The organism is Rhizobium phaseoli (genome assembly GCF_010668805.1).
Taxonomy (GTDB): Bacteria; Pseudomonadota; Alphaproteobacteria; order Rhizobiales; family Rhizobiaceae; genus Rhizobium; species Rhizobium phaseoli_A.
This window is the reverse complement of sequence record NZ_WUFT01000003.1, coordinates 285,819-342,786: the sequence shown is the minus strand read 5'-3', so window position 1 is coordinate 342,786 and position 56,968 is coordinate 285,819. Positions and strand designations below refer to the sequence as shown.

52 protein-coding genes, 1 tRNA gene, 3 pseudogenes and 1 riboswitch (1 of these 57 running past the window's edge) are annotated in these 56,968 nt (G+C 61.0%); of the genes and pseudogenes, 26 read left to right on the top strand and 30 right to left on the bottom strand.

Translation table 11 applies throughout. From position 1 onward, the window contains the following. Positions 1-46: 46 nt before the first annotated feature. From GR197_RS06745 to GR197_RS06735, 3 genes and pseudogenes are all read right to left on the bottom strand, one after another. Entirely contained in the window at positions 47-259 is a 213-nt protein-coding gene (locus GR197_RS06745; protein WP_246724501.1) for a limonene-1,2-epoxide hydrolase family protein, read from the bottom strand. Positions 260-261: 2 nt separating this feature from the next. Then, positions 262-936, bottom strand: a complete 675-nt coding sequence (locus GR197_RS06740; RefSeq protein WP_164007824.1) for a glutathione S-transferase family protein — start codon at positions 934-936, stop codon at positions 262-264. Between the two features lie 49 nt (positions 937-985). Continuing rightward, positions 986-1,123: pseudogene (locus tag GR197_RS06735) on the bottom strand (3-oxoacyl-ACP reductase); the annotation flags it as partial. A 250-nt stretch (positions 1,124-1,373) separates the two neighbouring features. Between GR197_RS06735 and GR197_RS06730 the strand changes: the two are divergent. The 6 genes and pseudogenes from GR197_RS06730 to GR197_RS06710 all read left to right on the top strand — a co-directional run bounded on the left by GR197_RS06730 (position 1,374) and on the right by GR197_RS06710 (position 6,459). After that, on the top strand, positions 1,374-2,267 hold the full coding sequence (locus GR197_RS06730) for an AraC family transcriptional regulator (RefSeq protein WP_164007822.1): 894 nt from the start codon (positions 1,374-1,376) through the stop codon (positions 2,265-2,267). 372 nt (positions 2,268-2,639) lie between these two features. Further along, positions 2,640-3,392 carry an SDR family oxidoreductase gene (locus tag GR197_RS06725; RefSeq protein WP_164007820.1) on the top strand — a complete coding sequence of 251 codons (753 nt, stop codon included), beginning with the start codon at positions 2,640-2,642 and terminating at the stop codon, positions 3,390-3,392. Between the two features lie 121 nt (positions 3,393-3,513). Continuing rightward, positions 3,514-3,639: pseudogene (locus GR197_RS32270) on the top strand (AraC family transcriptional regulator); the annotation flags it as partial. 291 nt (positions 3,640-3,930) lie between these two features. Beyond that, positions 3,931-5,175: a L,D-transpeptidase family protein gene (locus tag GR197_RS06720; protein ID WP_164007818.1), complete on the top strand. Its 1,245-nt coding sequence runs from the start codon at positions 3,931-3,933 to the stop codon at positions 5,173-5,175. 5 nt (positions 5,176-5,180) lie between these two features. Beyond that, entirely contained in the window at positions 5,181-5,405 is a 225-nt protein-coding gene (locus GR197_RS06715; RefSeq protein ID WP_164007815.1) for a sulfurtransferase TusA family protein, read from the top strand. 55 nt (positions 5,406-5,460) lie between these two features. Continuing rightward, on the top strand, positions 5,461-6,459 hold the full coding sequence (locus tag GR197_RS06710; RefSeq protein ID WP_246724499.1) for a hypothetical protein: 999 nt from the start codon (positions 5,461-5,463) through the stop codon (positions 6,457-6,459). Positions 6,460-6,499: 40 nt separating this feature from the next. Here GR197_RS06710 and GR197_RS06705 read toward each other — a convergent pair whose 3' ends face one another. Beyond that, positions 6,500-7,681 carry a CobW family GTP-binding protein gene (locus GR197_RS06705; protein WP_164007813.1) on the bottom strand — a complete coding sequence of 394 codons (1,182 nt, stop codon included), beginning with the start codon at positions 7,679-7,681 and terminating at the stop codon, positions 6,500-6,502. A 24-nt stretch (positions 7,682-7,705) separates the two neighbouring features. After that, positions 7,706-8,839, bottom strand: coding sequence for a serine hydrolase (locus tag GR197_RS06700; RefSeq protein ID WP_164007811.1), 1,134 nt, complete (start codon positions 8,837-8,839; stop codon positions 7,706-7,708). A 185-nt stretch (positions 8,840-9,024) separates the two neighbouring features. Between GR197_RS06700 and GR197_RS06695 the strand changes: the two genes are divergently transcribed. From GR197_RS06695 to GR197_RS06680, 4 genes and pseudogenes are all read left to right on the top strand, one after another. After that, positions 9,025-10,188 (top strand): M20 aminoacylase family protein, encoded by a 1,164-nt coding sequence (locus GR197_RS06695; RefSeq protein ID WP_164007809.1) that lies wholly within the window; start codon positions 9,025-9,027, stop codon positions 10,186-10,188. A 53-nt stretch (positions 10,189-10,241) separates the two neighbouring features. Then, positions 10,242-10,318, top strand: a tRNA-Arg gene (locus GR197_RS06690). Between the two features lie 148 nt (positions 10,319-10,466). Then, positions 10,467-10,714 (top strand): annotated as a pseudogene (locus tag GR197_RS06685) (BrnT family toxin). Continuing rightward, positions 10,711-11,028 carry a BrnA antitoxin family protein gene (locus GR197_RS06680; protein WP_164007807.1) on the top strand — a complete coding sequence of 106 codons (318 nt, stop codon included), beginning with the start codon at positions 10,711-10,713 and terminating at the stop codon, positions 11,026-11,028. The pseudogene GR197_RS06685 and the gene GR197_RS06680 overlap by 4 nt, the downstream one beginning before the upstream one ends. A 72-nt stretch (positions 11,029-11,100) precedes the next feature. Here GR197_RS06680 and GR197_RS06675 read toward each other — a convergent pair whose 3' ends face one another. Continuing rightward, on the bottom strand, positions 11,101-11,619 hold the full coding sequence (locus tag GR197_RS06675) for a DUF2937 family protein (protein ID WP_164007804.1): 519 nt from the start codon (positions 11,617-11,619) through the stop codon (positions 11,101-11,103). Positions 11,620-11,762: 143 nt separating this feature from the next. Between GR197_RS06675 and GR197_RS06670 the strand changes: the two genes are divergently transcribed. Next, positions 11,763-12,029 carry a hypothetical protein gene (locus tag GR197_RS06670; RefSeq protein WP_164007802.1) on the top strand — a complete coding sequence of 89 codons (267 nt, stop codon included), beginning with the start codon at positions 11,763-11,765 and terminating at the stop codon, positions 12,027-12,029. Positions 12,030-12,160: 131 nt separating this feature from the next. Here the strand turns inward: GR197_RS06670 and aac(6') are convergent, their stop codons facing one another. Further along, positions 12,161-12,604, bottom strand: coding sequence for an aminoglycoside 6'-N-acetyltransferase (gene aac(6') / locus GR197_RS06665; protein ID WP_432444196.1), 444 nt, complete (start codon positions 12,602-12,604; stop codon positions 12,161-12,163). A 182-nt stretch (positions 12,605-12,786) separates the two neighbouring features. Here aac(6') and GR197_RS31905 point away from each other — a divergent pair, with 182 nt between their 5' ends. Beyond that, entirely contained in the window at positions 12,787-12,939 is a 153-nt protein-coding gene (locus GR197_RS31905) for a hypothetical protein (protein WP_204330088.1), read from the top strand. A gap of 7 nt (positions 12,940-12,946) precedes the next feature. On the opposite strand, the gene GR197_RS06660 is transcribed toward GR197_RS31905, so the two are convergent. Together GR197_RS06660 and GR197_RS06655 are read right to left on the bottom strand one after the other, a co-directional pair. Next, positions 12,947-13,237 carry a BON domain-containing protein gene (locus GR197_RS06660; protein ID WP_164007798.1) on the bottom strand — a complete coding sequence of 97 codons (291 nt, stop codon included), beginning with the start codon at positions 13,235-13,237 and terminating at the stop codon, positions 12,947-12,949. 62 nt (positions 13,238-13,299) lie between these two features. Further along, positions 13,300-13,950: a hypothetical protein gene (locus tag GR197_RS06655; RefSeq protein WP_204330087.1), complete on the bottom strand. Its 651-nt coding sequence runs from the start codon at positions 13,948-13,950 to the stop codon at positions 13,300-13,302. A 383-nt stretch (positions 13,951-14,333) separates the two neighbouring features. On the opposite strand from GR197_RS06655, the gene dxr reads away from it, so the two are divergent. Further along, positions 14,334-15,524, top strand: a complete 1,191-nt coding sequence (dxr, locus tag GR197_RS06650; RefSeq protein WP_164007796.1) for a 1-deoxy-D-xylulose-5-phosphate reductoisomerase — start codon at positions 14,334-14,336, stop codon at positions 15,522-15,524. Positions 15,525-15,527: 3 nt separating this feature from the next. On the opposite strand, the gene GR197_RS06645 is transcribed toward dxr, so the two are convergent. From GR197_RS06645 to hemA, 7 genes are all read right to left on the bottom strand, one after another. After that, positions 15,528-16,613, bottom strand: a complete 1,086-nt coding sequence (locus GR197_RS06645; protein WP_164007784.1) for an ABC transporter ATP-binding protein — start codon at positions 16,611-16,613, stop codon at positions 15,528-15,530. An 11-nt stretch (positions 16,614-16,624) separates the two neighbouring features. Continuing rightward, positions 16,625-18,547, bottom strand: a complete 1,923-nt coding sequence (locus GR197_RS06640; protein ID WP_164007782.1) for a glycoside hydrolase family 127 protein — start codon at positions 18,545-18,547, stop codon at positions 16,625-16,627. 19 nt (positions 18,548-18,566) lie between these two features. Continuing rightward, a complete protein-coding gene (locus GR197_RS06635) occupies positions 18,567-19,430 on the bottom strand; it encodes a carbohydrate ABC transporter permease (protein ID WP_164007780.1) in 864 nt (287 codons plus the stop codon). Next, a complete protein-coding gene (locus GR197_RS06630; RefSeq protein ID WP_164007778.1) occupies positions 19,427-20,344 on the bottom strand; it encodes a carbohydrate ABC transporter permease in 918 nt (305 codons plus the stop codon). Before GR197_RS06630 ends, GR197_RS06635 begins: the two co-directional genes overlap by 4 nt. A gap of 75 nt (positions 20,345-20,419) precedes the next feature. Beyond that, complete coding sequence (locus tag GR197_RS06625) at positions 20,420-21,658, bottom strand: ABC transporter substrate-binding protein (protein WP_164007776.1); 1,239 nt, start codon at positions 21,656-21,658, stop codon at positions 20,420-20,422. Between the two features lie 68 nt (positions 21,659-21,726). Next, a complete protein-coding gene (locus GR197_RS06620) occupies positions 21,727-22,704 on the bottom strand; it encodes a substrate-binding domain-containing protein (RefSeq protein WP_164007773.1) in 978 nt (325 codons plus the stop codon). Positions 22,705-23,062: 358 nt separating this feature from the next. After that, complete coding sequence (gene hemA, locus GR197_RS06615) at positions 23,063-24,277, bottom strand: 5-aminolevulinate synthase (RefSeq protein ID WP_164007985.1); 1,215 nt, start codon at positions 24,275-24,277, stop codon at positions 23,063-23,065. 323 nt (positions 24,278-24,600) lie between these two features. On the opposite strand from hemA, the gene GR197_RS06610 reads away from it, so the two are divergent. From GR197_RS06610 to GR197_RS06600, 3 genes are all read left to right on the top strand, one after another. Next, on the top strand, positions 24,601-24,858 hold the full coding sequence (locus GR197_RS06610) for a YMGG-like glycine zipper-containing protein (RefSeq protein ID WP_164007771.1): 258 nt from the start codon (positions 24,601-24,603) through the stop codon (positions 24,856-24,858). A 170-nt stretch (positions 24,859-25,028) separates the two neighbouring features. Further along, positions 25,029-26,957: an autotransporter assembly complex protein TamA gene (locus GR197_RS06605; protein WP_204330086.1), complete on the top strand. Its 1,929-nt coding sequence runs from the start codon at positions 25,029-25,031 to the stop codon at positions 26,955-26,957. A gap of 54 nt (positions 26,958-27,011) precedes the next feature. Continuing rightward, entirely contained in the window at positions 27,012-33,434 is a 6,423-nt protein-coding gene (locus GR197_RS06600) for a translocation/assembly module TamB domain-containing protein (protein WP_164007981.1), read from the top strand. Positions 33,435-33,440: 6 nt separating this feature from the next. Here GR197_RS06600 and GR197_RS06595 read toward each other — a convergent pair whose 3' ends face one another. Beyond that, positions 33,441-33,878, bottom strand: coding sequence for an Lrp/AsnC family transcriptional regulator (locus tag GR197_RS06595; RefSeq protein ID WP_348643245.1), 438 nt, complete (start codon positions 33,876-33,878; stop codon positions 33,441-33,443). Positions 33,879-34,001: 123 nt separating this feature from the next. Here GR197_RS06595 and rocF point away from each other — a divergent pair, with 123 nt between their 5' ends. From rocF to GR197_RS06575, 4 genes are all read left to right on the top strand, one after another. Further along, complete coding sequence (gene rocF / locus GR197_RS06590; protein WP_164007768.1) at positions 34,002-34,937, top strand: arginase; 936 nt, start codon at positions 34,002-34,004, stop codon at positions 34,935-34,937. A gap of 31 nt (positions 34,938-34,968) precedes the next feature. After that, positions 34,969-36,168 carry an ornithine--oxo-acid transaminase gene (gene rocD, locus GR197_RS06585; protein WP_164007766.1) on the top strand — a complete coding sequence of 400 codons (1,200 nt, stop codon included), beginning with the start codon at positions 34,969-34,971 and terminating at the stop codon, positions 36,166-36,168. Positions 36,169-36,417: 249 nt separating this feature from the next. Beyond that, positions 36,418-36,894: a chemotaxis protein CheW gene (locus GR197_RS06580; protein ID WP_007632607.1), complete on the top strand. Its 477-nt coding sequence runs from the start codon at positions 36,418-36,420 to the stop codon at positions 36,892-36,894. Between the two features lie 293 nt (positions 36,895-37,187). Further along, complete coding sequence (locus GR197_RS06575; protein WP_164007764.1) at positions 37,188-38,957, top strand: methyl-accepting chemotaxis protein; 1,770 nt, start codon at positions 37,188-37,190, stop codon at positions 38,955-38,957. A 148-nt stretch (positions 38,958-39,105) separates the two neighbouring features. Here GR197_RS06575 and GR197_RS06570 read toward each other — a convergent pair whose 3' ends face one another. The 9 genes from GR197_RS06570 to soxR form a co-directional block, all read right to left on the bottom strand. Then, on the bottom strand, positions 39,106-39,351 hold the full coding sequence (locus tag GR197_RS06570) for a formate dehydrogenase subunit delta (RefSeq protein ID WP_164007762.1): 246 nt from the start codon (positions 39,349-39,351) through the stop codon (positions 39,106-39,108). Further along, positions 39,341-40,165, bottom strand: a complete 825-nt coding sequence (fdhD, locus tag GR197_RS06565) for a formate dehydrogenase accessory sulfurtransferase FdhD (protein WP_164007760.1) — start codon at positions 40,163-40,165, stop codon at positions 39,341-39,343. Before fdhD ends, GR197_RS06570 begins: the two co-directional genes overlap by 11 nt. Positions 40,166-40,202: 37 nt before the next feature. Further along, positions 40,203-43,082: a formate dehydrogenase subunit alpha gene (gene fdhF / locus GR197_RS06560; protein ID WP_164007758.1), complete on the bottom strand. Its 2,880-nt coding sequence runs from the start codon at positions 43,080-43,082 to the stop codon at positions 40,203-40,205. 69 nt (positions 43,083-43,151) lie between these two features. Beyond that, positions 43,152-44,708, bottom strand: a complete 1,557-nt coding sequence (locus tag GR197_RS06555) for a formate dehydrogenase beta subunit (RefSeq protein WP_164007756.1) — start codon at positions 44,706-44,708, stop codon at positions 43,152-43,154. Next, complete coding sequence (locus GR197_RS06550) at positions 44,705-45,184, bottom strand: formate dehydrogenase subunit gamma (protein ID WP_164007754.1); 480 nt, start codon at positions 45,182-45,184, stop codon at positions 44,705-44,707. The genes GR197_RS06555 and GR197_RS06550 overlap by 4 nt, the downstream gene beginning before the upstream one ends. 345 nt (positions 45,185-45,529) lie before the next feature. After that, entirely contained in the window at positions 45,530-46,423 is an 894-nt protein-coding gene (locus tag GR197_RS06545; protein ID WP_164007753.1) for a LysR family transcriptional regulator, read from the bottom strand. Between the two features lie 167 nt (positions 46,424-46,590). Beyond that, complete coding sequence (locus tag GR197_RS06540) at positions 46,591-46,932, bottom strand: ArsR/SmtB family transcription factor (protein WP_164007751.1); 342 nt, start codon at positions 46,930-46,932, stop codon at positions 46,591-46,593. A 102-nt stretch (positions 46,933-47,034) separates the two neighbouring features. Next, positions 47,035-47,805 carry an SDR family oxidoreductase gene (locus GR197_RS06535; protein ID WP_164007749.1) on the bottom strand — a complete coding sequence of 257 codons (771 nt, stop codon included), beginning with the start codon at positions 47,803-47,805 and terminating at the stop codon, positions 47,035-47,037. A gap of 120 nt (positions 47,806-47,925) precedes the next feature. Beyond that, complete coding sequence (gene soxR, locus GR197_RS06530; protein WP_164007747.1) at positions 47,926-48,390, bottom strand: redox-sensitive transcriptional activator SoxR; 465 nt, start codon at positions 48,388-48,390, stop codon at positions 47,926-47,928. Between the two features lie 269 nt (positions 48,391-48,659). Further along, positions 48,660-48,774: riboswitch (TPP riboswitch) on the top strand. Between soxR and GR197_RS06525 the strand changes: the two genes are divergently transcribed. From GR197_RS06525 to GR197_RS06500, 6 genes are all read left to right on the top strand, one after another. Beyond that, positions 48,765-49,397, top strand: a complete 633-nt coding sequence (locus tag GR197_RS06525; protein ID WP_164007745.1) for a YkoF family thiamine/hydroxymethylpyrimidine-binding protein — start codon at positions 48,765-48,767, stop codon at positions 49,395-49,397. (Overlaps the previous riboswitch by 10 nt.) An 89-nt stretch (positions 49,398-49,486) precedes the next feature. After that, entirely contained in the window at positions 49,487-50,293 is an 807-nt protein-coding gene (locus GR197_RS06520) for an ABC transporter permease (RefSeq protein ID WP_164007743.1), read from the top strand. Next, positions 50,290-51,102: an ABC transporter ATP-binding protein gene (locus tag GR197_RS06515; protein WP_164007741.1), complete on the top strand. Its 813-nt coding sequence runs from the start codon at positions 50,290-50,292 to the stop codon at positions 51,100-51,102. The genes GR197_RS06520 and GR197_RS06515 overlap by 4 nt, the downstream gene beginning before the upstream one ends. 68 nt (positions 51,103-51,170) lie before the next feature. Beyond that, the gene (locus tag GR197_RS06510; protein ID WP_164007739.1) at positions 51,171-52,181 is read left to right on the top strand and encodes an ABC transporter substrate-binding protein; all 1,011 of its coding nucleotides are present in this window, start codon (positions 51,171-51,173) and stop codon (positions 52,179-52,181) included. A 160-nt stretch (positions 52,182-52,341) separates the two neighbouring features. Further along, entirely contained in the window at positions 52,342-53,562 is a 1,221-nt protein-coding gene (locus GR197_RS06505) for an acyltransferase family protein (protein ID WP_164007737.1), read from the top strand. 167 nt (positions 53,563-53,729) lie between these two features. Continuing rightward, positions 53,730-54,467: a sugar transferase gene (locus GR197_RS06500; protein ID WP_164007735.1), complete on the top strand. Its 738-nt coding sequence runs from the start codon at positions 53,730-53,732 to the stop codon at positions 54,465-54,467. A gap of 151 nt (positions 54,468-54,618) precedes the next feature. Here GR197_RS06500 and GR197_RS06495 read toward each other — a convergent pair whose 3' ends face one another. The 4 genes in view from GR197_RS06495 to GR197_RS06480 are tightly spaced (at most 23 nt apart) and all read right to left on the bottom strand, a layout consistent with a single transcriptional unit that may run on beyond the window. Beyond that, on the bottom strand, positions 54,619-55,026 hold the full coding sequence (locus GR197_RS06495) for a F0F1 ATP synthase subunit epsilon (RefSeq protein ID WP_007632587.1): 408 nt from the start codon (positions 55,024-55,026) through the stop codon (positions 54,619-54,621). Next, the gene (locus GR197_RS06490) at positions 55,026-55,265 is read right to left on the bottom strand and encodes a hypothetical protein (RefSeq protein ID WP_164007734.1); all 240 of its coding nucleotides are present in this window, start codon (positions 55,263-55,265) and stop codon (positions 55,026-55,028) included. The genes GR197_RS06495 and GR197_RS06490 overlap by 1 nt, the downstream gene beginning before the upstream one ends. Further along, positions 55,265-56,701 carry a F0F1 ATP synthase subunit beta gene (gene atpD / locus GR197_RS06485; protein ID WP_164007732.1) on the bottom strand — a complete coding sequence of 479 codons (1,437 nt, stop codon included), beginning with the start codon at positions 56,699-56,701 and terminating at the stop codon, positions 55,265-55,267. Before atpD ends, GR197_RS06490 begins: the two co-directional genes overlap by 1 nt. Before the next feature lie 23 nt (positions 56,702-56,724). Next, a protein-coding gene (locus tag GR197_RS06480; protein WP_164007730.1) for a F0F1 ATP synthase subunit gamma crosses the window boundary here: on the bottom strand, positions 56,725-56,968 show its 3' end. It continues 641 nt past the right edge of the window; only the last 244 of its 885 coding nucleotides appear in the window; its start codon lies beyond the right edge, outside the window; its stop codon occupies positions 56,725-56,727.

The following is a 56,968-nucleotide window of genomic DNA, read 5'->3' as shown; positions in this document are numbered from 1 at the left end:
AGACAATAGTCTCCGCGTCCAGCCCCATCGTTCGCAAGCCGGCATCTCAGCCGGCGGCGAACTTCTGGACGGCGGTGACGTCGAAATAGTCCCGCCACTCGACAATCTTGTCGCCTTCGACTTCGAAGATGCCCATGAGCATCACCCGTCCGATTTCGCTGCCGTCAGCGCGCTCGAACCGGTCAAGCCTTTCGGTGAGAACGCGGCATCCGTCAGCCGCGATTGCGAGCATATCGAAATGGACCGTCGAGATGCCCATAATCAGTCGGAAAGGAGTGCCTTATGCAGACTGAGGTGCCGCCGGAATCGCTCGGCATAATCTCCTCCCACCGCGGCAACGACGCTTTGTCGTCCCGCCAGCGCCGCTCGCCACGCCGTGACGCGGGGAAGGTCCTCGAAGATCGACTGCGATACCGCCGCGTCAACAATGTCAAAATAGCGAAAGAGAGGCGCATACACGGCATCGACCATGCTAAAGGCAATTCCGCTGAAATAGGGTTCCGCTGCGATTACAGCCTCCAGTCGCTGTAGCTTGCCCCGAAAGGCGGCACGCTTGGCGTCTGCGGTCGTGCGATCCTTGGCGTTAAGGAATTGCCAGGCTTCGGCTTGAGTCGCAGTGCCATATTCGATCCACGCGCGCTGCTGCGCGCGCGACAGCGCATCCTCGGAGTAGAGCTTGCCGCCACCCCGCGTCTCTTCGAGATATTCGCAGATCACCATGCTTTCGAACAGGATTGCGTCCCTGTCATCCGCCCGCTCCATCTTCAGCAAGGGCACCTTGCCAGACGGCGAAAGCGCCAGGAACCAGTCCGGTTTGTCCGCGAGATCGACGTTGATCCGGTCGAAGGGCACACCCTTTTCCAGAAGGACGATCGCGGCCCGCTGAACGAAGGGGCAGAGCGGGTGGCTGATGAGCGTCAGGCGCGTTGCGGTCATGATGGTCTCTCGATCTTTTGTCGTGGAAAGGTGTGGAACGGGCCGACCGTCAGAGCAGTTGCCCGCCCGAAATGTCGAAGGTGGTGCCGTTCGCCCAGCCCATCTCGTCGGACAGGATGGCCGCAACCGCGCCGCCGATATCGTCGGGCTGCCCGACCCGGCCGAGCGCGATGCCCTGCGCCACGAAGGGCCGGGCGAGATGCACCGCCATGTTGCGGCCGAGGCCCCGGCTAGCGCCGGTGATGATGGCGATCTGTTTGGTCATTGCTCGCTCTTTCGTAAGCTTGTTTGGCGAGGAACTCGGTGCCGCTGCGGCTTCGTTCCGATAAGAGTGAGATAGACCGCTTAGGCGCCGCCGGCCCGCCCAAAGCTCTCAATCTCTTGCCCGATTGTCTCAAGGTCTTTTCTTATTGAAAGAGCGGTGGCATAGAGGGTTCATGAACGAGCACCTTCAACCTCATATCGACATTGCCCTGCGACACGCGCGATCGGGTATAACGATCACTCAGATCCCACGATTGGAAATCGGAGTCGGACAAGCGACCTCAGGCACGTCGCCATGCCTCTACCGATCCATGATCTGCTTCATCCTGCAGGGATCGAAAGATGTGGCGATCCACGACAATTTGCTGCGCTACGACTCAGCGCAATACCTCGTCAGCGCTCTGGATCTTCCCCTTAGCGGCCAAATCCACAATGCCGATGACGGGCGGCCCTATGTCTCGGTGTCGCTGGTCTTGGACCCGTCGCTGCTATCTCAAATTGCGTCCGACATGCCGCCGATCCGCGATCCCGATGCGCCCGGTATCGGGATCGCGATCAATTCGATGACGCAGCCGTTGCGCGACACGCTGCTGCGTCTGCTTACCTTGCTCGATACCCCGAGCGACATACCCGTTCTGGCATCGATGGCGGAGCGCGAATTGCTCTATCGTCTCCTCCAAGGGCCGCAGGGACGATTGCTGCGCCACATAGCGCAGCCAGAAGGCGCGCTTGGTCGCATTCGCCGTGCCGTTGAATGGATCCGCGACCATCAGAACACCCGGTTACGGATCGAGGCATTGTGCGATGTCAGCGGCATGAGCCGCGCCAGCCTGCACCGGCATTTCGTGGCACTGACCAGCCTCAGCCCGGTCCAGTATCAGAAGCAGCTTCGTCTTCAGGAGGCTCGCCAGCTACTGCTCGCGGGCGATCACAGCGCCTCCGACGTGGCCTTTGCCGTCGGTTATGAGAGTGCCTCGCAGTTTAGCCGCGAATACCTGAGGCAGTTCGGTGCGCCACCTGCGCGCGACGTGCGTCAACTCAGACATTCGATAAGCAACCCCGTTTAGTGTTTGGTCCTCGATCACTGGCAGCCTCCCGGAGTGGGAGACCGACATTTTTGCCACAAGGCACTGTGATACGGGATTAGTCACTATTGCGGCGCTAGACTAACGAGCAACTCTGCGCATGGCACAGAACTACGAAACGGTATCCATCATCCGACCATGGAGCAGATGGCCTGTCGAAATCGGGCAGCCACGCAACATCCGGCGTTCAGGCTGGTTAAAAAACCTGAGATGATTAGGCAAGATGTTGAGCCTATTGGGCGGGACTGAAATCCCGCCTCTCGTTTATCTAGAGGACGATCGACACGGAAGGTGATTGAGAAAAGCAACGCCGTCGTTAGTCGAGACGAGAATCTAAAGAAACGAGCAACATTTATGACACGTCTTAATGGAAAGCGTACCCTGATCACCGGTGGCACTTCAGGCATCGGCCTCGAAACCGCAAAGCAGTTTCTGAACGAAGGCGCTCGCGTCATCGTGACCGGCAACAATCCGGACTCCCTTGAACAGGCGAAATCCGCGCTCGGGCCAGAGGTTTTGGTTCTGAAGGCCGACAGCGCGAGCGTCGAGGCGCAACGCGGGCTCGCAAATGCGGTGAAGGAGCATTACGGACAGTTGGACGTTGCCTTTCTCAATGCCGGCATCTCGGTCTGGCAGCCGATCGAAGCCTGGACTGAGGAAGCCTTCAATCAATCCTTTGCCATCAACGTGCGCGGCCCCTACTTCCTGATCCAGGCTCTGCTACCGGTCTTCGCACAGCCCGCTTCCGTGGTGCTCAACACCTCGGTCAACGCCCATGTCGGCGCCGTCAACTCCTCCGTCTACGGCGCCACCAAAGCGGCCTTCCTCAACCTGTCTAAAACGCTCTCGTCCGAACTCCTGCCGCGCGGCATCCGCGTCAATGCGGTCAGCCCCGGCCCGGTCGAAACCCCGCTCTACGACAAGCTCGGTATTCCAGACGCCTATCGGGACCAGGTGAACAAGGACATCGCCTCGACGATCCCCCTTGGCCGCTTCGGCACCGCCGCCGAGGTTGCCAAGGCTGTCGTCTATCTGGCATCCGACGAATCCGCTTGGACGATCGGCACAGAAATCGTGGTCGATGGCGGGCGCACCCTGAACCGCTGATCGGTCCGGTCGTACCCGTTCCAAAGGGTCCGCCTTCGCTAAGGCAAATACAGTTCTCCGCGGTGCCTGAAGCCACGGGCACCGCCTTCGGAGGAGGAAGGTTCCGCGGCAATTTCAACAAGCGTTCGCGGTTGGATACGAGAGCGCCTCCCAATTCAGCCGCGAGTATCTTCGGCAATTTGGCGCGCCGCCGGCGCGGCATGTCCAGGAGATGCGTCAAGCGATTAAACACCCGACGGTGGCTTAGCCGTCTGCGGCGGCGGGCCAATCTCCAAGACGTCGAGCCGATTCCGGCGGATGGTGTCGCCCGGAAATCGCTGAGACTTTTCGGCATCATGTCCGAGACAAGTTCGACTTTCGCCGATTGAGGCCAAATCTTGGCCACATTGATATTATCTGTAGCATTCGCGCTTGCGGGGATGTTCAGGGCAAGTCATAGGCTGGTAAGGATTTATAAAGTATAAGCCGCCTATGATTCCGTCTGATGCCCGAACTCCATAGGCGGACCGGGTCGCTTTATCTTTATGGGCTAGTTTGGATGCGCATACGTCATTTTGCCTATGTTTCCCTCATGGCGCTGGCTCTGACCGGCTGCAATGACGCGTTGGATACCGCGCAGGTCGATCTTTCCAAGGTCAAGAACAAGGTCGAGCAGCCGCTTCCCGCCCATATCCTCACCGCCATGTCCGCCAAGGGCATGGATCGCAATTCGCCGATCATGATCCGCATCTTCAAGGAAGAAGGTGCCATGGAGATCTGGAAGGCGAAGACCGACAACCGTTTCGACAAGATCGCCGATTACAAGATCTGCGCCTGGTCCGGCCGTCTCGGTCCGAAGGTAAAGACCGGCGACCGGCAGGCGCCGGAAGGTTTTTACGACCTAACGCGCGCCAACCTGAACCCCAACTCGAAATATTATCTGGCGATCAACACCGGCTTCCCGAACCGCTACGACGCGGCGAACGGCCGCAGCGGCTCCGATCTGATGATCCATGGCGCCTGCTCGTCCTCCGGCTGCTATTCGATGACCGACCAGCAGGTGCTTGAAATTTACGCCTTCGCCCGCGACGCCTTCAAGGGCGGCCAGGCGACCGTGCAGCTGCAGGCCTTCCCCTTCCGCATGACGGCGGAAAACATGGTCAAGCATCGCCTCGACTCAAGCTACGACTTCTGGAAGATGCTGAAGGTCGGCTACGACAATTTCGAAGTGACGAAGCGCCCGCCCGAGGTGGCCGTCTGCGAGAAGAAATACGTCTTCAACCAGCAGGCAACCGATGGCGGCGCCTTCAATGCCGCCGGCAAATGCCCTGCCATGTCGACGCCGCCGGCGCTGACGGCAGCCCTTTCCGCCTACGGCAAGACCTATGATGCCGATTATGCCAAGGCGATGAGCAAATTCGACGGCATGGCCTGGTACGACCCCTCCGAAGCCGAGCGCAAGGCCGTGGTCGCCAAGACCCGCAAGGGCCGCGAACTGGCTTATGCCCCGACCGGCACCTCGCTGGAAGCCGGCCGCATGGTCAAGGTTGCCGAACTCGAAGACATGATGGCCAAGCGCACAGCTCAGGGCATCGCCGCCAAGACCGCGCCGGGGGCCACGCCTCTCGCCGCTGCCCAGCCGCAGCCAATGGCAGTTGCTGCTGCGACGCCTGCGGCCGTCGCGACCCCGGCAGTGGTGCCGGTGCCGATGCCGAACCCGCTGGCCTATACGGCACCCGAACCGCAGGAAACCGCTGAGGTCGCGGCAAAGAAGCCGTTCTGGAAATTCTGGGCGCGGAACTGAACGGCTTGAACCCCGTTCTCTACGATCTTCGCGGCCTGAAATGCCCCTTCCCCGTGATCAAGACACGCAAGAAGCTTGCCGCCATGGCAAGCGGCACGCTCATTCGCGTCGACACCACCGATCCGCTGGCGGTGATCGACATGCCGCATTTCTGCAATGAGGACGGCCACGAACTGGTCGAGACCGAAAAGACCGAAAGCGGTCACCGCTTCCTGATTAAAAAGGGCTAACTAGCACGGCTTGCTTTGGCGTTGCTCGCCCAGGACGCAGACCCACAGATCCTCTTTGCTGATCGGCATCGATCTTGAAGGACAAAAAACGATGAGCGCCGCTGCCTCATTTCGCAAGGACTACTCCGAACTCGTCCCGCTAAACCAAGATTTCTACCAGAATATTTTCAAGTTGAAAGGACGCGCCTTTCTGTTCGAGGGAACCGATGACGGTGTGCAAGGCTATGGAACTTTCAATCTGCAGGTTGAAGACCATGAGTATGGCCTGTTCAACGGGTTGTCACTGATTGAGCTGAGGTTGTGGAGTTTCGAAATCGAAGGGCGCACGATCGTCTGCGCTGTAGCGCAGCATTTCCGGCGTCTTTCCAACGCCCCAGCGGACATGCGCTTTCGCTATACTGTCGAAGCGATCAATGTAAGCTGTCTCCATCACAGCGCAGACGCCGCGATCACAAAGGCCGATTGCCAGATGCTGTCGCGCATTTTGCGGAAGATGCTGCCCGATTATCACCGCATGGCATTCCGAAATTTTCCGCTGCAAGCGGCCGTTTCCATTGAGATCGTTGAAAGGTGGAGCAATCCGAATCGGCAAATTGCATCTTTTCTCACGTTGACGACGCAAGTCGCGTGGGACGTTGATTCTGCAGAGCGCCAGGTCGAAGGTATAGACAGCTTCTTCAAAGAAGGTTGGCGCGAGAGATATGATTTTGCCTCCGACAATAATTTTGCCGTCAAGTTCCGCGCTCCGCGAATTGAAGACATTCCTTCATTTAGCGTCATATTCGATGGCCTTGAGTTCACCTACAACCATCAGGAAGTTTCAGAAAAAATAGGACAAAAGAGCTTTTGTTCTACTGTGTTATACGCTCCTTGGTCGCCGAACTCTCTCAGGGCATCCGTCGACGGGGCGCCGATATCTTCTATTGCCGATGAGACGAGAGCAAGAGCTGACCGGTTTGCGCGCTTTAGCGCTTACAAAGACCTTAGAGCAAGCCGGGGTGAGAAGTATCGGGACACCCCTCTTAGCGTGATTTTGCTTTTGGGAGAACTTTGATGTCTGAATCTATTGGTCCTGATTATGAATAAGCTTCTGGCTAAATCCGCATACCGGGAATGGCGAGCGGATTGTCGGATAGCGCGGCGCGATCAGGCATGTCGATGCGCGGTTTGCCGAGGAAGGCGTCGAACAGATCCTTGACGAAGGCTTCCGGCAGGTCCTTGGTGATCAGCACCATGCGTGTGCGCCGGTCGCTGGAATCCGGCCAGGCGGCAAGCCGCACCGGCGGATGGAAGATGCTTTGCACGCCATGCAGCACCAGCGGACGGTCCGGCCGATCGGAGACGGAAACGATCGCCTTCATCCGCAGCAGCTTCTCGCCATGGGCCGAGCGCAGCAGATCGATGAACATGTCGAGCGCCATCGGATCGATCGGCTTTTCCTCGATGATCGAGAACGAGCGGATCGAGGCATCGTGACGGTTGACGTCGTGCGGGTCTTGATGCGCGTGATCACCATCATGAGCATGATGGTGATGGCCGTGGTGATCCCCGTCATCACGATGGCCATGATCGTGGCCGTGAGCATGATGGTGGTGCGCCTCACGCGCATCCTCGTCCTGCAGCCAGCGGCCGACATCGGCGATCTTCGTCGCCGGATCGTAAAGCCCGTTGACGAGCACCGCGGCGCTGCCGGCCTCAGCACTGTCGGCACCCATCATCGCCGCGCGCGGATTGAGCCCCCGCAGGCGCTTTTCCAGCCCGTCCGTGGCCGCGGCCATCGCCTTTTTCGAAACGATCAGCCGGTCGGCGACCGCCGCCTGCTTGCGTGCTTCCTCGTGATTGTCGAGCGTCTGCAGCCCGTTCACCGCATCGACGACGGTCACCACGCCGTCGAGCTCGAAATTCGTGGCAATGACGGGATTGCCCATGATCGCCTGCATGACCGGAGCAGGATCGGCAAGGCCGGTCGTTTCGATGACGACACGCTTCACCGGCTTGACGCGGCCCGTCTGCACGGCGTCCATCAGGTTTGCCAGCGTATCCACCAGCTCGCCGCGCACGGTGCAGCAGAGGCAGCCATCGGAGAGTTCGATGATCGAATCGCCCGAACTTTCGACCAGCAAATGATCGATGCCGACATCGCCGAATTCATTGATGATGACGGCTGCATCCTTCATCACCGGATCTTTGAGTATCCGGTTGAGCAGCGTCGATTTGCCGGCGCCGAGAAAGCCGGTCAGGATGGTGACCGGGATCCTGTCGTTGAGCGCGCTCATGTCGTTTTACCTTGAAAACCTATCTTAGAAAGATGTCGGGCGCGGCATCGGCACCGGCACGTTGGCGATCGCTCCCGCCGTATCGCCGGTCGCCACCTTTTCCGGCTGCTGCGCCGGCTGTGGATCCTGGCCGGGAATGAGGCCGGCAAAGACGAAACGCGGATCGTGATCCATTTCCAGGATATAGGGCGACTGCACCTTCATGCGGCCGACCTCGTCGCGCGTTTCGCTGCGCACCTTGGCGCCCTTGGCGCTGCAGATATCGGCGGTAATGTCGGAAACCTGGTCTTGTCCCGGCCCGTAGGGCTTCAAGGAACCCAGCGTATCATTGCCGGGAAACGGCGAGGTGAAACCCTTCTGCAAAAGGTTCGCCGTCGCATCGGCGCGGGCTGCGAGACTGTCAGTGCCGAGCACGACCGAGACCAGCGTATGGCCGCTGCGCGTCGCCGAACCGATCTGGTTGAAGCCCGAGGCGCAGATGAAGCCGGTCTTCATGCCATCGGCGCCGGCGAAACGGCCGATCAGCATGTTGAGGCTCGGCACGTTCTGCTGGCCGTTGGTAAAACCCTCCAGCGCGAAATAGCCGGCATATTGCGGAAAATCGCGGCGCAGCGCCACGGTCAACACCGCAAGGTCGCGGGCCGTCGTATATTGTCCTTTGCCGGGCAGGCCGTTCGGATTGACGAAATGCGAATCCGTCATGCCGAGCTTCAGCGCCTCGCCGTTCATCCGCGTCACGAAGGCTTCCTGCGTGCCGCCGACCGCTTCGGCGACCGCGACGGCAATGTCGTTGGCCGATTTCACCATCAGGATTTTCAGCGCGCTGTCGAGCGTCAGCTTCTGGCCCGGCTTGAAATACATTTTGGCGGCCGGCTGCGCGGCGGCGCGCTTGCTCATGACGACAGGCGTATCGAGGCTGATCTGGCCGGCGCGGATCGCGTCGAACACGGTGTAGACGGTCATCAGCTTGGTCAGCGAGGCCGGATACCATTTGCGGAAGGCTTCTTCATGCTCAAGCACGCGGCCGGTCTGCACATCGACGAGAATATGCGGATTGGCCTGAGCCAGCGGAATGGAGGCAAGCAAACCGGCAGTCGCGGCGACCACGAAACTCAACGGCCGCAAAGCGGCAAACAAACGGAAGTGGCTCGTCGACACGGTTCGTCCTTCGGATATTCGGAAAATCTCGAAACCTTCACCTATTTATCCTATATGGCTATGACATGGCAAAGGTCATTGACTAAGTAATTTCCACAGCCTCACACCGCAGCCCCATACTCCGGGGGCTCACACCCTTGTGATGCGATGAAAGATTGTCGGGATTTCATAACAGGAACGCGAATATGCCGATTTTGAACAGAGCCGCGGAATTGCAGGACGAAGTCGCCGAATGGCGCCGTCATATTCACGCCCGGCCCGAGCTCCTCTTCGCGGTGGAAAATACCGCCGCTTTCGTTGCTGAAAAACTCAGGGAATTCGGCGTCGACGAGATCGTTACCGGCATCGGCCGCACCGGCGTCGTCGGCCTGATCAGGGGCAAGGGCGAAGGCCGCCGCACCGTCGGCCTGCGCGCCGACATGGACGCCCTGCCGCTGACCGAAATATCAGGCAAGCCCTGGGCTTCGAAGACGCCGGGCAAGATGCATGCCTGCGGCCATGATGGCCACACCGCCATGCTGCTCGGCGCCGCGAAATACCTGGCCGAAACCCGCAATTTCAACGGCAATATCGCCGTCATCTTCCAGCCCGCCGAAGAGGGCGGCGGCGGCGGCAACCTGATGGTCAAGGACGGCATGATGGAGCGCTTCGGCATCGAAGAGGTCTACGGCATGCACAATCTGCCGGGCCTGCCGGTGGGACAGTTTGCCACCCGAAAGGGGGCGATCATGGCGGCGACCGACGAATTCACCGTCACCATCAAGGGTCGCGGCGGCCACGCCGCCCAGCCGCACCGGACGATCGACCCGATCGCCATCGGCGCCCAGATCGTCGCCAACCTGCAGATGATCGCCTCACGCACCGCCGATCCGATCAGCTCGGTCGTCGTCTCGGTGACCAAATTCAATGCTGGCTTCGCCCATAACGTTATTCCGAACGATGCGACCTTCGCCGGCACGGTGCGCACCCTCGACCCCGAGGTGCGCACGCTGGCCGAGACGCGGTTCCGGCAGATCGTCGAGGGCCTGGCCGCAGCCCACGGGGCCGAAGCCGAGATCAGCTTCCACCGCAACTACCCCGTCACCGTCAACCATCCTGACGAGACCGAGCATGCGGTCGCCACCGCCAGCGCCATTGCCGGCGAAGGCAACGTCAACGCCGAGATCGACCCGATGATGGGCGGCGAGGATTTCTCCTACATGCTGAACGCCCGCCCCGGCGCCTTCATCTTCATCGGCAACGGCGACAGCGCCGGCCTGCACAACCCGGCCTACGACTTCAACGACGAAGCCATCGCCCACGGCATCTCCTACTGGGTCCGCCTGGCCGAACAACGCCTCGGCGTCTGACAACAATTAAGGCTTGGCTTCGCGCCAAGCCTTTTGTATGCATGGCATCCAGTGGTCCCGTAGCTCAGCAGGATAGAGCACCAGATTCCTAATCTGGGGGTCACGCGTTCGAATCGCGTCGGGATCACCATAATGGCCGTTACCACTAGGTCATCGCCGCGACCTGCGAGGTCGGAGTAATTGAGCCCGCTGCACGTCTCCGTTTGACATCTACGAAAAGCCTTTTTGTATCCACATTAATCATTGTCCACCGCATTGAATTATTGTAGATACATTTAATGGAGATCGTATGGGACGAACCGAAGCGGATTGCCAATATCGAGAAACATGGCCTCGATTTCGCCGATCTGACTTTCGAGTTCTTCCTGTCTTCCTTGTCGTTCCCGCCAAAGACGGACGGTCCAAGGCCACAGGCCGCCTCGCCGACGGAACGATCGTCGCAATCTTCGTAAATCTGGGCTCTGAGGCGCTTTCGATCATTTCGATGCGCCCCGCCCGCAAGGACGAAAGGAGCATGATCCGATGATTATCAAAGCCCGGAAAACGGCCCAGTTCCAGCTTGGCCGCGGCTACTCCAAGGAGGATTGGGATGCCGTCTCCGACAATCCCCCTCTGTCCAACGAAGAGATGGCAAGAGCCAAGCCCTTCAAGGAGGCATTTCCTGAGGTTGCTGAAAAGATGGAGAGGGCCATTGCAGCCCGCGGTCGACCCAAGCTGGACAGCCCGAAGCAACCCCTGAACATCCGTCTCGATGCCGATATCATCCAGTTTTACAAGGCCACTGGCAAAGGCTGGCAATCAAGGATGAACGATGCATTGCGAAAGGCGGCTGGCTTATAGCGCCCTTCGCAGATCCCCTGCAAAAACTGGCGGCGCCTAGATCGTCTTCCAAAGCTTTGGCTAGCCTCATCATCACATCGCGGAGCTATCGGCTCGCCGTGTCCTCACCGCGCGCCGCGCCCCCAATCCCAACAGCGCCGCCGCAACCCAACCACCGATAAACCCGATCGCACCCCAGACAAGACCTGCAAAACTGACCGGCACACCCGGCACAAAATCCCGCCAGGTATTGGCGAAAACCACGTCGTCCGGCTCGCCCAGCAGCACAAAGGGCTTGGCGACGGGGGCGGCGGTGCCGAGTTTCAGTTGCTGCGACAGCAGCGTTTCGTAGCGCGCGATCGTGCTCTGCATCGAGACACCACGGTCGCGCAGGAAATCGTCGGAGGATTGCGCATAGGTGTTCAGCGCCTGCTGGCGATCGAGGTGGTGGTCGGCTGCCTGTCTGTTGAAATCCTCGACGATGACCCGCAATTCGTCGATCGCGCCGCCGATCCGCTGGCGGTATTGCTGCGCAAATTCCGGCGCCTGCGAAAAGACCGTGCCGCCGGCAAGCCCGGCGACGATGGCGATGATCCTTGCAATCGGTCCCATTCTCGATGCCTCCGGCGCTTCTCTGCGGTAACGATCCGCGGCCGCAAAGGTTTCGGATGACACAATCGGTAACGCTATGTGATTGAACCGACAGCGCTTCCAGCGAGTTGCTCCCCTGACCAACTGAGAAAGAGAGCCTTGTCATGAAACAGATTATCCTTGCCTGCACGCTTGCTGCCGCATCCATTTTTTCGGCAATGCCCTCCCAGGCGGCCAGCGTCACCATCACCACGGATGACGCGCGTCCCTACTACCGTCATGCGGAACGGCCCTACTATCGCCATGCGGAACGCCCCTATTATCGGGAGCACATGAGGGCGCGCCATGTTTCCCGCGATTGCTTCACCAAGACGGAAAAAATTCGCCGTCACGGCCATACGGTCGTCCAGGAAACCAGGGTCTGCCGATAGGCGATCCAAGCAGGGGCTCGGCTGATCAGTCGGGCCCCTCACCGAAATGTGGAATACTTTCTGTATCGCGAAACCCAACTTTTGCGAGTGAGTTTCGCGACAAACCATCCTCGTGGAAAGGCAACACCGGCCTATAGTGGCTTTCGGAAGAACACGACGCGCTGTGTTTCCTCAAATCCTAAAGCGGCATGGAGCGCATGGCTGGCCGAATTCTCAAGCGGCGCGTCAGAGCCAAACTCGACACACCCAAGCGACTTCCCCCAATCGGCAACGGCATTGCACAGCAATCCCGCGATACCTTTTCGCCTGTCGACGGGCCTGATATAAATCCCTTCGAGGAATAGAACGGGCGAGCTGCTGCATCCATTCACATAATCATGTCGCAACGTGGCCTCAGCAAACCCGACGGCTTCATTCGCAGCATTTCGAGCGATGAACGCGACGGCTTCGCCACTGTCTGAAAGAAACGCCCGGACCAACTCCGCTCGATGATCTTCAAGCGAGTGATGCGGCCATAGCGCAACGCGAAGCTGCGCCCATGGTTCAACATCTTTTATAGTCCCAATCTCAATAATCGATTCCATATTGCGGTTCCCTTCTTGTCGCAAAAATCCCAATCAAGCGACAGTTTGGGACAGGTGAGTGCGCAGAATGCTTCACGAAGATATTTCCAGCAAGATAAGAGGTTTTCATCTGATCTCCTGGTGCGGAACTTCTCCCATATCAGCCGCGTTATCCGCCAGAAGGAGTGAGCGTCATGCGTATCAAGATGACTCTTTTGGCAATCGCTTATCTCGCCGTCAGCGCCGTGCTGCTTGCGATTACCTATCACCCGCAGGTGCCAGTTGCCCTGCAGAAGACCGATCGTATGGCCGGTTCGTCCTTCCTCGTCGAGCGCTTCGCCGGTTGAGCACCGATCAATGCCGATCATTGATCGGAGGTCCGCCGAGCAGGATCCGGTTCTGCACCGAATGCACGCCTTCGACGGCCTTGGCGACGGCGGTCGCCCGTTCGATCTCGCCGACGGTGCCGACCGTACCGGTCAGCACGATCTGGTCGTTTTCCATCGTCACTTCGACATCTGAGGCATCAATGCCGCCGGCAATCGCCAGCGCATTGGCGACATCAGCTTCGACCGATGCGCGATTGGAAATTTCCGCTTCCATCGCAGGCTCCAGCCCGTGAAATGTCTGTTCCTTGAACACCATGATCCATTCCTCCTTAAATCTGCGGAAGAAACGCCTGTCGGCCGGATTTGGTTGCAGGGCCGCTACCAGTTGAGGCGATAGCGCAGATTGACGCTGCCGGCCTCACCTGCCGAAAACGGATTATTGACCGAGGCATCGAGATTGAGGTTCGGCAGGATCGCCTGGTTGACGGCAACCGAACTCGAAAAATCGCCGCTGGCATTGCTGACGCCTGCGCCTGCCGAAAGCGACGTGCCCGTCCAGGGATGGATCAGCTTCAGCGCCTGCGAGGCCGTCACCGAGGCTTGTTTGATATCGACGGCGTCATACTGCACGCTGATGGATCGGCTCGATTGCATGTCAAGCGAGTCCGAGAGGATCCAGCTGCGTGAGCGGCTGAGCGTCAGCGCGCCGCTGCCGCGCAGCGTATCGACGCTGACCGTTGCGCCCCGCTGCGATTGGCCTGCCGGCGTGACGCTGGTCCTGTCGATCCTGCCCCAGAGCATCGCCTGTCCGGAATCGGGCAGCGGCGCCCCGCCTTTGGTCGAGGCCAGGCCAATATCGGCGCCGGCGCTGGTTTCCCATTCCGCCGGCAGGCGAAAACCCATCGTCGCCTTGTAGGATCGGTCGGAGAGTTTGGCCGGCGACCAGATCAGCAGATCATCCGCCCGCGCCGCGGTGGCGAGCGAGGTCACGATGGAAAAAACAATGCACGCTATTTTGAATGTCGTCATGAAGTCCGAACGTACTACCTGACACGGTGACGCAGGGCCGAAACCAACGCAGCAACGCGTATAAATGCGCTCGCGGAGAACGCGATGAAGGATCGCGGCCAAGCCGCCTATCCCGGTTTCATTCTCGTTTTTTATCTTTGGCCGGAAGGCCGTCGGCACCTCAGCGCCCGTTGCTTGATGGACGCCACAGCGCCCCGAATTGCCATGCGACCGTAAAACGGCGCGACGGAATTTCGATTCCGCCAGCAACGCAACAAGGATCACACCCAGCCGCCGCTGTGTAAACCCCTTGAAGGATGAAATCTGCTGCACCGCACACTTGCCGCTCCCTGCAAAGCCTAGTAGAGCCTCAGCCTACGAGAGAAACTTTCGCGAAATTGCATATGATGACCGGCAAAACCGCGCCGCGGCGCCTCAGCATCTTCGGCTCGACCGGCTCGATCGGCCAAAATACCCTCAATGTCGTCGATCACCTGGGCGGGCGGGAGAATTTCGAAATTTCCGTGCTGACCGGCAACGGCAATGTCGAATTGCTGGCCCGGCAGGCGAAAACCTTCGGCGCGCGGATGGCGGTGACCGCAAATGACCGGCATTACGAGTCGCTGAAGAGCGCGCTTTCCGGCAGCGGCATCGCGGTCGCATCCGGAAAATCCGGCCTGATGGAAGCGGCCGACCGGCAAGCCGACTGGGTGATGGCGGCAATCGTCGGCACCGCGGGCCTGGCGCCGACACTTGCCGCAGCAAAGCGCGGCGCCGATATCGCCCTTGCCAACAAGGAATGCCTGGTTTCGGCCGGCGATCTGTTCATCGCAGCGATCCGCAAGGGCGGCGGCAGGCTGCTTCCCGTCGACAGCGAGCACAATGCGATTTTCCAGGTGCTGGAGGAAAACCAGCGCCATGCCATCGAGCGCGTCGTGCTGACGGCTTCGGGCGGCCCCTTCCGCACCGCCTCGCTGAAGGAGATGACGGGTGTGACGGCGGAGACCGCGCGCGCCCACCCGAACTGGTCGATGGGCCTGAAGATCTCGATCGACAGCGCCTCGATGTTCAACAAGGCGCTTGAAATGATCGAGGCCCGCCATCTGTTCGGCCTGACGCCCGAACAGATCGAGGTCATCATCCATCCGCAATCGATCATCCATTCGATGGTCGGCTATACCGACGGTTCGGTGCTCGCTCAGCTCGGCGCCCCCGATATGCGCACCGCCATCGGTTATGCGCTGTCCTTTCCGCGCCGGCCGAACCTGCCGATCGAGCGGCTGGATTTCGCCAAGCTCGCCAGACTCGATTTCGAGGCGCCGGACGAGCTGCGATTTCCCGCCTTGCGGCTGGCGCGCCTGGCGATGACGCGCGGCGGTGTTCAGGGCGCGGTGCTGAACGGCGCCAAGGAAGTGGCGCTCGAAGCCTTCATCGAAGGGCGGCTGCCCTTCCTCGCCATGGCCGAGATCACCGAAAGGGTCATGGACGATCTGGCCGGCCTGCCGCCGGCTGAAGACATGGACGATGTCTTCGCCGCCGACCGGCAGGCCAGGCAGAGGGCAGCGGATCTGATGAAGCTGGAGATCGCCGGCTGAAGTTTACCGCAGCCGGTTGCCAACCTCGTCGAACAAGCGGCAATCCGACGGTTCGAACAGCAAGCCGACCTGCTCGCCCGCCGCGATGCTGATCGGTGAGCGGTGCTCGACGGTCAGCGACTGGCCGTCGGCCAACTGGCAGTAGAGATACTGCGTTCCGCCGAGATATTCCGAAAAATCGACCGTGGCCGTCAGCTTGCCCGACGGATCGGGCCCCACCTTGAGATGCTCCGGCCGCAGACCGAGCGTCACCGTGCCTCCGGCCGGCCGGCCCGAGTTGATCAAGGCGGTTTCGATGCTGGAGCCGGCGACCTCGACCAGTCCGCCCTCGCCCCAGCGGGCATTCAACAGGTTCATCCTCGGTGAGCCGATGAAGCCCGCCACGAAGGTATTGGCGGGATCTTCGTAGATCTGCCTTGGCGTTCCGGCCTGCTCGACGCGGCCGTCGCGCAGCACGACGATCTTGTCGGCGAGCGTCATCGCCTCCGTCTGGTCGTGCGTGACATAGATCATCGTATTGCCGAGCTCGCGGTGAAGGCGGGCGATCTCGATGCGCATCGAGACGCGCAGCTCCGCATCGAGATTGGACAGCGGTTCGTCGAACAGGAAGACATCGGGCTTGCGCACGATCGCCCGGCCGATCGCCACGCGCTGGCGCTGACCGCCGGAAAGCTGCCCGGGCCGGCGGTCGAGAAGATGGTCGATCTTCAGGATGGCGGAGGCGGCCTTGACGCGCGTCTCAATCTCGGCGGCATTGGTGCGCGCCATCTTCAACCCGAAGGCCAGGTTGTCGCGTACGCTCATATGCGGATAGAGCGCATAGGACTGGAAGACCATGGCGATGCCGCGCTCGGACGGATCGAGATCGGTGACCATCCGTCCCTTGATTTCGACCTCGCCGTCGGTGACGTCCTCGAGACCGGCGATCATCCGAAGCAGCGTCGATTTTCCGCAGCCGGACGGGCCGACGAAGACGACGAATTCGCCCTCTTCGATCGTCAGGTCGATCCCGTGGACCACCTGCAGATTGCCATAGCTTTTTCGCACGTCCTGGAGCACGACGCTCTTGTTAGCCATACTGTTCGTCATCCCCAAACGACCTACTTGTCCGACTGGACCCAGACGAGCATCTCTCCGGGTCCGCGGTTGTCCCAGAGATGATAGGGCACGAAACGCGCGGTGGCGACCTGCCTTTCAGCCGGCGCCTGGCGATAGAGCGGCGTTCCCCAGTTCGACGTCTCCTCGCGCTCGACCTTGAGATCGAGAGCGACGGCATCATTGAGATCCTTCAGCACGACGGTTTCGGCGGCCGGGAGCTCGCGAGGCAGGATGATGGCGTTGAGGTCTTCGCCATTGTCGGTCGTTTCGACGCAATAGACCAGGGGCCCGCGCATCAGTGCGACGCGGCCGGCATCCTGGCGCACCTTCGGATTGGCATATTGCGGGCGAAGTGCCAGCGGCAAATGGAGATCGATACGGTCACCGTCGGCCCATTGGCGATCGATCCTGGCATATCCGTCGCGGATATTGGTGCCGAGATCGAGCACCTCCCCATTGACGCTGAGGGTGGCACCTTCAGCCCAATCCGGAATGCGTAGCGACAGCGCGAATGTCGCCGGCGTCTTGAGCCAGGTGGTGAACGCCACCGCACCGTCCCAGGGATAGTTGGTGGTCTGCTGCAGCTCCCCTTCGGCGCCATTGGCAAGCTTCAGCCGTACGGTGCTTTCGCCGTAGAGATGCACGGCGATCTCATCGTCGGCAACGGCATACATATAGGAGCCGATCGAGGTCACCAGCCGGGCGATATTCGGCGGGCAGCAGGGGCAATGGTGCCATTTCCACCGATGATGCTTGCCGGCACTTTCGAGCGGATTGTCGTAGAAGAAGGTCTTGCCGTCGGTGGAAAGGCCGGGCAGCGCGCCGTTGTAAAGCGCCTGTTCCATGATGTCGGCATAACGCCGGTCCGGGCCGCGCCCGAGCATGCGGCTTGCCCAGAACACTAGGCCGACAGAGGCGCAGGTTTCCGCGTAAGCCGTGGCGTTCGGCAGGTCGTAATAGTCGGTAAAACCTTCATTCGAGGCGGCCGGGCCGATGCCGCCGGTGATGTACATCTGCTTGGTTGTGAGGTCGTCCCAGAGCGTTTCCAACGCCGCCGTCAGGCTGTCGTCCTTATATTCGGTGGCGATATCGGCCATCCCGGAATAGAGATACATGGCGCGCACGGCATGGCCGACGACCTTTTTCTGCTCGCGCACCGGCTGGTGGGCCTGGCCGTACTCATAGGTCTTCTGATGGAAGTCAGCAGCGCTCCGGCCGTCGCGAGCGGCTTCGGCCGTGAAGAAGTGCGGCTCGGTGCCGCGCTCGTCGATGAAGAATTTCGACAGCTCGAGATATTTCTTCTCGCCGGTGACGCGGGCAAGCTTGACCAGCGCAAGCTCGACCTCCTCATGGCCGCAATAGCCGGGGAGCTGACCTTCGCCATGGCCGAACATGGTGATCATGTAATCGGCAAAACGGCACATGATATCGAGCAGCTTGCGCTTGCCGGTCGCCTGGTAATAGGCAACCGCGGCTTCCATCAGATGGCCGGCGCAATAGAGCTCGTGATGGTCGCGCAGGTTGGTCCAGCGGCGGGCGGGCTCGACGCGCTGGAACCAGGCATTGAGATAACCGTCCTTGTCCTGCAGCCGCTCATACATGTCGATGATTTCGTCGGCGCGCGCCTCCAGCTTTGGGTTCGGCCGGCGATAGAGCGAATAGGCGATGGTCTCGATCGACTTGCCGAGGTCGGAATCCCAGAACATCTGCGTTGTCCCGCCCCAGGGCTGAATGGGAATGACGACGCCGGGGCTCGGCTGGGAGACATCGATCGCCTTCAGCATGCCGGCCTCGACGCAGCGGTCGAGCAGGGTCTCGGCGGTGGAATTGCAGACGGCGTCCTGCCATTTGCCCCAGAAGCCGCCAAGCTCCACATCGGGAACGGCGACGGGACGAAACTGGCGGTCGTTGCTTGATTTGGTCATGGCTCGACTTTCCCTATGATCATTTCACCGCGCCGGCCATCAGCCCGCGCATGTAGTAGCGTTGCAGGAGAAGGAAGACGATCAGGCAAGGGATCGTCATGACGACGACGCCGGCCTGCACCGCTCCCCAGTTGATGGCGCCGAGCCGCCCGGCGCGAACCGCCGTCATCAGCACCGGCAGGGTGTATTTCTCATTGCTGGAGAGCAGCACCAGGGCGGCCAGAAACTCGTTCCAGGCATTGAGGAAGGCAAAGATCGCCACCGTCGCCACACCCGGAAGCACCAGCGGCAGCAGAACGCGGGCCAGAAGCCGGAGGTCGCGGGCACCGTCGATGCGGGCCGCCTCTTCGATCTCCTTCGGCACCGCGTCGAAGGCATTGCGCATCATGAAGACCGAGAAGGGCAGCTGCAGCGTCACATAGACGAGCGTCAGCCCGAGCAGCGAATTGTTGAGGCCGAGTTTTGCCAGGATGATGAAGAGCGGCGTCAGGATCGACTGGAACGGGATCATCAGCGTGGTGATGATCAGCACGAACAGCGCATTCTTCAGCGGGAACCGATAGCGCGAGAAGCCGTAACCGGCGAGCAGGCTGACGCCAACGGTCAGCACCACGGTGGCGACCGAGACGAACAGCGAATTGATCATGTGTTGCCAGATACCGGCGCCGAACGTATCGAGCAGCGCGTAGGAATCGATGCTGACGCCGGATGTCGGCCATGGCGGCAGCGGCGGCAGGCTGGCCTCGGTGCCATGCCGGAAGGAAGACAGCAGCGTGATCACGAACGGCGCCAGAAAGAAGATCGAGATGGCGATGCCGGTGATATGATAGGCGGACTTCACCCGGAAGGCTTTGCGGGCGCGGCGTTGCCGTGAGGTGATCATGGACGCTCCTCCCCGACGCGCAGCAGCCAGAGCTGCACGATGCTGATCGCCATCAGGATAGCGAGCAGCACGATCGACAGTGCTGCGCCGTAACCGAGATTGAACGACACGAAGGACTGGTTGAAGATGTAATAGACCACCGAGATCATCTTGTTCTGCGGTCCGCCCGAGGTCATGATGTAGAACTGGTCGAAGGCGAGGATCGAGCCGGTGACCGAGACGATCAGCGCCAGCGCGATCGTCTTGCGCATCAGCGGCAGCGTCAGATGCCGGAAACGCTGCCAGCGGCCGGCGCCGTCGATGCGGGCGGCCTCCGTCAGTTCGGACGGAATGGCCTGCAGCCCGGTGAGAAGAATGATCATCGTGAAGCCGGCGATCTTCCAGACGACCATCACCACGATCGTCAGAAAGGCGGTGTCGAAGGTCGCCAGCAGATTGGGGCTCTTTTCCACAAGGCCGAGCGCTTTCAGGGCTGGGCCGATGAAGCCGCTATCGACATTGGCAAGCCAGACCCAGAGCAGCGAGGCGGTGGCCAGACCGACGACGACCGGCAGGAAGATCACCGTGCGATAGGCACTGACGAACTGCCGCTCCTTCTCGACGAAAATTGCCAACGGAAAGGCGACGGCGAAGATCGCGATGGTGACGATGAGCGTGTAATAGGCGGTAAAATAGAGCGCCGTCACGAAGCGCGTGTCGTTGACCATGCGGTAATAATTGTTGAAGCCGATCCAGCGCGACGCCCCCATCAGCGGCCAGTTGTGCAGGCTCATCCATCCGGTAAACAGCACCGGCATGATGAAGAAGACGATGACCAGCGCCATGGCCGGCGCGATATAGGCAAGGCCGCGCCAGTTCGACTGGCGGCGTCGCCTGCGCCGAGGCAATAGGATCTCTGGACCGGAACCGGTCATCGAAACGCTCCGCATCTGTCGGTTGGGATTTGGCCGGGAAGCTGCCACCGCTCCCCGGCCGCGGCCGGGAGAGAGTTATTGGCCGCTATCGATGATCGATTGCATTTCCGCCTGGGCGCTGGAAAACGCGCCGTCGACATCATCGCCGAAGATCGCGGCGTTGGTGAAGCTCGCCCACGGCCCGTTGGCGCTGTTGATCAGGTCGTTGAACTGCAGCGTATAGGGCGTCTTGGCGACACTGATCGCCTTGAGGCCGACCTGCATGCGCGGATCGAGACCCTCCAGCACCTTATCGGCGATATCGCCGCGTGTCGGCAGGCTGCCGTATTTCGCCATGATCTTCTGGCCGTCCTCCGAATAGACATATTCGAGGAAGCCCTTCACCGCGTCGATCTTCTTCGTGCCCTTGGTGATGACGAAATTGTCGCCGCCGGCAAAAGACGACGGCTTGCCGTCGACGCCGGGGATGAGGGTGACGCCAAAATTGATGTCGGGATGCTCGGTCACCAGCGTGCCGATGGCAAAGGCGCCGAGGGTCTGCTGGCCGATCTTGCCATTGGTGAAGGTCAGGAAGTTGGCGCCGGTGTCGCTGGCGGCACCCGCCGGCACCAGGTCCTTCTTGACCATGTTGCGGTAGATATCGACGGCCTTGCGCATCTGCGGCGTATCGAGCGTCGCTTTTTTGCTGTCGGCAGACAGGATATCGGCGCCCGCACCCCAGGTGAGCGGCGTGAAGGTGAAGATCATGCAGCCGCCGCAGCCGCCGCCGGAGAAATAAAAGCCGTAGGTATCGTCACCCAGCGCCCGGATCTTCTCGGCATTGGCGGTGATTTCATCCCAGTTGGCAGGCGCCTTTTCCGGGTCGAGACCGGCCTTCTTGTAAAGGTCCTTGTTCCAGGCAAAGACCGATGTCTCTACCGAAAGCGGCAGGCCGTAAATCTTGTCCTGATAGGTGCCGAGGCGGACATGCGACGGTGACAGCGAGTTGAAATAGGGCAGCGATTTTGCCCAGTCCGTCAGATCCTCAAGCTGGCCGGCGGCAGCAAAGGCGGGGTTATAGATCAGATCCATCGACAGCGCGTCGGGCGCCTGTCCGCCGGCAATTGCCGTCGCATATTTCTGCACCAGTTCGGAGAACGGCACTTCGGTCATCACGACCTTGGTCTCATGGCCGGAGTTATAGGCTTCGACGACCTTCTTGAAGGCGTCGCCGATGCCGGAGCGAACCCACATTTCGACATTTTCAGCCGCCGACGCAGCCGAAAACAGGCATAGGCTGGCGATGCTGGTCGCTGCCAAAAGACGCTTGATCATGACACTCCTCCCGATATGGCGCATCTCCCTGCGCCTTTGCTCATTCTCTTGATACTTTTCCCTTGGTCTCACTCAGTGGGGGCTTTGCCCCCGCATGACTGCCGGACGATCAGCCGGCACGGCAATTTCCTCACGCCCGGCTCGACCGGCCGTCCTTCCGCAAGCGCCAGCACCGTCAATCCGGCCTGCCGCCCGAGCTCCTTCAACTCCATATCCACCGTCGTCAGCGGCGGCCGGGTCTGGGCCGCGACAATCTCCCAATTGTCGAAGCCGATCACCGAGACATCCTGCGGCACCTTGACGCCGCGCTCGCGCAGCGCATCGGCGGCACCGCGGGCAATCTGGTCATTGCCGCAAAACAGCGCGTCGGGCTTTTCTCCCGGCCTCTTCCAAAGCTGCTCCACCGCCTCATGGCCCCAGCTTTCCGACCAGACGCCGTAGAGCACCGGCTCGCGGTGGCCGGCCACTGCATGATAGGCGCCGGCCCGCTCGCGCACCGAAAAGAACTCTTCCGGCCCGGTGATATGGGCGATCCGCCGCCGCCCGACCTTGGCGAGCCATTCCACCGCCAGTCTCGCCCCCTGTTCGTCGTCCGAACGGAAGGTGACACTGTTCTGCGTCCCCTCGGTGAAGGCGTAGACGACAGGCACATGCAAATTCGACAGATCGACAGGCAGACGCCTGTCCAGCCGCTTTCCCGTGGCGATGATGCCGTCGACCTGTTTGTCGAGCATCGCATCGACATGGATCTGGGCGAGCGCAGGATCGTCTTCGATAGCGCAGAGGAAAACCGAAACCCCGTGATCGACGAGCGCGTCCGAGATACCCGCCATCACCGGCAGGGTGAAACGGCCGTAAGTGTCGTTGGTCAGCAGCCCGATGGTGAAGCTGCGTTTGCTGAGAAGCCCTCTCGCCAGCGCATTCGGCCGATAGCCGATTTCGCCGGCGATCCGCTTTACCCGCTCGCGTGTTTCCGCGCCCATCCGGCCGGTATCGTTGAGCGCCTTCGACGCCGTCGAAATGCTCACCCCGGCAGCCGCGGCCACCTTATGGATGGTGATCCTGCCTCTTTTTCCTCCCGCTATGTTCAGAGTTTCCTCCTTCTGAAGTGGCTTGAGAAAAGCTTTTACCAATCGCTATGTCAAGTGAGAAAAGGTTTTTCCATGCAAACTGAGAGATCAGGATCAGAGAAAGGCAGTGCGCGGATAAATGCGAACGCAGAGGAAGATCCGAGCGCATCGATTGAACCGATTGCGATATATCGTGGTCTTGAGACCGAAGCAGCGCGGGTAAAATTCTAGGCAGGCGCAGGGAAGCTGCAGGCGCGCCCTTGCGGAAACAGGACGATCGCAGTCAGGACCTCCAATGGAGGTCCTGACCTATGACTAAGCGATCATCGAAAAATCAGGCGACGTGCCTTGCCAGCGCGCAGCGCGACCAGAGAGAATGCAGCGCCTCGACCAGATGGACGATATCGGCATCCGAATGCAGCGGCGTCGGGGTGATGCGCAGCCGCTCGGTCTTCTTCGGCACGGTGGGATAGTTGATCGGCTGGACATAGACGCCGCAATTGTCGAGCAACAGGTCGGAAATCCACTTGCATTTGGCGGCATCGCCGACCAGCACCGGCACGATATGGCTCGGATTGGGCACATGCGGAATGCCGCTCTGATCGAGCAACATCCTGAGCTTGCGCACCCGGTCCTGATGGCGGGCGCGCTCGAACTGGCTGACCTTCAGGTGCTGGATCGAGGCGACGGCGCCGGCAGCAAGCGCCGGCGGCAGCGCCGTGGTGAAGATGAAGCCGGAGGCAAACGAGCGGATGAAATCGCAAAGTGCTGAAGACGCGGCGATATAGCCGCCCATCACCCCGAAAGCCTTGCCGAGCGTGCCCTCGATGACGGTCAGCCGGTCCATCAACCCCTCGCGCTCGGCAATGCCGCCGCCGCGCGGGCCGTACATGCCGACCGCATGCACTTCGTCGAGATAGGTCATCGCGCCGTATTTGTCGGCGAGGTCGCAGATTTCCTTGATCGGGGCGATATCGCCATCCATCGAATAGACGCTTTCGAAGGCGATCAGCTTCGGCGCCTTCGGATCGGCGGCCTTAAGCTTGGCTTCGAGATCGGCGACGTCATTGTGCTTCCAGATCACCTTGTCGCACTTGGCATGACGGATGCCTTCGATCATCGAAGCATGGTTCAGCGCGTCGGAGAAGATAATCAAGCCGGGGATCTTGGCGCCGAGCGTGCCGAGCGCTGCCCAGTTGGACACATAGCCCGATGTGAAGATCAGTGCCGATTCCTTGGCGTGCAGATCGGCAAGTTCACGCTCGAGCATGACGTGATAATGGGTGGTGCCAGAAATATTCCGGGTGCCTCCCGCACCCGCGCCACAGTGGTCGATGGCGTTTTTCATCGCCTCGATCACCTTCGGGTTCTGGCCCATGCCGAGATAGTCGTTGGAGCACCAGACCGTGACTTCCTTTTCGCCATCAGCGGTATGGCGCGTTGCGCGCGGGAAATTACCGCGGTGGCGCTCGAGATCGGCAAAAACGCGGTAGCGGCCCTCGGCATGAAGCCCGTCCAGCTCGTTTTTGAAAAACGCTTCGAAATCCATCATCTGCTCCAGTATCGCGCGGCCGTTCTTGCCGACCGGACGTCCGCGCGTCAATGCTTACACTTTGCTTTACCATCAACTGCGGCAAAAGGCCCAGTTTTTTGAATGATTCCAGATAAAAAATCTGCGTGTGTCGATCAAGGAAATTGATCAGGCAGACCGGTCGGAATCTGCCAATCGCCTAGAGCACGACGACATCCGCTACCGCAAAAAAATCGGCGCGGCAGTGGACAACCCTTTCTTCCGACATAGTTTTCGGTCTAGCCTGAGAAAAAATAATAGGGACGGCCTTTGCCCGCTGGGCAACAACCTCGGAGAAAAACATGAAGAAAGCTGTCATACTCGCATTGGTCGGCCTGTCGATCGCAAGCTGCACGCCGACCCAGCAGGGCGCCGGCATCGGCGCTGCATCGGGCGCCGTCATCGGCGGCGTCGTCACCGGTAATGTTCGTGGCGCGGCGGTCGGCGCCGCTATCGGCGGCGTCTCAGGCGCACTGATCGGCAGCGTCGCCGAACAGCCCGGCCAGTGCTACTATCGCGACCGCTACGGCCGCCGCTACATCGACACTTGCCCGCGCTGAGAACTGCGCGCAAATCGGCACATTCAGGAAATCCCGGACACACCTCCGGGATTTTTTGTACTAAATTAGCGCGCGGGCAATTTAAAATGGTACACCCCGCGCGTTTTTGTCGCTAAGCTGTTCACGGCTGGGCAACGAAGCTTCATTATTGACGTAACCAAAAGCGGCGTATGCGGATTAGAGGGACAGGCCCGAAAACAGGTACTGCGTATCGGCGAACAGGCACCATGATGGTGGTCGCAGCGGCAGCTGCGTTCTCACCGGTCCTGATCGGCGACGCTTACGCCTTCAAGCTTTTCGGCATGACCATCTTCGGCAAGGACGAGGACGAAGGTCAACAGGTGCCCGATCCGGTGCGCTATCATGTCGACCTCAAGGCCGACACCGCCGATCCCGACCTGAAAGAAGCGCTTGAGAATAGCTCCCGTCTTGTCGGTGACCAGAAGCAGCCGGTTTCCGGCGATCTCGGCGTCGTCGTCAAGGCCCGCGACGACCGTGAGCGGCTGATCGCCACCCTGTATGAAAAGGCCCGCTATGGCGGCGTGGTGACCATCACCATCGACGGCAAGAATATCGACGACCTGCCGCCCAATCCGACATTCGACCGATCGGCGCCCGTCCCGGTCACCGTCGACATTGCGCCGGGCCCGATCTTCAAGGTCAGGGAGGTCCAGTTCGGCGGCGATGCCGCAAGCCACAACCCCGCCGATTACGATCTTGCCCCGGGCGCTCAAGCCGGCTCGCTTGCCATCATCAAGGCCGGCGACAAGATCATCGAGCAGTTGAAGAGCGAGGGCCGGCCGTTTGCCAAGCTGACCGAACGCAAGGTCGTCGCCGACCACAGGAGCGACACCGTCGACATCGTTCTTGCGGCCGAAGGTGGCCCGGTCGCTCCGATCGGCGATGTCGGCGTCACCGGCGAAAAGACCGTCAAGCCAGGTTTCATCCAGCGTTATTCCCGGCTCGACAAGGGCGAAGCCTATTCCCCGGAAACGCTGAAAAAAGCCGGCGAGCGGCTTCGCGCCCTCGGCGTCTTTTCAAGCGTCACCATCCACGAAGGCGATGCGCTGGCGCCGGACGGCACGCTGCCGATGACGATCGAGGTTTCCGAAGGCAAGCAGCGCTATTTCGGCGTCGGCGCGCAATATTCCACCACCGACGGCTTCGGCATCCAGGGCTATTGGGGCCATCGCAACCTGTTCGGCGAAGCCGAAACGCTGCGGATCGAGGGATCGGTCTCGCGGCTTGGCGAAACCACCGATGTCGGCAACCTCGACTATTCCGCCGGTATTTTGTTTACCAAGCCCGGCGCCTTCTTCCCGGCCGCCACGCTGAAGGCCGGCATCGTTGCCAAGACAGAAAATCCGGATGCCTATAATGCAACGCTCGTAACCGCCTCGCTCGGCCTGTCCTACGAGCTCACCGACCGGGACACGATCTCGGGGAGCGGCGAGCTCAGCTGGGAACGCGACGACGACGCCTTCGGCACCAACGACTATCTGACCTTCACCCTGCCGCTGCAATATGACCGCGACGCACGCGACGACAAGTTCAACCCGACCGAAGGTTATCGCGCAACATTTTCGGCCAAACCCGGCTACGAGATCTTCAACGCCACGCCCTATGCGGCATTCCAGGGCTCGATCTCCGGCTATCTGCCGTTCGGCGCCGAGGACGGCGTGGTGCTGGCCGGCAAGGTCGCCGCCGGCGTGCTGATCGGCGGCGGCGGCATCGAGAACATTCCCGCCACGCAGCGCTTCTTTGCCGGCGGCGGCGGCTCGGTGCGCGGATACAGCTTTCAGGAAATCTCGCCCTATAACGATAATGGCGACCCCACCGGCGGCCGCTCCTATGTCACAGGTTCGCTGGAGGCCCGCATCAAGATCACCGATACGATCGGCATCGTGCCCTTCATCGATGTCGGCACGGTATCGGACAGCACCTTTCCCGGTTTTTCCGATATCCGCGCCGGCGCCGGCGCCGGCATACGATATGCGACGCCTTTCGGCCCGCTGCGGCTTGATTTTGCCATGCCGCTGAACAAGTACGAAGATGGCACAGATTATGGAATCTACGCCGGCATCGGCCAGTCCTTCTAGAATTGCCGATTCCGATTTGTGAGCCATTATGAAAACGGGGTAGTGTCCGCGCCGATGCAAACGCTGGCAAAAATCGTCAACTGGATCTTACGGCTCACCGCCTATGGCGTGGGCGTCACCTTGATTCTTGCCGTCCTGGCCCTTGCGATCTTCGGCTTCACCGCCTTTGGCGCCCGCATCGTCACCGAAAAGATAGCCTCAACGCTTTCCAACCGCGACATGACGATTACCGTGCGTGAACCGCAAGGCCTTTTGACCGGCGGGCTTCGCGCCGCCGAGATCTCGATTTCCGACACTAGGGGCGTGTTTGCGGAAATTCACGGCATCGCGATCGACTGGAACCCGCTGGCGCTGCTGACTGGAACCTTCCACGCCAAACGATTCGAGATCGAAACGATCGACGTGCTGCGCAAGCCGATACGCACCCTGCCCTCGCGGCCCGGAGCGGAAAATGCCGGCGGGTTCAGTCTTCCGATCAAGGTCGACATCGACCGCGTCGCGCTGCCCGACATCAAACTGGCCGAACCCTTTGCCGGGCGCGCTTTTGCGCTTGCCGCCGAAGGCAGTCTTTCGGCGAACGGCGATGGCGGCGAGGCGGTCGTCAATGTCAGCCGTCATGCCGTCCCGGATGCGCGGCTTGCCGCCGACATTGCCTATGCGCCGGCCGAAAACCGGCTGCGACTGAAGGCACAGCTGTCCGAACCGAAGGGCGGGCTGCTGGCCGGCTTTCTCGGCCTGCCGGATGATCCTGCCGTCAACATCGATCTCGACGGCCAGGGACCGATATCCGACTGGAAAGGCAAATTGCAGGCGGCCCTCGACGGACAGCAGCGCGCCGCAATCGAAGGCCGGCATCAGATCACAGCAGACGGGCTGCACCACCTCGACCTCAAGGGCGGCGGCGACCTGAGCTCGCTGCTTCCCTCGGCTTTCCGTCCGCTTTTTTCAGGCCAGACCAATATCGATCTTGCCACCACCTTCGATAACCACGGCAAGTTCGATATTCAGACCGGCAATATCGCCACCGGCAGCGTTGTCATCGCCGCCTCCGGCACGCTTGATCCGGCCGGCAACAATAGCCTGAACGCCAATCTGCTCGGCACCTCTGGGCCTGTCGATTTCCGTTGGCCGCTCGCCGAAGGCGAAGCACGTTTCCTGATATCAGGCCTCAACCTGGCCCTGACCGGCGATGCGCAGGCGGCCCGGTTGAATGTCAGCGGCTCGCTCGATACCGCAACCTTGCCCCAGGCCAATATCGGCAACGTCAAGCTGACGGCAAAGAGCGACGCCTTCAATCTCGCCGCCCGTTCCGGCAGCGTCCAGCTGCGCCTCGTTGCCGGCGACGCGAGTTTTGCAGAGCCGAACCTCAATCGCGCCGTCCAGGGCCCGGTCACGATCGCCTCGCCTCTGCAGATAACGCCAGGCAGCATCGGCTTCAACGGCACCACTGTCGAAAGCGCCAATATCAACGGCAGCCTCAACGGCTCCTATCGGCTGACCGACCAAGCGCTGACCGGCAACACCAAGCTCACCATCGCTCCGGCAGCCCTGCCGGCTGCGGTGACGGCCAGGTTCGACGGACCGATCTCACTCGAAAGCCAGGTGGTCGGCACCATCCCGTCGAAATTCGCGCTGTCCAACCTCGTGCTCAAATCCGGCACGCTCGAGGCCGCCGGCAACGTCGTGCTCGACGGCTCGATGCTGAACGCCGATCTCTCCGGCCGGCTGCCCGACGTTGGCAAACTGATCCCCGGCGCCATCGGCGGCGCGGCTTATGCGTTGAGAGTTGGCGGTGAGCTCCCCACAATCTCCGTGACTGCCAATCTCAAGGCCGCCAACCTTGAAATGGCCGACCGCGCGCTCGGCAATCTCAATATCGACCTGTCGGGTCTCGCCGATCCCAAGGCGCCGCAGGGCAGGATCGCCGCCACCGGCACGATCGACGGCCAGCCGATCAACCTCAACGCCGATATCAGCTCTGAGAACGGCCGGATGCGTATTCCGGCGCTGACCGCCGATATCGGCGGCAACCGGCTGTCCGGCAATCTGGAATTCTCCCCCGCCCTGGAGCCGACAGGCGCGCTGACCTTCGACTTCCCCAATATCGGCCTGCTCGCGGCCCTCGGCGGGCAGAAGGCCGAAGGTGATCTCAAGGGATCGCTTGGCGTCGCCAGCGACAATGGCAAGATCGCGCTCAAGCTGCGTGCATCAGGCGCATCGATCCGCCGTGATACGCTTGCGATCGTCAAGCCGGATATCGATGTCACGGTCAGCGATCTCTCCACTTTTGCGGCAAACGGCACGGTCAAGGCCGAGGAACTGAATGCCGGAGCAAACAAGCTCGCCGGCCTTGCGCTCGGTTTCACCAGGCAGGAGAACCAGACCGATTTCGATCTCAATGCCGCCTATGACGGCAACCCGGTGCTGGCCGCCGGCAATATCGAGATGGCGGATGGGGCGATCAACCTTAACCTTGACCGCTTTTCGGCAAGCCCCCGCAATATCCCGGTCGAACTTGCGGCACCGACGCAGGTCGCAATTGTCGGCGGCACCGCCAGCCTGACCGGGCTGACGCTGAAAACAGGCACCGGCTCGGTGAGCGTTACCGGTTCGGCCGGCGAGACGCTGAAGCTTGATGCCGACATTCGCGACCTGCCGGCGGCTCTCGCCAACGGTTTCGTGCCGAACCTTTCGGCCGGCGGCACGATCTCCGGAACGATTGCCGTGACCGGAACGCCGGCCGCACCCGTCGCCGACTTCAAGCTCGACTGGAAGGATGCGACGACCGGCCAGACCAAGGGAGCCGGGCTGGCGCCGCTCGGCATCACCGCCGGCGGCAAATTCGCCGATAACAAGCTTGATTTCGACACGACGGTCGGCGGCGGTGACGGCCTGTCCCTCACGGCCGCCGGCAATGTCGCACTCGCCGATCCTAAGGCACCGGTCCTGAACGTCGACGCCGATATTCTCAATCTGCCCGCCCGCATCGCCAATGGTTTTGTTCCCGATCTGGCCGCCGAAGGCGCGATTACCGGAAAGGTCTCGGCCTCTGGCTCTCTCGATGCGCCAACCGCCAATTTCGATCTCGATTGGAAAGGCGCTGCGACGAGCCAGACGAAACGCGCCGGTTTTGCCGATCTCGCGGTAAAGACTTCAGGAAAATTCGCCGACAGCAAACTCGACTTCGACGCAGCGATATCAGGCGCCGACAAGCTGTCGGTAAACGCAACCGGCAATCTTGCCGTGACAAGCACGACGATCGGCAACGTCAAGCTCGATGCCGCGCTGGCCAATGTTCCGGCAGCTATCGCCAATGGCTTCGTCGCCGATCTCGCCGCCGAAGGCATGATCTCCGGAAAGCTCTCGGCCGCAGGTTCGCTTGCAGCCCCGACCGTCAATTTCGACCTTGATTGGAAAGGTGCTGCCACGAGCCACACCAAGCATGCCGGCATTGCGGCCCTTGGCGTCACCGCATCCGGAAAATTCGCCGAAAACAAGCTGGATTTCAACGCGGCAGCAAACGGCGCCGACCGCCTGTCGATCAAGGCAAACGGCAATGTCGCTGTCACAGGCACCACGATCGGTGAGGTCAAAGTCGACGCCGCCCTGGCCAACGTCCCGGCCGGCATCGCCAACGGCTTCGTCGCCGATCTTGCGGCGGAAGGCGCCATTACCGGAACGGTCTCGGCCAGCGGATCCCTTTCCGCTCCGGCCGCCGATTTCGACCTCAATTGGAAAAATGCCGCAACGCGCCACACGAAACACGCTGGCCTCGCCGGCCTCGACGTGACTGCATCGGGAAAATTCGCCGAAAACAAGCTGGATTTCGATATGGCAGCAAGCGGCAATAATGGCCTGTCGCTGAAGGCCGCGGGCAATGTCGCGCTTGCCGGCACGGCGATCGACAGCATCAAGCTCGACGCCGCGATCGCCAAGGTTCCGGCCGCTCTCGCCAACGCCTTCGTTCCGGATCTCGCGGCGGACGGCACGATATCAGGCACGATATCCGCCGCCGGCAGCCCTGCGGCACCGAATGCCGATTTCAAGCTCGACTGGACCGATGCCGCAACGAGGCAGACGAAGAGCGCTCATCTCTCCGGCCTGGCGCTGACCGCATCGGGACACTTTGCCGACGACAAGCTCGATTTCGATGCCGACCTCGGCGGCAAGGACGGCCTCTCGCTGAAAGCCACCGGCAATGTCGCCATGGCGGGCACGTCGATCCGCAACCTCGACGTCAAGGCCGATCTTGCCAATCTGCCGGCAGCCCTTGCCAACGACTTCGTCCCCGGTCTCGCCGCTGAAGGAACGGTGTCGGGAACGGCATCCGCCTCCGGCGCGCTGCCCAAACCCGCCGTCGATTTCAAGCTCGACTGGAAGAACGCCGCAACCGCTCAGACCAGAAGCAGCGGTCTTTCCGGCTTGAGTGCCGCGGCATCCGGAAAATACGCCAATGACAGGGTCGACTTCGATGCCAACCTCGCCGGCAAGGACGGGGTGTTGGCCAAGGCGACAGGCGGCGTCACGATCGCCGGAACGGCAATCCGGGATCTTTCGGTCAACGCCGACATTCCGGCGCTGCCGGCCAATATCGCCAATGCCTTCGTTCCCGGTCTCGGCGCCGAAGGCACGCTTTCGGCAAGCGCCGTCACGTTGGGAACGCCGGCAAATCCGATCGTCGATTTCAAGCTCGACTGGAAGGATGCCGCGACCAGCCACACCAAGGCTGCCGGCCTCTCCCGTATGGCGCTGACGGCAACGGGAAAATACGCCCGTGACAAACTCGATTTCGATGCCGCCCTCAACGGCAGCGGCGGCATTGCGCTGAAAGCCGCCGGCAATCTCGCCATCGCAGGCACGACGATCCGGTCGATCGACGTCACGGCGAACGCCGCCGATGTTCCGGCTGCCATTGCCAACGGCTTTGTTCCAGGCCTTGCAGCCGAGGGCGCGGTCTCGGCGACGGTCAAGGCATCAGGCGCGCTATCGGCGCCCTCCGTCGATTTCAAGGTCGACTGGAAGAACGCCGCGACGAGCCAGACAAAAGGCGCCGGCCTCTCGCCATTCACCATCGGCGCATCCGGCAAACTTGCCGGAAACAGACTGACGGTCGACACCAGCCTTGCCGGCGACGCCGGCATGTCGCTGAAGGGTGGCGGCAGTGTTGTGATCACAGGCAATCGCGCCATCGACATGCGCTTCAACGGCAATCTTCCTTTCGCCGTGCTCGGCGCGCCGCTGGCGCAGCAGGGCCTCGTCGCCGATGGCGTCGCCACCGTCAACCTGCAGGTTGGCGGAACGGCCGCAGCCCCCGTCATCAACGGCACTGTCTCGACATCAGGCGCGAAGCTTGTCGACGTGCGGCGCAATCTCGCCGTCAACAATCTGACCGCAACCGTGACCTTCAATGGCAGCCAAGCCGTGATATCGCGCCTCAGCGGCAATCTTGGCGGCGGCGGCACGATTTCGGCAAGCGGCACCATCGGCATCCAGCCGGCCGGTGGCTTTCCCGCCGACATTTCGATCAAACTCGACAAGGCGGTCTATGTCGATGGAACGCTTGTCGTCTCGACAGTCAACGGCACGATCGCCCTGCGCGGGCCGATTATGAATGCGACTTTGAGCGGCAAGCTTCGCCTGGACAAGACCTCGATCACCGTCCCGGAAAAATTGCCGACCTCGCTCAGTCAGATCGACATCCGCCATAAGAATGCGCCGCGGGCAGTACTTGCGCAACTGCGCGACGACGGCGAACGGAAACCCGGCGAAAAATCCTCGACGATCACCCTCGATCTCGAAATCGACGCGCCCTCGCATATTTTCGTGCGCGGCCGCGGCATCGATGCCGAGCTCGGCGGCCGTGTGACGATCAGCGGAACGGCGGCAGCGCCCATCGTGACCGGCGGATTCACCATGCGCCGCGGTCGCTTGACCATTCTCAACCGCCGCCTGGATTTCACCGACAAAAGCCGGATCACTTTTGCCGGCGACCTGACGCCGGCCCTTGATATGGAAGCGACCTCGGCTTCCGGTTCGACGACGCTGACCGTCGACGTCGCCGGCCTTGCCACCGACCCGGCGATCACCTTTTCCTCCTCGCCCCAACTGCCGCAGGACGAGGTTCTGGCACAGCTGATCTTTGGCCAGTCGATGTCGAAGCTCTCGCCGGTGCAGATCGCCCAGCTCGCCGACGCCGTCAGCCAACTGGCCGGCAACCGCTCCAACTCGCTTTTCGAAGGCCTGCGTAACCAACTCGGCGTCGACGATCTCGACATCAGCACCGATTCCAAGGGCCAGACCAGCGTCAGCGTCGGGCGCTATCTCAACGACCGCACCTATTTCGAACTGCAGCAGGGCGGAGCGGCCGGCGCCAAGGCAATCATCAACCTCGATGTCGGCCGCGGCGTTAAACTGCGGGGTGCTGCCGGCGGCAACGGTGCGGGCGAAGCGGGCATCGTCTACGAACGGGAATATTGAGCCGGCTTAAAAACCCATCTTGCTGGTCTTAAGCAGAATAGTGCTCTCGGTCGAGTTGATGCCGTTGATCAGCCGGATGCGTCGCAGCGTCTCGTCGAATGACGCAAGGTCGCGATCTTCGAGTTCGGCGACGAAATCCCATTTGCCGTTGGTGCTGTGAAGCGCGCGCACTTGCGGCAGACCCCGCAACTGATCGGCCACCCTATCGGCGAGCTTGCCGAGCACCTCAATCATGACGATGGCGCGCACCCCAGCCGACCGGGTCTCATGACCGGTGCGGATGGTGAAGCCGACAATGGTGCCCCCGGCGACCAGCCGGTCGATCCGGGCGGCAACCGTTGCCCGCGATGCGCCGGTCATCGCCGCAAGCGAAGAGACGGAAATCCGGGCATTGTGGCGAAGTGCACTCAGGAGCTCAGTATCGAGATCGTCCACGCTGATCACTTTGTCAAAATAGATTTATCAACCTGCGCAATCATACTCCATTTCTTACATTTTTCCATCTTTTTGCCGCCAGCCCTTTAACCCAATATCGGCCGAAACCGGCCTCAACATGGAGCCCCTTAGATGAATGCCCAATCACAATCTGTCACCCTCATCGGCGCGCCGCTGGAAGAAGGCTCCGGCCGCAGAGGCGCTGCCATGGGGCCTGCGGCGCTGCGCATTGCCGGCGTTGACCAGACACTGATCGAGCTTGGCCATGACGTCGCCGACATCGGCGATCTGAGGATTGTGCCGGCAATGGACCTGCCGAATCATCCGAAGGCCCATAATCTCAGGATCGTCGGCGCCTTCACGCGGGCTCTCGAAAGCAGCGTCCACGACGTGGCCGCCTCCGGCCGTTTTCCGCTGATCCTCGGCGGCGACCATAGCCTTTCCATGGGCACCGTCTCCGGCATGGCTCGTTACGCCGCCAGCAAAGGCCGGCCGCTCTTCGTGCTTTGGCTCGATGCCCACACCGATTTCAATTCCCCGACCACCTCGCCCTCCGGCAATATTCACGGCATGCCCGTCGCCTTCTTCTGCGGCGAGGCGGAGTTTGCCGAAATTCTTCCTAGGGATCGTCCGTTCGTCGACCCGAAGAATGTCTTCCAGGTCGGCATCCGCTCGGTCGATGCGCGCGAACGCGAGGAAATCCACGAACATGGCGTCAACGTTTTCGATATGCGCGCCATCGACGAGCAGGGCATCGGCGCCATCATGCGAGAGATCGTCAGTATCGTCGCCAAGGCGAACGGCCTGTTGCATGTCAGCCTCGACCTCGATTTCCTCGACCCCGAAATCGCCCCCGGCGTCGGCACGACAGTGCCTGGCGGCGCGACCTTTCGCGAGGCGCATCTGGTGATGGAAATGCTGTCCGACAGCGGCCTCGTTTCGTCGCTCGATCTCGTTGAACTCAATCCGTTTCTCGACGATCGCGGCAAGAGCGCCCGCATTCTGGTGGAGCTGACGGCAAGCCTCTTCGGCCGCCGCATCTTCGATCGCCCAACCCGTGCCGCATAGACGGCCCACGCCGCATAAAGGGAGAACGGCCATGAACACTTCGGAAAAACTGATCGCCACGGAACAGCGGCTCGGCGCCCACAACTACAAGCCGCTCGACGTCGTGCTGACGCGCGGCGAAGGGGTTTATGTCTGGGATACCGACGGCAATCGTTATCTCGATTGCCTCTCGGCCTATTCCGCCGTCAACCAGGGCCATTGCCATCCGAAGATCCTCGCCGCCATGGTCGAGCAGGCGGGCAGGCTGACACTCACCTCCCGCGCCTTCCGCAACGACCAGCTCGCCTATCTCTACGAAGAACTCGCGGCCCTCACCGGCTCGCATAAGATCCTGCCGATGAATTCCGGCGCCGAGGCGGTGGAAACCGCCATCAAGGCGGTGCGCAAATGGGGATACGAGGTCAAGGGCGTACCGGAAGGCAAGGCGGAGATCATCGTCTGCGCCGATAATTTCCATGGCCGGACGCTGAGCATCATCAGCTTCTCCACCGATCCCGACGCCCGCACCGGCTTCGGCCCCTACACCGCCGGTTTCCGCATCATTCCCTTCGGCGATGCCGAGGCTTTCGCCGCCGCCATCAACGGCAATACGGTGGCCGCCCTGATCGAGCCGATCCAGGGGGAAGCTGGCGTCGTCATCCCGCCGGCCGGTTATTTCACCCGCATCCGCGGGCTCTGCACTGATAACAACGTCACCCTCATTCTCGACGAGATTCAGACCGGCCTCGGCCGCACCGGCAAGCTGCTGGCCGAGGAACACGAAGGCATCGAGGCCGATGTGACGCTGATCGGCAAGGCGCTGTCCGGCGGCTTCTATCCCGTCTCGGCCGTGCTTTCCAATTCCGAGGTTCTAGGTGTGCTCAAGCCCGGCCAGCACGGCTCGACCTTCGGCGGCAATCCGCTCGCCTGCGCGGTGGCGCGCACCGCCCTGAAGGTGCTGACGGAAGAGGGCATGATCGAGAACGCCGCTGAGATGGGCGACTATTTCCTCGAAGGCCTCAGATCGATCCGTTCGAACATCGTCAGGGACGTGCGCGGCCGCGGCCTGATGATGGCCGTCGAACTGGAACCCGAAGCCGGCGGCGCACGGCAATATTGCCATGCGCTGAAGGAGCGCGGCCTTCTCGCCAAGGATACCCACGACCATACGATCCGCCTCGCCCCGCCCTTGATCATATCAAGAGAGCAGGTGGATTGGGCGGTCTCGCAGATTGAAAAGACGATCACCTGAGCCGGATCGTCGAGTTGTTCGGCGCCGGCCACGCATTTGCGGGTCGCCGGCTTCCGCCCGAGGCAGAAAACCTTTGCCATCTGGCCTGCCAATTTAGATTTGGGCAACACTCTTCCGTTAATGTCGTCAGTAACCGTAACGATGCTTCGCGAAAAGCAATGTCATCGCGTGGTGTGAAGGCAAAGCTCGTCCGTGCCAATGGTGGCGCGCCTGCTTCTGCCCTGGCTTACGACAGTTGGGAAGAATTCTATGGCCACGATCAATTCCACTAGCTTCAGCGGCGATACGCTCGAGATCATTGCCTTCCGCCTGCATGATCAGGAATTCTGCGTCAAGACCACGACCATCCGCGAAATCCGCGGCTGGGCGCCGTCGACGCCGATCCCGCATGCGCCGGCCGATGTCATCGGCGTCATGAACCTGCGCGGCTCGGTGATCCCGATCATCGACCTCGCCTACAAGCTCGGCATGAAGAGCACCGTTGCCAACGAGCGCAGCGCCATTGTCGTCGCCGAAGTTCACAGCATGGTTATCGGCATGCTCGTCGACCGCGTCTCGGATATTCTCACCATCTCGTCCAGCCAGGTCCAGCCGGTGCCTGAGGTGACCGCGTCCTTCGACCGCGCCTATTGCGAAGGCATCATCGCTTCAGAAAATGGCATGATCTGCTTCCTGAACCTCGCCAAGATGTTCAAGGAAAACGAGACGGACGAACTGGCGGCCTGATCCGCTTAAACGATTCAACTATAAAAAACCGCCCACTTCGGGCGGTTTTTTATTGCAGTATTACACGTTGGACTTCAGTCGAATGTCACTTCTTTCAACTTTAAGCAATATAAGCAATATCTTTTATACGCAATTTTAACCACACTCCCTCAGCATGGTGATGCATACGGATGAAGTCTCCGGCGCAGAGGGAGTGGTACCGGCTACCGGTTCTTCCCGGCCCCGCATACCTCGTCCGCCCCCTCGCTTCTCCGGCCGAAACAGCAAAAGCTGTGCATCTCAAAGGGACAGGAATGTTTGGTCTAACCTCCGATTCGAAATACATTCTTGACGCCATCTCCAAATCGCAGGCGATCATCGAATTCGATCTCAAGGGAAATATTCTCACGGCGAATGAGAATTTCTGCAACGCGCTTGGTTACCGCCTGAACGAGATCGTCGGCAAACATCACAGCATGTTTTGCGAGCCGGCCTATACAGCGACGCCCGAATATCGCGCTTTCTGGGCGCGGCTTGGACGCGGCGAATATGATGCCGGCGCTTATAAGCGCCTTGCCAAGGGCAACAGGGAGATATGGATCCAGGCTTCCTATAACCCTGTTTCCAGGGGCGGAAAGCCATACAAGGTGGTGAAGTTTGCCGCCGATATCACCGCCGCGAAGAAGCAGGCGGTCGAGGATTCCGGCAAGCTTGAAGCGATCTCGCGCTCGCAGGCGGTGATCGAATTCACCCCGAAGGGCGAGATCCTGACCGCCAATGAGAATTTCTGTCAGGCCATGGGATATTCCCTGGCCGAAATCATCGGCAAACATCACAGCATCTTCTGCGACCCGGCATATACCCGCACCGAGGATTACAGCAGCTTCTGGCGACGTCTCGCCGACGGCGAATTCATCGCCAACGAGTTCGTCCGCTTCGGCAAGGGCGGCCGCGAAATCTGGATTCAGGCAGCTTATAACCCGATCGTCGATGCCGACGGCAAGATCTACAAGGTGGTGAAGTTCGCAACCGACGTCACCCAGCGGATGAGCGCGATATCCCTGCTCGGCGGCGCGCTGCGTCAGCTTTCCGAAGGCGATCTGACGAGGACGGTGGATACGCCCTTTGTCCCCTCGATGGAGCAATTGCGCCAGGATTTCAACACCGCCGTCACCGGCCTTGCCGAGACGATGAAAACGATCGGCGCGAATGCCACTGCGATCGCCGCCGGCTCGAACGAGATCGGCGGATCGGCCGACTCCTTTTCCAAGCGGACGGAACAGCAGGCCGCATCGATCGAGGAGACCGCAGCCGCGCTGGAGGAGATCACCACCACCGTCAACGATTCCAGCCGCCGCGCCGATGAGGCAGGCCGCCTCGTCGCCGTGACCAAGCAGGGTGCCGAGCAGTCGGGCGTTGTGGTCCGCAACGCCGTTGCCGCCATGGGCCAGATCGAGCAATCCTCGCGCGAAATCACCAACATCATCGGCGTTATCGACGATATCGCCTTTCAGACCAACCTTCTGGCGCTGAATGCCGGCGTCGAGGCAGCCCGTGCCGGCGAGGCCGGCAAGGGCTTCGCCGTGGTGGCACAGGAGGTCCGCGAACTCGCCCAGCGCTCTGCCAAAGCCGCCAAGGAGATCAAGGCGCTGATCAATACGTCGAGCGACCTCGTCAAGAACGGCGTCGGCCTCGTCGGCCAGACCGGCAAGGCGCTCGAGGAGATCGTCACACAGGTCGGCGATATCAACGGCAACGTCGTCGCCATCGTCGAAGCCTCAAAGGAACAGGCAACCGGCCTCAAGGAAATCAACCAGGCGGTCAATACGCTGGACCAGGCAACCCAGCAGAATGCCGCCATGGTCGAGGAAAGCACCGCCGCCAGCCATAACCTGGCAAACGAAGCCGAAATGCTGCGGCTCCTGCTGGCCAGGTTCCGGCTGCCCGGTCAGACCCGGATACAGGCCCAGCAGACTGCCGGCAGGTTAGACGCGAGACAGCCAAGCTCGCCGGCGCTGCATCTGGTTTCGCGTGTTGCAAAAGCACATGGCGGTACTGCCGCACAGAGCTGGGAAGAGTTTTGATGTCAGTCTTCCGGCACATCGCCATTATACGGTGCCGCCACACGGCGGCACTTTGATCATACGGCACGGCATACGCGGTAAAGAACGCCGCAGGAGGCCGATGCGCAGGCAGGTGCCCCTGCCCCCGTCCTGCATGAGCCGATCAACACTACCGGGCCTGGTTTGCTTCCGGCGCGGGCTTTCGGATCAAGGGAGCGGCCTGCAGCACCAGTGCATCCAGGCCGTTCTCAGGGTTCTCCAGGATTTCGAACAATTGCCGCCGCATGCGCGGCTCCCAGAATTTGTTGATATGGGTGGCGACGCCCTCGACGGCTTCGCTTGCCGGCTGGCTCTTGAAAAAGGTGGCGATCTGGTTTGCCATGTAAACCAGCTTGGTCTTGGTATCATGCGACATCGGCAATGCTTCCGGGCGAGATGCGGTGCGGGTGGGTGAAAATCTCGAAATCCTCGCCGCGCACCAGAGCGACGAGCGTCATGCCGGCCTCTTCGGCCGTGCGGATGGCAAGCGCCGTCGGTGCGGATATGGCGATGAGCACGGGAGAACCAAGGATCGCCGCCTTCTGCACCATCTCGACCGAGAGCCGGCTGGTTACGGCGACGGCGCCGTTCCGGCCGTTTTCGCCGGCGTCGATGACGGCGCCGCAGAGCTTGTCGAGCGCATTGTGCCGGCCGACATCTTCCCGCACAGCAACCAATCCCTTGGCCGGGAGATAGAAGCCGGCGCCGTGTACCGCCCGGGTCTCCCGATGCAGCGGCTGTGCCTCGTTCAGCAGCGAAACGGCGCGTACGATATCGGCATGCGACAGCGTCAGCGGCGATGCCGAGACATCCGGCACCGGCCGCACCGCCTGCTCGATCGATTCGATGCCGCAGAGCCCGCAGCCGACCGGGCCGGCCATGCTGCGGCGTCGTGCTCGCAGGCGATCCGCGACGTCGTCGACAAGGCTCACCTGCACATCGATCCCCTGCTCGCCTTCGACGATCTCGATGGCCGCTATCTCGGCGCGTTCGGTGATAATCCCTTCGGTCAGACTGAAACCGACGGCGAAATCCTCGAGATCATCGGGCGTCGCCATCATCACCGCATGCGAGCTGCCGCCATAGGAAAAGGCAATCGGCACTTCTTCCGGCACGATGCGAGAGCCGGAGTGCATGAGGCCGTTGCGGCGGGCGGTTTCGGGAGCACGGGCGGTGGTTTGGAAGGTCATGATGCAAATCCCTCCTTGCCAAACCACCCCCGCATCGTCACTCGGCCGCCTCGAGCTTGCTGGCGATGCGGCGCGATTGCCGCGCCTGCTCGTCATATTCGCGCTGCCATTCGCTCGGCCCGTTGGAAGGCGAGACCTGCACCGCCGTCACCTTGTACTCAGGGCAGTTCGTCGCCCAGTCGGAGAAATCGGTGGTGATGACGTTCGCCTGCGTATTGGGATGATGGAAGGTCGTATAGACCACACCCGGCGCAACACGATCGGTAATCAGGGATCTCAGCGTGGTGTCGCCGGAGCGGCTGCCGAGCTTTACCCAGTCGCCGTCGCGAATGCCGCGCTGCTCGGCATCGTGCGGATGGATCTCCAGCCGGTCTTCGGCGTGCCAGACGACATTTTCGGTGCGCCGCGTCTGCGCCCCGACATTGTACTGGCTGAGAGTGCGGCCGGTGGTGAGCAGCAGCGGGAAGCGCGGGCCGGTGCGCTCGTCGGTCGCGACATATTCGGTGCGGATGAATTTGCCCTTGCCGCGCACGAAGCCGTCGACATGCATGATCGGCGAGCCGAGCGGGTTCTTCTCGTTGCAGGGCCACTGCACCGAGCCGATCTTGTCGAGATAGTCGTAGGAGACCATCGCAAAGCTTGGCGTCGTCACGGCGATCTCGTCCATGATCTCCGACGGATGGGTGTAATTCCAGTTGAGCCCCATCGCCTGGGCAAGCTTTTGCGTCACCTCCCAGTCGCCATAGCCGTTGCGCGGCGACATCACCTTGCGCACGCGGTTGATGCGGCGCTCAGCATTGGTGAAGGTGCCGTCTTTCTCGAGGAAGGTCGAGCCCGGCAGGAAGACATGGGCGTAATTGGCAGTCTCGTTGAGGAACAGGTCCTGCACGACGACGCATTCCATCGCCGCAAGCCCGGCTGCGACATGTTTGGTATCCGGATCGGACTGGAGAATGTCCTCGCCCTGAACGTAGAGGCCCTTGAAGGAGCCGTCGACCGCCGCATCCAGCATGTTCGGAATGCGCAGGCCCGGCTCGTCGTTGAGCTTCACGCCCCAGAGCTTTTCGAAGATATCACGCGTCGCATCGTCGGAAATATGCCGGTAGCCCGGCAGTTCGTGCGGGAACGAGCCCATATCGCAGGAGCCCTGCACGTTGTTCTGGCCGCGCAGCGGGTTCACGCCGACACCGGGACGGCCGATATTGCCGGTCGCCATCGCCAGATTGGCGATGGCGATAACCGTGGTCGAGCCCTGGCTGTGTTCGGTGACGCCGAGACCGTAATAGATCGCGCCATTGCCGCCCTTGGCAAAGAGCCTTGCCGCGCCACGCAGATCCGCCGCCGGCACGCCGGTGAAGATCTCGGTCTGTTCGGGGCTGTACTGCGGTTCGGCGACGAAACCGGCCCAGTCCTCGAACTCCGACCAGTCGCAGCGCTCACGGATGAACGTCTCGTCGAAGAGCCCTTCGGTGACGATCACATGCGCCAGCGCCGTCATGACAGCGACATTGGTGCCAGGCTTCAGCGGCAGGTGGTAGGAGGCTTCGATATGCGGCGACCGGACGATATCGGTGCGGCGCGGATCGATGACAATCAGCTTGGCGCCCTGGCGCAACCGCTTCTTCAGCCGCGAGCCGAACACCGGATGGCCGTCGGTCGGATTGGCACCGATGATGACGACGACATCAGATTGCTCGACACTGTCGAAATTCTGCGTGCCGGCCGACGTGCCGAATGTCTGACCGAGACCGTAACCGGTCGGCGAATGGCAGACACGGGCGCAGGTATCGACATTATTGTTGCCGAAGCCGGCGCGGATCAGCTTCTGCACCAGATAGGTCTCTTCATTGGTGCAGCGTGAAGAGGTGATACCGCCGATCGCCTCGCGGCCGTATTGATACTGGATGCGGCGGAACTCCGACGCCACATGCGCGAAGGCTTCGTCCCAGCTGACCTCCCGCCAGGGATCGCTGACCTTTTCGCGGATCATCGGGTTGAGGATCCGGTCCTTATGGGTGGAATAGCCGTAAGCGAAGCGGCCCTTGACGCAGGAATGGCCGCGATTGGCCTGGCCGTCCTTCCACGGCACCATGCGCACCAGTTCCTCGCCGCGCATTTCCGCCTTGAAGGAGCAGCCGACGCCGCAATAGGCGCAGGTGGTGACGGCCGAATGTTCCGGCTGGCCGATCTCTATCACCGACTTTTCCGTCAGCGTCGCCGTCGGGCAGGCCTGGACGCAGGCGCCGCAGGAGACGCATTCGGATTCGATGAAATTCTCGTGCATGCCGGGGGACACGCGCGAACCGAAACCGCGCCCCTCGATCGTCAGCGCGAAGGTGCCCTGCACTTCCTCGCAGGCGCGCACGCAGCGCGAACAGACGATGCACTTGGAGGGATCATAGGTGAAATAGGGGTTGGACTCGTCCTTCGGCATCCATTTCAGATTGATGTCGCCATTGCTGCGCGCCTTGACGTGGTTGTCGCCCTCGTAGCCGTAGCGCACATCGCGCAGGCCGACGGCACCCGCCATGTCCTGCAATTCGCAATCGCCGTTGGCAGCACAGGTCAGACAGTCGAGCGGATGGTCGGAAATATAGAGTTCCATCACGCCGCGGCGGATATCCTTCAGCCGACCTGTCTGCGTATGCACCACCATGTTTGCCGCCACCGGCGTCGTGCAGGAGGCAGGTGTGCCGTTGCGTCCCTCGATCTCGACGAGGCAGAGCCGGCAGGAACCGAAAGCGTCGACCATATCGGTGGCACAGAGCTTCGGCACCTTGATGCCGGCCTCCATCGAGGCCCGCATGATGGAGGTACCTTCCGGCACATTGATCTGCTGCCCGTCGATAGTGAGCGTCACCATCGCCTCGGACTTCGAAGCCGGAGTGCCGTAGTCGATTTCATGGATGAGCGACATGGTCGGCCCCCTGTACGGAAGTGGAAATGCGCGATGCAGGAAAGAGTGTAGGTGCGACGTCTGATGTCATCACTCAGCCGCCTCCACCATCGGCGCCGGCGAAAAATCCTCGGGGAAATGCGTCATCGCACTCACGACGGGATAAGGCGTGAAACCGCCGAGCGCACAGAGCGAACCGAACTTCATCGTGTTGCAGAGGTCGGCAAGCAGCGCCCTGTTCTTCTCCGGCTCGATACCTTGGGCGATCTTGTCGGCCGTCTCGACGCCGCGTGTCGAGCCGATGCGGCAGGGCGTGCACTTGCCGCAGCTTTCGACGGCGCAGAATTCCATGGCGAAACGCGCCTGCTTCAGCATATCGGCGCTGTCGTCGAAGACGACGATACCGGCATGGCCGATCAGCCCGTCCTTGGCGGCGAAGGATTCATAATCGAACGGCGTGTCGAACAGCGCCCGCGGGAAATAGGCGCCAAGCGGCCCGCCGACCTGCACGGCCTTGACCGGTCGCCCTGTCGCCGTGCCGCCGCCGATCGCGTCGACGATATCTCCGAGCGAAAGGCCGAAGGCCGTTTCATAAAGCCCGCCATATCTGACATTGCCGGCGATCTGCAGCGGAATGGTGCCACGCGAGCGGCCCATGCCGAAATCGCGATAGAATGCGGCACCCTTTTCCATGATCACCGGCACGGACGCGAGCGAGATCACGTTGTTGATGACGGTCGGACAGTTAAACAGCCCCTGATGCGCCGGCAGCGGCGGCTTGGCGCGCACAACGCCGCGCTTGCCTTCGAGACTGTTCAGCAGCGCCGTCTCCTCGCCGCAGACATAGGCGCCGGCGCCGGTGCGCACCTCGATATCGAAGGCACGACCGGAGCCGAGCACCGACAGGCCGAGAATACCGGCCTGGCGCGCAATGCCGACAGCCTCGCTCATCACCGCGATCGCATGCGGATATTCCGACCGCGTGTAGACGTAGCCTTTCGTCGCTCCCGTGGCGAGGCCTGCGATCGCCATACCCTCGATCAGCACGAAGGGATCACCCTCCATGATCATCCGGTCGGCAAACGTGCCGCTGTCGCCCTCATCGGCATTGCAGACGATATATTTGCGTTCGCCGGCGGCGTCGAGAACGGTCTTCCACTTGATGCCTGTGGGAAAGCCTGCGCCGCCGCGTCCGCGCAGGCCGGAATCGGTGACTTCCTTGACGACCTCGGCGGGTGACATCGAAACGGCGCGGCGAAGACCGGCAAGACCGCCATGCGCCTCGTAATCGGCGAGCGACAGCGGATCGGTCACGCCGCAGCGGGCAAAGGTCAGGCGGGTCTGTCCTTTGAGGAACGGGAGGTCTTCAACCTCCCCGAGACAGAGCGGGTGATCGCCACCATCAGCCATCCCGGCATCGAACAGGCCAGGCACATCCCTCGCCTTCACCGGCCCGTAGCCGATCCGCTTGCCGGCGACCTCGATCTCGACCAGCGGCTCCAGCCAGAACATTCCGCGCGAGCCGTTGCGCACGATCTCTGCATCGAAGCCGCGGGCGGCGATCTCCTGGGCAATCGCCTTTGCCACCTTTTCGGCCCCGAGCGCCAGCGCTGCGGCATCGCGCGGAACATAAATCCTGACTGTCATCGGCGTGCCTCCGCGACAAGTTCCGCAGCCATCTGATCGTCGATCCGGCCATAGACTTCGCCATCGAGCATCGCCGCCGGCGCGCAGGCGCAGAGCCCGAGACAGTAGACCGGCTCCAGCGTCACGGCGCCATCAAGCGTTGTCTGATGGAAATCGATGCCGAGCAGCGTCTTGAGGCGTTCGGCCAGCGCATCGCCACCCATCGACTGACAGGCTTCGGCACGACAGAGCTTCAGCACATGCCGGCCGGTGGGATGATCGCGATAATCGTGGTAAAAAGTCATCACGCCATGCACCTCGGCGCGGGAGAGGTTCAATTCCTCCGCAATCACAGGCAGGGCTTCCGACGGCACATAGCCGAATTCTTCCTGAACCTGGTGCAGAATGGGAAGCAGCGGCCCTTCGAGAAAGCGCAGATCGGCTATGATGGAACGGGTGCGCGTTGTGATATCGCCCTCGGCGATATGAATGGTCATAAGGCAGCTCTCCCAGCGGCTAGAGCATTTCCGTTTTTCTTCGAGTCACGAAAATGCTCTATCTCTTTGTTTTTATGCAATTCCAAACGCAAAACCGCTTCACACTTTTGCTGGAATTGCTCTAGAGCATGACGCCGAAAAGTGTGAGCGGTTTTCGGACGACATCATGCTCTAACCCTTTAATTTAGAAGAGGATTCAGATTTTAGGCCGATCCGGCCTAAAATCATCCTGTTCTAGCGCGTTGCGGAATGGGCGCGCTCCCCCAACGCTATTCCGCAAGCAACATCTCAGGGAAGCCGCCGGCAATCAATAAAGCTATCTCGTGGATCGATAGGTTTTTTCTATCAGAGTTCCTCATCCTGTACGAGCACCCGCGCTTCGTGCAGCAAGGCCGATACGAGCGGCGTAAACGGCTCGCGATAAGGCGCGACAAGCCCGACCAGATGATGCGCCTCCGGCTCGATAATCGGAATCATCCGGATTTCCACTGGAAATCCAAAGGATTTCGCGACGTTGCGCGGCATGATGCTCGCCCAGCGCCCGGTCCGGACATGCGAGAACAGCACGATCATCGAGTTGGATTCGAGCGTCGGATGCACCGTGGCGCCGGCTTCCGTCAGGTGCCGGTTGATAATGCGGCGGTTCTGCATGTCGGCCGTCAATAGACAAAGCCGAAGATCGCCAACCTCGCGCCAGGTCACGTTGTCGCGATCAGACAAGGGGCTGCCTGCAGCCGTGATCAGATTATAGCGCTCGGCATAAAGCGGAACGGTGGTGACTCGGCCGAGCGGCTCGTTTTCGAGATAGGTGATGCCGGCATCGATTTCGAGATTCTCGAGCATGCTCAGCACCTGCAGCGAATTGCGCGAGACGATCGAGAAGGTCACGCCGGGGTGCCGTTCTTGAAAAGGCGTGGTGATACGCGACAGCATGGCGAGCGCGGTCGGAATGGCGGCAAGGCGAATATGGCCGGAAAGGCCGCGGCGCGCGGCGCGCATCTCCTCGCGCATGGTGCGGGCATCGCCGACGATGCGACGGGCCCATTCCAACACGCGCTGCCCTTCCGGCGTCAGCCCCTGGAATCGCGAGCCGCGCTGCACCAGCATGACACCCAATTGATCCTCGAGCTGCCGGATAGCCGCAGATAGCGTCGGCTGCGAGATCCCGCATTCCTCGGCGGCGCGGCCGAAGTGCTTTTCATTGGCAAGGGCGATGAAGAATTCCAGCTTGTCGATCATCCGGTCTCCCGCGACATTTCGCGTCCGGCCTCATCTTCGACATAGCAGGCACACTCCGCAAGGGTGGGTGCTGATGCATGTCGCCCAAAACCGGGCAGCGGCTTTGGCACGACATGCATAAAACAAAAAAAAGCCCGTCGCATGAAGCAAGTTCTATGCGACGCGCTTTAGCAGTTTTCTGCAGCCGGAAATAGATCGAAGAGCGATTCGAGGAAGCCAAGCACGCTGACATTGCCGATGCTGTAATAAACCAGCCTGCCCTGACGGCGTGTATTGACTAGGCCTTCGAGCCTCAAACGCGCAAGCTGCTGCGAGACCATCGCCTGCTGAATACCGAGAATATTTTCGATTTCACCGACCGTCCGCTCCTCTTTCGCCAGTATGCAGAGGATCAGAAGTCGGGTGTGATGCGCCAAAGCTTTCAGCAGATCGCTCGCTTCATGGGCTTTTCCAGCGAGTTTATGCAACTCCTCGCCGGTCATACCCGGCTCCGGTTTAGGCAACGGCATTCGATATCTCGGAAGGAGGCGGTGAGGTAGATCAGCACAATAGCATATTCGCAAAAGCGAATTGGTCAATAGTGATGAAATGCCAAAAAAGATCCAAGTAAATCAGCAGATAAGCTGTCCGCCATTGATCTCGATCACCTGGCCGGTGATGTATCCGGAGAGCGAGGGAGCCGCCAGGAACAGGTAGGCGGGAGCGCAATCCTCCGCCGTGCCGAGCCGCTGCAGGGGGATGGATTTCCTCGTCTGCTCCAGCTTTTCTCTGGAGGAATAGCGCTCGTGGAAATCCGTCTCGATCGTTCCCGGCGAGACGCAGTTGACGCGGATGCCATCCGGGGCAAGCTCGCGGGCAAGCGCTTTGGAATAGGTCGCAACAAAGGCTTTCGAGGCCGAATAGATCGAGGAGCCGGGACTGCCGCCGGTCAGCGCCGAAATCGACACGGTGTTGACGATGGCAGCGCCGTCGGCCGCCTTCAATGCCGGCAGCAAAGCCCGCGTCAGCATCACCACCGATGTCTGGTTGAGACGTATGACCGCCTCATATTCTGCGTCGGTCAGCGTGTCAGCGGGAAACCGGCCAAGCATGGTGCCGGCATTGTTGACGAGCACATGCACCCTGTCGAAGAAAGCCAGAACCTGTTCGGCAAATTGCGCCGCCCCGCCGGCGGCGGAGAAATCGGCATGCAACAGCAGCGCCCGTCTTTCTGATTCAGCCGTCAGCAGGAAATCCGGCAGATCCCGTCCCGGCTTGCGCCCGGTATGGACGATCACCTTCGCGCCGCAGTCCAGAAACTGCCGAGCGACTTCGAGGCCAATGCCGCGGCCGGCGCCGGTGACGACGACATTGCGATTTTCGAACAGTCTGGGATGAAACACGAAGCCGTCCTCCTCGCGGACAGTGCCGCCGGTTGCGTCACTCGCCCTTAACATATGAGCGCGGCAATCGAAAGAAAGGCAGGCATCGATCTTTCCGGGAGGACCCAGCCTCCCCAGGAGTTAGCTTTCGGCCTCCAGAAGCCGCGCACCCGGCCCTTCCTGGCCGAGCCGGTCGCAGGGATTGCGCAACGGACAGCTTTCGATCGACAGGCAACCGCAGCCGATGCAGCCGGTCAATCGGTCTCGCAACAGGCTGAGCCGGCTGATTCGCACATCGAGATCATCCTTCCAGCGCGCTGACAGCGTCTGCCAGTCGGCGACCGTCGGCGTGCGTCCCTGCGGCAGGGACCTGAACGCTGCCTGGATTTCCGCAAGTGGAATGCCGACACGCTGCGCCACCTTGATGATGCCGAGACGGCGAAGCACATCGCGCCCATAACGCCGCTGGTTGCCGCGGGAGCGGATGCTCGAGATCAGTCCTTTGGTCTCGTAAAAATGCAGCGCCGAGACGGCAAGGCCGCTGCGCTCCGCCACTTCACCGACCGTCAGGAGCCTGCCGAGCGGCGTTGCAGGAATCGTACCCATCGTCTCTTGACCTCAATATTGGTTGAGGTTTTATACCGTTTGCTCCGGCAGCCGTAAAGCCCGATCGGTGGCTCGCCACCGATCGGGGCCTCTATGCCGATATCGCTGCCTGAGGCAGAGAGCTGCGGTCCGTTCCCGGCAGGTACGGGCCCACCAGGGGAACACCCGAACGGAAGTCCCTCGGGTGTTCCCCTCAAGGTGCCTTCCGACCGGGTGGACGGGTTTGCAATTTTGCGGTTGCGGGAAGAAAAACCCGATGATAGTTTCAGCCGAAATAACAGGGGAGCTCCGTATCGCCGGGGCTGAGATGTGAGGCGCCAAGCCTCTGGACCCTTCAAAGCTGATCTGGGTAATGCCAGCGGAGCGAGGTTCAGATGTTCTCAGGCGCACAAGTGTCACTCTATCCGATGTCCGGCAATTTCGTCGGAATCATCCTCGATGCCATCAAGGCGCTCGATCCCTATCGCGATAGGCTGCGCATCGAGACCGACGACATCTCCACCCTGCTGGTCGGCCCGCCTGATATCCTTTTCGCCGCTATGCGCGATCTTTTCGTCGCCGCCGCCAATACCGGCGAGCACTGCGTGCTGTCCGCCGCGGTCTCACGTGGCTGCCCGGGCGAGCCCGACGATGCCATCTGCGGCGTCAACCCTTCCGCCGGCCGGGCGGAGCCGCTTGCCGACCGGATTGCAGCAGCGCTTGCCGCCGTTGAAACCACCACGAAGACCGGACAGCCGGCAGCCGCGCAATTCTCGCTCTACGTCATGGGAACCGGCAGCCATATGGACGAGATCTATGGCTGCATCGATTTCTTGAAGCGCTCCGGCACCTTCGACCGCGCCAAGAATTTCTGCACCCGGCTGCGGGGCGATGCGGGCGCTGTCTTTGCGACCATTCATGAGACCTTCTATCGCTTCGGCAACCCGGAGGGACACGTGACGCTCGACATCACCGTCTCCGCCAATACAGTGCCGCGCGTCTTGGCAGACGCGCAAGGGACGCTGTAACACTTCAAATTGCTGCATGATCGACCCCTAAATCGATTCCGATTTAAGGAATGATGCAGTGCCCGACGAAAGCCTGAAATCGAACGCTGATGACATCGCCACAACCATCGGATTCGCGCCTTGCCGCGCTCCGCGCCGCTCTCTACCGGGGCATACCCGCCTTTCTCGCGGGCTGCGCCTTTTTGGCGGCGTGGGAACTCTATGTCGATCTTTCCGGCATCAAACCTTCCATCCTGCCGGCGCCTTCGCGCATCGTTTTCCAGGGCTGGCTGAACCGTGAGGCGCTGATATCAAACACCTGGCCGACGCTGGGGGCGACGCTCGGCGGTTTCGCACTGTCGCTTGCCTTTGCCTTCGCCGCTTCGATCCTGATGGATTTCGTGCCGTTCATGCGCAGGGCATTGCTGCCGATTTTCATCGCCAGCCAGACGCTGCCGCTGGTGGCGATCGCACCCCTTGTCGTCCTCTGGTTCGGTTTCGGCCTGTTGCCGAAGATCCTGCTGGTGGCGCTCGTCACCTTCTTTCCGCTGCTGGTCGCCCTGCTGCAGGGCTATCAATCGACCGACCGCGACATTGCCGAATTGCTGAACTCGATGAAGGCCAGCCGCTGGCGGATTTTCCGCCTGGCACGTCTTCCCTCCGCGCTGCCGTATTTTTTCGCCGGCCTCAGAATCTCGATCACCTATGCCGTCGTCGGCGCGATCTTTGCCGAATATGCCGGCGCAGCCCGCGGCCTCGGCATCTATATCCTAAACGCTAAGAATAATTTCCGCCCCGATCTCGTGCTTGCCGCCGTCGTCATCAGCGCCGTGCTCACCCTCTGCCTCTTCGGACTGACGCTGTTGATCGAGCGCCTTGTCATGCCCTGGCAACGGTCGCAGGAGCCGCGGCGATGAGCGATACGATGGTCGAACTGCGCAACATCTCGAAGTCGTTCGACGGCATGAAGGTGCTGGGCGATATTTCGCTCACGGTCGCCAACGGCGAGTTCGTTTCGATCGTCGGCCCATCCGGCTCCGGAAAATCGACGGTGCTCCGATTGCTGACGCAGGCGCTTCGCCCCGATTCCGGCTCCGTGCTTTTCAAGGGCGCGCCGCTGGAACAGGCGCCGCATTCCTTTGCCTTCATGCCGCAGCGCGATGCGCTGATGCCCTGGCGCCGGATCATCGACAATGCCGCACTTGGCCTTGAAGTGCGCGGCATGAGCCGCCGCGCGGCCCGCGCCACGGTGGCGCCGCTGTTTGAGCGCTTCGGCCTTGCCGGTTTTGAGCACCATTATCCATCCGAACTATCCGGCGGCATGCGCCAGCGCGCCGCCCTGCTGCGCACTGTCGTCCAGACCCAGGACATGCTGCTGCTCGACGAGCCGTTCGGCGCGCTCGACGCGCTGACGCGCACGCAGATCCAGGAATGGCTGCAGGGCATGTGGACCGAACACCGCTGGACGGCGCTGCTGATCACCCACGATGTCCGCGAGGCGGTGTTCCTCTCCGACCGGATCTACGTGCTTTCGGCCCGCCCGGCGCGTATCATCCGCGAATTCCACGTTCCCCTGCCCCGCCCGAGAAGCATTGCCGATCTCGGCTCGCCGGCGGCCCAGGCGATCGAAACCGAAATCCTGCAAACACTGCTTCATCCGCTGGAAAAGGATGATTTCAGGCCGGTCGGCCTGAAATCTGAATCCCGTTCTAATTTAAAGAGTTAGAGCATGATGTCATGAGAAAACCGCTCACACTTTTCGGCATCACGCTCTAGAGACCTGAGGAGGTCACCATGCTGCTTCTCACCCGTCGCCAGACGATCTTTGCCGCCATCGCCGCAAGCCTTGCCGGCCGCCCGGCCTTCGCCCAGTCGGCGCCCGCAAAGGTGCGCATGGCGCTCGATTGGACGCCCAACACCAACCATATCGGCATCTATGTCGCCAAGGCGAAGGGCTTCTACGAGGCCGCCGGTCTCGATGTCGAAATTCTTCCCTTCACCGACACCAGCGCCGGAACGCTGGTGTCGAACGGCGTCGCCGATTTCGGCATCAGCAGCGAGATCGAGGCCCTCATGCAGCGCGCCGCCGGCGGCGATGTGAAGATGGTCTACGGCGTCGTCCAGACCGAAACAGCACGCCTGATCTACAAGGGCGGACGCGACGACATCAAGAGCCCTAAGGATCTCGACGGCAAGACCTATGGCGGCTTCGGTGGAACCTGGGAGAGCGCTTTGATCTCCGCGATGATCCGTAACGATGGCGGCAAAGGCGAGGTCAAGACCGTTACGCTCGGCACCTCCGCCTACGAGGCGCTGGACAACGGCTCGATCGATTTCACGCTGGAGATCTACACCTGGGAAGGCATCGCCGCCGAGCTGGAAAAACGCAGGATCGGCCGCTTCCATTATGCCGATTATGGCGTACCCGACGAGCAGACGACGGTCATCGTCTCCAGCGACGCCTATCTCTCGGCAAGTCCGGAAAATGCCCGCGCTTTCATTCAGGCAACGCGAAAGGGTTATGCCTATTCCGTCGATCATCCCGACGAAGCTTGCGAACTGCTGATATCAGGAAGCAACGGCGCCCTGATGAACACGGACCTTGTGAAGGCTTCGCAGAAGGCATTGATCGACGGACACTTCCTGAAGTCCGAAGCCGGCGTGATCGGCACCCTCGACCCGGCAAAGGCCGATGCCATTGGTGGCTTCCTGGTCGAGAACGGCATCCTGGTCGACGCGAATGGCGCCGCACTCAAGGAGAAGCCGGACTTTTCCGCCTATTACACCAACGAACTGCTGGCCTGAGCCATTCCGGCCTTGCCCATCGCGGTTTTCCGCGGAAAAGCCCTTGGGCACTGCATGATTTCTTAAATCGGAATCGATATAAGAAAAAATTATGCAGTTATTCAAAGTGTTACAGAGCCGCGCGTCTGAAGGCGCGCGGCTCTGTAAGGCGAGGGACAAGATGCGCCAACAGGAGAGACTGGCCGGAGCGGACTTTCTGCGCGCGGCGGCCTGTCTGCTGGTGCTCGCCCACCATCTGGCGCTCCGGCTGGATATGCGCAGAATTCCCGACGAACTGGGACCCATCGCAAACATCCTGCGCTTCGGCAATTTCGGCGTTGCCATCTTCTTCGTGCTTAGCGGCTTTCTTCTTGCCCATCCCTTCTGGCGCGCGCTCGACGACGGCAGCACCATGCCCAGCCTCCGCCAATACACAATCCGCAGGGCGGCGCGCATCGCTCCGGGCTTCTGGGTGGCCGCAACCGTCAGCTTCACCCTCAGCCTGACGCTGCTTGCTCTGCCGCTGACGCCGGAGCTCGCCTTCCGCTACTTCTCCGGGCTGCTGTTCATGAGCCAGTGGCATTGGCGCACATTTTTTCCTGTCGAAGCCGACGGGCCGCTCTGGTCCATTCCCTTCGAGGTCACCAGCTATATCCTCCTGCCGCTCTGCTTCTTCCTGCTGTTTCGTTTGTCCATCCTGAGACAACGTCCCTTGCTTGCCCGCTTTGCCTGGCTCTGCGTCATCGCAACTGTACTCTTGGCCCATGTGCTGATCCTCACCGTCTTTCCGTTCGACGACATTGGACGCGGCTGGCAATACGGCCTCCAGGGCGGGGCAAAGGAGTGGATGCCGCGATATAATCCGATCGGCTTCTTCGCCGTCTTCGCGCTCGGCGCGCTTGCCGCCGGCGTCGAAGTCATGCTCTCAAGAAGGCCCTCCGCCTGGTTCGATGCCGCAGCGCTGCTGGCTCTTGCCGTTGCCGGCTACCGTCTCGTCATATCGCCCGGCGGCTCCGCCGAAGCTTACGGCTGGCTCGAGATTCCCTATGGTTTCCCGGTCTTCCCGCTGGCGATCGCAACGGCGCTCGTTTCGCTCTGTCATTCGCAACGCCTCGGCCGGCTGCTCGACAACGCCCCTGTCCGTTACGTCGCAAAGATCTCCTTCGGCATTTATATCTGGCAGGAAGTCATCCTGATTTCGATCCAGAGGCTCAACCCCGGCTCATTCGGGGCTTCATCAGAAAATGTCGTCACCGGCTGGCTGCTATCTTGTGGACTGGCGGCAGCACTCGTGCTTCTGGTCGCAAGCCTCAGTTACCACTTGCTGGAAAGGCCGGCGATCGATACCGGCAATCGCCTGACATCCCCCCAATCCAATCGGGCTACTCCTTTTAAAGTATAATTCGCCAGCAAGCTCAACTACTGGCATTAAATTTAAAAGGAAATACTCCCATTTTTGGCCTCATTCGGGTTAGCAATTTGTTATTTAGACCGATGACAAACGACAGAAGAGCATGTATTTGTCTCCCTTCAGTTCAGTATCGCATCTAAACTTGTGGACCTTGCGTTATGAATGCTTTTACTTCGAAGACGAATTCACGCTTCGATCCGTCTCAGCGTCAGGACAAAACCAAGACCCTGGTTATCGCCAACTCCAACATTCGCCAGCCGGATAGCTTTCCCCCTGTCAAAAGAAAGATGATCGTGAGGCTGGGCATGAAGCGGCTGTTCGATATCGCCGCCTCGCTCAGCGCCCTCATCGTGCTGGCGCCGTTTTTTCTGGCAATCGCTCTGTTCATCAAACTCGATGATGGCGGCCCGGTATTTTTCCGCCAGATCCGCTGGGGGCTGAACGGCCGGAAGATCACGGTCTTCAAGTTCCGCTCGATGCGGACCGACGCTTGTGATCCGAGCGGCATTCAGCAGACCGTCAAGGGCGACAGCCGGATGACAGCTATCGGCGCGGTGCTTCGCAGGACCAATATCGACGAGCTGCCGCAGCTTTTCAATGTCCTGTTGGGCGAGATGTCGCTGGTCGGTCCACGCTGCCATGCGGTCAATATGCGCGCAGCCGGCAGGCTCTATGAGGAGCTGGTGCCGGACTACCACCAACGCCACATCATGCGCCCCGGCATCACCGGCCTGGCGCAGACACGCGGCTGGCGCGGCCCGACGGCACGGCCGTTGCAAGCGCGCGCCCGTATCGCCTGCGATATCTACTATGTCAGGCATTTCAGCCTGCTGCTCGACGTGAAGATTCTCTTGCAGACGCTCGTCATCGAGCTACGTGGTGGCACCGGCTACTAAGACGATCCGGCATGTTGGCGAGGCGGCCATTAACGGCCGCGCCGTCTTCCTCTGAAGCCGCCGATGGATACTGTCTGCCCCATCCCTGGGAGATGAATCAACAAAAAAGGCGGCTGTTGCAGCCGCCTTTGATCGTTGCAGTCGATTGTAATCAATCCTGCTGGACGACGCCGCTCAGATGCGTCAGTTCCATGATGAAATGTTCGAGCTTCGACTTATGCTCGTGCAGCTCGGTATTCTCGAGTTCCGTGCGGGCGGCCTCGATGCGACGGGTCAGCTCGTCCTTGTGCAGTTCCTCAACCGGAACAGCGGATTCGGCAAGCAATGTGCAGCCGGTCGGCAGGATATCGGCAAAACCGCCGAATACGACGTAATCCTGCTTCTTGCCGGAAGCCGAACGCACGCTCACGACACCAGGCTTGACCGTCGTCATCGTCGGCGCATGGTGCGCCATAACCGTCATCTCGCCTTCGGTTGCCGGAATGACGACCTCAGTCACCATCTCCGACAGCAGCAGACGCTCCGGCGAAACGAGCTCAAAGTTGAAATTGTCAGCCATCAGTGACTTACCTTCTCGGCTATGGCTTTCGCATCTTGCAATAGGGTCCCGCAGAACGGGCAGTGCATTATCGCTTGGTCGAGATAACCGAGGCCTTCTTCGCTCTGAACCAGCCCCACCACCATCATCAGCACGCCATTATCTGCGCGATAGATAGTCGGCGCTGCCGGTTCCGGAAGATCCGCCACGACCCCCTTCAGGGAATCGCAGCAGAATATCTCGTCTAGCGCGTCGCTCATCAAGCAGCTGCGAGCTTCTTGGCCTTTTCGATCGCTTCTTCCATCGAGCCGACCATGTAGAAGGCAGCTTCCGGAAGGTGATCGTATTCACCGTTGACCAGGCCCTTGAAGCCCTTGATCGTGTCTTCGAGAGCGACCAGCTTGCCCGGCGAGCCGGTGAAGACTTCGGCGACGAAGAACGGCTGCGACAGGAAGCGCTCGATCTTGCGGGCGCGAGCAACAGCAATCTTGTCCTCTTCGGACAGTTCGTCCATGCCCAGGATGGCGATGATGTCCTGCAGGGCCTTGTAACGCTGCAGCGTCGACTGGACCTTACGGGCGACTTCGTAATGCTCTTCGCCGACGACCAGCGGGTCTAGCATGCGCGAGGTCGAGTCGAGCGGATCGACGGCCGGGTAAATGCCCTTTTCAGCGATCGAGCGCGACAGAACCGTCGTCGCGTCAAGATGCGCGAACGAGGTTGCCGGCGCCGGGTCGGTCAAGTCGTCGGCCGGAACGTAAATGGCCTGGACGGAGGTAATCGAGCCGGTTGTCGTCGTGGTGATGCGCTCCTGCATCTGGCCCATGTCGGTGGCAAGCGTCGGCTGATATCCAACGGCCGACGGGATGCGGCCGAGCAGAGCCGACACTTCGGAACCTGCCTGGGTGAAGCGGAAGATGTTGTCGACGAAGAACAGAACGTCCTGGCCCTGGTCGCGGAAGTGTTCGGCGACCGTCAGACCGGTCAGAGCGACGCGGGCGCGGGCGCCCGGCGGTTCGTTCATCTGGCCGTAAACCAGCGCGGCCTTCGAGCCTTCGCCGCCGCCATGCTTGTTGACGTTCGATTCGATCATTTCATGGTAAAGGTCGTTGCCTTCGCGGGTGCGTTCACCGACGCCCGCAAAAACCGAATAACCACCATGCGCCTTGGCGACGTTGTTGATCAGTTCCATGATCAAAACGGTCTTGCCGACGCCGGCGCCGCCGAAGAGGCCGATCTTGCCGCCGCGTGCGTAAGGGGCGAGAAGGTCGACGACCTTGATGCCGGTGACCAGGATCTGCGCTTCCGTCGACTGCTCGACATAGGACGGCGCATCCTGGTGGATGGCGCGCTTGTGCGCGGTGACCAGCGGGCCTGCTTCGTCGACCGGCTCACCGATGACGTTCATGATGCGGCCGAGCGTCTCGTTGCCGACCGGAACCATGATCGGAGCACCGGTGTCGCTGACGACCTGGCCGCGGACGAGACCTTCGCTTGAGTCCATCGCGATGGTACGGACTTCGTTTTCGCCAAGGTGCTGTGCAACTTCGAGAACCAGACGGACGCCGTTGTTGGTGGTTTCCAGCGCGTTCAGGATCTTCGGCAGTTCGCCTTCGAAAGCAACGTCGACGACGGCGCCGATAACCTGTGTGACTCTGCCGACAGAGCCGATCTTGGGGGTAGCTGCCTCAGCCATTTTCTGACCCTCTTTTCCTAGCCTCAGAGCGCTTCCGCGCCCGAAATGATTTCAATGAGTTCCTTGGTGATCTGCGCCTGACGCTGGCGGTTGTAGCTCAGCGTCAGTTTGTTGATCATCTCACCGGCGTTACGCGTCGCATTGTCCATAGCGCTCATCTTAGCGCCCATCTCGCCTGCGACATTCTCAAGGAGCGCGCGGAAGATCTGGACGGAGATGTTGCGCGGGATCAGATCCTCGAGGATCGATGCCGGATCCGGCTCATAT

What these genes read in the sequence shown, in the direction of transcription:
- GR197_RS06745 (WP_246724501.1), bottom strand. Translation starts at nt 259, where the DNA reads ATGGGCATCTCGACGGTCCATTTCGATATGCTCGCAATCGCGGCTGAC.
- GR197_RS06740 (WP_164007824.1), bottom strand. Translation starts at nt 936, where the DNA reads ATGACCGCAACGCGCCTGACGCTCATCAGCCACCCGCTCTGCCCCTTC.
- GR197_RS06730 (WP_164007822.1), top strand. Translation starts at nt 1,374, where the DNA reads ATGAACGAGCACCTTCAACCTCATATCGACATTGCCCTGCGACACGCG.
- GR197_RS06725 (WP_164007820.1), top strand. Translation starts at nt 2,640, where the DNA reads ATGACACGTCTTAATGGAAAGCGTACCCTGATCACCGGTGGCACTTCA.
- GR197_RS06720 (WP_164007818.1), top strand. Translation starts at nt 3,931, where the DNA reads ATGCGCATACGTCATTTTGCCTATGTTTCCCTCATGGCGCTGGCTCTG.
- GR197_RS06705 (WP_164007813.1), bottom strand. Translation starts at nt 7,681, where the DNA reads ATGAGCGCGCTCAACGACAGGATCCCGGTCACCATCCTGACCGGCTTT.
- GR197_RS06695 (WP_164007809.1), top strand. Translation starts at nt 9,025, where the DNA reads ATGCCGATTTTGAACAGAGCCGCGGAATTGCAGGACGAAGTCGCCGAA.
- GR197_RS06680 (WP_164007807.1), top strand. Translation starts at nt 10,711, where the DNA reads ATGATTATCAAAGCCCGGAAAACGGCCCAGTTCCAGCTTGGCCGCGGC.
- GR197_RS06675 (WP_164007804.1), bottom strand. Translation starts at nt 11,619, where the DNA reads ATGGGACCGATTGCAAGGATCATCGCCATCGTCGCCGGGCTTGCCGGC.
- GR197_RS06670 (WP_164007802.1), top strand. Translation starts at nt 11,763, where the DNA reads ATGAAACAGATTATCCTTGCCTGCACGCTTGCTGCCGCATCCATTTTT.
- GR197_RS31905 (WP_204330088.1), top strand. Translation starts at nt 12,787, where the DNA reads ATGCGTATCAAGATGACTCTTTTGGCAATCGCTTATCTCGCCGTCAGC.
- GR197_RS06660 (WP_164007798.1), bottom strand. Translation starts at nt 13,237, where the DNA reads ATGGTGTTCAAGGAACAGACATTTCACGGGCTGGAGCCTGCGATGGAA.
- GR197_RS06655 (WP_204330087.1), bottom strand. Translation starts at nt 13,950, where the DNA reads ATGACGACATTCAAAATAGCGTGCATTGTTTTTTCCATCGTGACCTCG.
- dxr (WP_164007796.1), top strand. Translation starts at nt 14,334, where the DNA reads ATGATGACCGGCAAAACCGCGCCGCGGCGCCTCAGCATCTTCGGCTCG.
- GR197_RS06645 (WP_164007784.1), bottom strand. Translation starts at nt 16,613, where the DNA reads ATGACGAACAGTATGGCTAACAAGAGCGTCGTGCTCCAGGACGTGCGA.
- GR197_RS06640 (WP_164007782.1), bottom strand. Translation starts at nt 18,547, where the DNA reads ATGACCAAATCAAGCAACGACCGCCAGTTTCGTCCCGTCGCCGTTCCC.
- GR197_RS06635 (WP_164007780.1), bottom strand. Translation starts at nt 19,430, where the DNA reads ATGATCACCTCACGGCAACGCCGCGCCCGCAAAGCCTTCCGGGTGAAG.
- GR197_RS06630 (WP_164007778.1), bottom strand. Translation starts at nt 20,344, where the DNA reads ATGACCGGTTCCGGTCCAGAGATCCTATTGCCTCGGCGCAGGCGACGC.
- GR197_RS06625 (WP_164007776.1), bottom strand. Translation starts at nt 21,658, where the DNA reads ATGATCAAGCGTCTTTTGGCAGCGACCAGCATCGCCAGCCTATGCCTG.
- hemA (WP_164007985.1), bottom strand. Translation starts at nt 24,277, where the DNA reads ATGGATTTCGAAGCGTTTTTCAAAAACGAGCTGGACGGGCTTCATGCC.
- GR197_RS06610 (WP_164007771.1), top strand. Translation starts at nt 24,601, where the DNA reads ATGAAGAAAGCTGTCATACTCGCATTGGTCGGCCTGTCGATCGCAAGC.
- GR197_RS06605 (WP_204330086.1), top strand. Translation starts at nt 25,029, where the DNA reads ATGCGGATTAGAGGGACAGGCCCGAAAACAGGTACTGCGTATCGGCGA.
- GR197_RS06600 (WP_164007981.1), top strand. Translation starts at nt 27,012, where the DNA reads ATGCAAACGCTGGCAAAAATCGTCAACTGGATCTTACGGCTCACCGCC.
- rocF (WP_164007768.1), top strand. Translation starts at nt 34,002, where the DNA reads ATGAATGCCCAATCACAATCTGTCACCCTCATCGGCGCGCCGCTGGAA.
- rocD (WP_164007766.1), top strand. Translation starts at nt 34,969, where the DNA reads ATGAACACTTCGGAAAAACTGATCGCCACGGAACAGCGGCTCGGCGCC.
- GR197_RS06580 (WP_007632607.1), top strand. Translation starts at nt 36,418, where the DNA reads ATGGCCACGATCAATTCCACTAGCTTCAGCGGCGATACGCTCGAGATC.
- GR197_RS06575 (WP_164007764.1), top strand. Translation starts at nt 37,188, where the DNA reads ATGTTTGGTCTAACCTCCGATTCGAAATACATTCTTGACGCCATCTCC.
- GR197_RS06570 (WP_164007762.1), bottom strand. Translation starts at nt 39,351, where the DNA reads ATGTCGCATGATACCAAGACCAAGCTGGTTTACATGGCAAACCAGATC.
- fdhD (WP_164007760.1), bottom strand. Translation starts at nt 40,165, where the DNA reads ATGACCTTCCAAACCACCGCCCGTGCTCCCGAAACCGCCCGCCGCAAC.
- fdhF (WP_164007758.1), bottom strand. Translation starts at nt 43,082, where the DNA reads ATGTCGCTCATCCATGAAATCGACTACGGCACTCCGGCTTCGAAGTCC.
- GR197_RS06555 (WP_164007756.1), bottom strand. Translation starts at nt 44,708, where the DNA reads ATGACAGTCAGGATTTATGTTCCGCGCGATGCCGCAGCGCTGGCGCTC.
- GR197_RS06550 (WP_164007754.1), bottom strand. Translation starts at nt 45,184, where the DNA reads ATGACCATTCATATCGCCGAGGGCGATATCACAACGCGCACCCGTTCC.
- GR197_RS06545 (WP_164007753.1), bottom strand. Translation starts at nt 46,423, where the DNA reads ATGATCGACAAGCTGGAATTCTTCATCGCCCTTGCCAATGAAAAGCAC.
- GR197_RS06540 (WP_164007751.1), bottom strand. Translation starts at nt 46,932, where the DNA reads ATGCCGTTGCCTAAACCGGAGCCGGGTATGACCGGCGAGGAGTTGCAT.
- soxR (WP_164007747.1), bottom strand. Translation starts at nt 48,390, where the DNA reads ATGGGTACGATTCCTGCAACGCCGCTCGGCAGGCTCCTGACGGTCGGT.
- GR197_RS06525 (WP_164007745.1), top strand. Translation starts at nt 48,765, where the DNA reads ATGTTCTCAGGCGCACAAGTGTCACTCTATCCGATGTCCGGCAATTTC.
- GR197_RS06520 (WP_164007743.1), top strand. Translation starts at nt 49,487, where the DNA reads ATGACATCGCCACAACCATCGGATTCGCGCCTTGCCGCGCTCCGCGCC.
- GR197_RS06515 (WP_164007741.1), top strand. Translation starts at nt 50,290, where the DNA reads ATGAGCGATACGATGGTCGAACTGCGCAACATCTCGAAGTCGTTCGAC.
- GR197_RS06510 (WP_164007739.1), top strand. Translation starts at nt 51,171, where the DNA reads ATGCTGCTTCTCACCCGTCGCCAGACGATCTTTGCCGCCATCGCCGCA.
- GR197_RS06505 (WP_164007737.1), top strand. Translation starts at nt 52,342, where the DNA reads ATGCGCCAACAGGAGAGACTGGCCGGAGCGGACTTTCTGCGCGCGGCG.
- GR197_RS06500 (WP_164007735.1), top strand. Translation starts at nt 53,730, where the DNA reads ATGAATGCTTTTACTTCGAAGACGAATTCACGCTTCGATCCGTCTCAG.
- GR197_RS06495 (WP_007632587.1), bottom strand. Translation starts at nt 55,026, where the DNA reads ATGGCTGACAATTTCAACTTTGAGCTCGTTTCGCCGGAGCGTCTGCTG.
- GR197_RS06490 (WP_164007734.1), bottom strand. Translation starts at nt 55,265, where the DNA reads ATGAGCGACGCGCTAGACGAGATATTCTGCTGCGATTCCCTGAAGGGG.
- atpD (WP_164007732.1), bottom strand. Translation starts at nt 56,701, where the DNA reads ATGGCTGAGGCAGCTACCCCCAAGATCGGCTCTGTCGGCAGAGTCACA.